Origin of the sequence: Paenibacillus pedocola (genome assembly GCF_031599675.1) — a bacterium.
Taxonomy (GTDB): Bacteria; Bacillota; Bacilli; order Paenibacillales; family Paenibacillaceae; genus Paenibacillus_AQ; species Paenibacillus_AQ pedocola.
In genome coordinates, this window is the sequence record NZ_CP134223.1 from 1,729,208 (window position 1) to 1,786,878 (window position 57,671).

36 protein-coding genes (2 of these 36 running past the window's edge) are annotated in these 57,671 nt (G+C 50.0%); 30 read left to right on the forward strand and 6 right to left on the reverse strand.

What is annotated here, in order from left to right; genetic code table 11:
* From QU597_RS07520 to QU597_RS07530, 3 genes are all read left to right on the forward strand, one after another.
* On the forward strand, positions 1-455 hold the 3' portion of the coding sequence (locus QU597_RS07520) for an ATP-binding protein (protein ID WP_310832072.1). The gene continues 823 nt to the left of window position 1, outside the view; only the last 455 of its 1,278 coding nucleotides appear in the window; the start codon falls outside the window, past its left edge; its stop codon occupies positions 453-455.
* Positions 456-561: 106 nt separating this feature from the next.
* Positions 562-6,270 (forward strand): HAMP domain-containing protein, encoded by a 5,709-nt coding sequence (locus tag QU597_RS07525; protein ID WP_310832073.1) that lies wholly within the window; start codon positions 562-564, stop codon positions 6,268-6,270.
* A gap of 193 nt (positions 6,271-6,463) precedes the next feature.
* The gene (locus tag QU597_RS07530; RefSeq protein WP_310832074.1) at positions 6,464-7,639 is read left to right on the forward strand and encodes a sensor histidine kinase; all 1,176 of its coding nucleotides are present in this window, start codon (positions 6,464-6,466) and stop codon (positions 7,637-7,639) included.
* 92 nt (positions 7,640-7,731) lie between these two features.
* On the opposite strand, the gene QU597_RS07535 is transcribed toward QU597_RS07530, so the two are convergent.
* Positions 7,732-11,298 carry a M14 family metallopeptidase gene (locus QU597_RS07535; RefSeq protein ID WP_310832075.1) on the reverse strand — a complete coding sequence of 1,189 codons (3,567 nt, stop codon included), beginning with the start codon at positions 11,296-11,298 and terminating at the stop codon, positions 7,732-7,734.
* Between the two features lie 454 nt (positions 11,299-11,752).
* Here QU597_RS07535 and QU597_RS07540 point away from each other — a divergent pair, with 454 nt between their 5' ends.
* The 3 genes from QU597_RS07540 to QU597_RS07550 all read left to right on the forward strand — a co-directional run bounded on the left by QU597_RS07540 (position 11,753) and on the right by QU597_RS07550 (position 15,100).
* Positions 11,753-12,826: an HD-GYP domain-containing protein gene (locus QU597_RS07540; RefSeq protein ID WP_310832076.1), complete on the forward strand. Its 1,074-nt coding sequence runs from the start codon at positions 11,753-11,755 to the stop codon at positions 12,824-12,826.
* Positions 12,827-12,852: 26 nt separating this feature from the next.
* The gene (locus tag QU597_RS07545) at positions 12,853-13,560 is read left to right on the forward strand and encodes a DNA alkylation repair protein (protein ID WP_310832078.1); all 708 of its coding nucleotides are present in this window, start codon (positions 12,853-12,855) and stop codon (positions 13,558-13,560) included.
* A 187-nt stretch (positions 13,561-13,747) separates the two neighbouring features.
* Entirely contained in the window at positions 13,748-15,100 is a 1,353-nt protein-coding gene (locus QU597_RS07550; protein WP_310832079.1) for a sodium-dependent transporter, read from the forward strand.
* Positions 15,101-15,165: 65 nt separating this feature from the next.
* Here QU597_RS07550 and QU597_RS07555 read toward each other — a convergent pair whose 3' ends face one another.
* Positions 15,166-16,062 carry an AraC family transcriptional regulator gene (locus tag QU597_RS07555; RefSeq protein ID WP_310832080.1) on the reverse strand — a complete coding sequence of 299 codons (897 nt, stop codon included), beginning with the start codon at positions 16,060-16,062 and terminating at the stop codon, positions 15,166-15,168.
* 194 nt (positions 16,063-16,256) lie between these two features.
* Between QU597_RS07555 and QU597_RS07560 the strand changes: the two genes are divergently transcribed.
* The 11 genes from QU597_RS07560 to QU597_RS07610 all read left to right on the forward strand — a co-directional run bounded on the left by QU597_RS07560 (position 16,257) and on the right by QU597_RS07610 (position 35,338).
* Entirely contained in the window at positions 16,257-18,440 is a 2,184-nt protein-coding gene (locus QU597_RS07560; RefSeq protein WP_310832081.1) for an alpha-galactosidase, read from the forward strand.
* Between the two features lie 108 nt (positions 18,441-18,548).
* Positions 18,549-20,333 (forward strand): sensor histidine kinase, encoded by a 1,785-nt coding sequence (locus tag QU597_RS07565; protein WP_310832082.1) that lies wholly within the window; start codon positions 18,549-18,551, stop codon positions 20,331-20,333.
* On the forward strand, positions 20,326-21,876 hold the full coding sequence (locus QU597_RS07570; RefSeq protein ID WP_310832083.1) for a response regulator transcription factor: 1,551 nt from the start codon (positions 20,326-20,328) through the stop codon (positions 21,874-21,876). Before QU597_RS07565 ends, QU597_RS07570 begins: the two co-directional genes overlap by 8 nt.
* A gap of 85 nt (positions 21,877-21,961) precedes the next feature.
* Complete coding sequence (locus QU597_RS07575; protein ID WP_310832084.1) at positions 21,962-22,918, forward strand: ABC transporter permease; 957 nt, start codon at positions 21,962-21,964, stop codon at positions 22,916-22,918.
* A 14-nt stretch (positions 22,919-22,932) separates the two neighbouring features.
* Complete coding sequence (locus QU597_RS07580; protein WP_310832085.1) at positions 22,933-23,871, forward strand: carbohydrate ABC transporter permease; 939 nt, start codon at positions 22,933-22,935, stop codon at positions 23,869-23,871.
* A gap of 82 nt (positions 23,872-23,953) precedes the next feature.
* The gene (locus QU597_RS07585; protein WP_310832086.1) at positions 23,954-25,660 is read left to right on the forward strand and encodes an ABC transporter substrate-binding protein; all 1,707 of its coding nucleotides are present in this window, start codon (positions 23,954-23,956) and stop codon (positions 25,658-25,660) included.
* A 182-nt stretch (positions 25,661-25,842) separates the two neighbouring features.
* The gene (locus QU597_RS07590; RefSeq protein ID WP_310832087.1) at positions 25,843-28,302 is read left to right on the forward strand and encodes a glycosyl hydrolase; all 2,460 of its coding nucleotides are present in this window, start codon (positions 25,843-25,845) and stop codon (positions 28,300-28,302) included.
* A gap of 307 nt (positions 28,303-28,609) precedes the next feature.
* Positions 28,610-32,509 (forward strand): glycosyl hydrolase 53 family protein, encoded by a 3,900-nt coding sequence (locus QU597_RS07595; protein WP_310832088.1) that lies wholly within the window; start codon positions 28,610-28,612, stop codon positions 32,507-32,509.
* A 267-nt stretch (positions 32,510-32,776) separates the two neighbouring features.
* On the forward strand, positions 32,777-33,472 hold the full coding sequence (locus tag QU597_RS07600) for a response regulator transcription factor (protein ID WP_310832089.1): 696 nt from the start codon (positions 32,777-32,779) through the stop codon (positions 33,470-33,472).
* Positions 33,459-34,772: a sensor histidine kinase gene (locus tag QU597_RS07605; RefSeq protein WP_310832090.1), complete on the forward strand. Its 1,314-nt coding sequence runs from the start codon at positions 33,459-33,461 to the stop codon at positions 34,770-34,772. Before QU597_RS07600 ends, QU597_RS07605 begins: the two co-directional genes overlap by 14 nt.
* An 89-nt stretch (positions 34,773-34,861) precedes the next feature.
* Entirely contained in the window at positions 34,862-35,338 is a 477-nt protein-coding gene (locus QU597_RS07610; RefSeq protein WP_310832091.1) for a DUF2231 domain-containing protein, read from the forward strand.
* A 269-nt stretch (positions 35,339-35,607) separates the two neighbouring features.
* On the opposite strand, the gene QU597_RS07615 is transcribed toward QU597_RS07610, so the two are convergent.
* A complete protein-coding gene (locus QU597_RS07615) occupies positions 35,608-36,432 on the reverse strand; it encodes a carbonic anhydrase (protein WP_310832092.1) in 825 nt (274 codons plus the stop codon).
* 220 nt (positions 36,433-36,652) lie between these two features.
* Here QU597_RS07615 and QU597_RS07620 point away from each other — a divergent pair, with 220 nt between their 5' ends.
* Complete coding sequence (locus tag QU597_RS07620; protein WP_310832093.1) at positions 36,653-37,486, forward strand: metallophosphoesterase family protein; 834 nt, start codon at positions 36,653-36,655, stop codon at positions 37,484-37,486.
* Between the two features lie 89 nt (positions 37,487-37,575).
* Here the strand turns inward: QU597_RS07620 and QU597_RS07625 are convergent, their stop codons facing one another.
* The 3 genes from QU597_RS07625 to QU597_RS07635 are packed head-to-tail and all read right to left on the reverse strand — an operon-like array spanning position 37,576 to position 40,602.
* A complete protein-coding gene (locus tag QU597_RS07625) occupies positions 37,576-38,841 on the reverse strand; it encodes an ABC transporter substrate-binding protein (RefSeq protein ID WP_310832094.1) in 1,266 nt (421 codons plus the stop codon).
* A gap of 40 nt (positions 38,842-38,881) precedes the next feature.
* Positions 38,882-39,721 (reverse strand): carbohydrate ABC transporter permease, encoded by an 840-nt coding sequence (locus QU597_RS07630; RefSeq protein ID WP_310832095.1) that lies wholly within the window; start codon positions 39,719-39,721, stop codon positions 38,882-38,884.
* Positions 39,721-40,602, reverse strand: coding sequence for a carbohydrate ABC transporter permease (locus QU597_RS07635; protein WP_310832096.1), 882 nt, complete (start codon positions 40,600-40,602; stop codon positions 39,721-39,723). The genes QU597_RS07630 and QU597_RS07635 overlap by 1 nt, the downstream gene beginning before the upstream one ends.
* 335 nt (positions 40,603-40,937) lie before the next feature.
* Here QU597_RS07635 and QU597_RS07640 point away from each other — a divergent pair, with 335 nt between their 5' ends.
* From QU597_RS07640 to QU597_RS07695, 12 genes are all read left to right on the forward strand, one after another.
* Positions 40,938-41,495 (forward strand): putative endonuclease domain-containing protein, encoded by a 558-nt coding sequence (locus QU597_RS07640; protein ID WP_310832097.1) that lies wholly within the window; start codon positions 40,938-40,940, stop codon positions 41,493-41,495.
* 186 nt (positions 41,496-41,681) lie between these two features.
* Entirely contained in the window at positions 41,682-42,137 is a 456-nt protein-coding gene (locus QU597_RS07645; protein ID WP_310832098.1) for a VOC family protein, read from the forward strand.
* 88 nt (positions 42,138-42,225) lie between these two features.
* Complete coding sequence (locus tag QU597_RS07650) at positions 42,226-42,927, forward strand: SDR family oxidoreductase (RefSeq protein WP_310832099.1); 702 nt, start codon at positions 42,226-42,228, stop codon at positions 42,925-42,927.
* A gap of 167 nt (positions 42,928-43,094) precedes the next feature.
* Entirely contained in the window at positions 43,095-44,258 is a 1,164-nt protein-coding gene (locus QU597_RS07655) for a serine hydrolase domain-containing protein (RefSeq protein ID WP_310832100.1), read from the forward strand.
* A gap of 390 nt (positions 44,259-44,648) precedes the next feature.
* Positions 44,649-46,256, forward strand: a complete 1,608-nt coding sequence (locus QU597_RS07660; protein ID WP_310832101.1) for an extracellular solute-binding protein — start codon at positions 44,649-44,651, stop codon at positions 46,254-46,256.
* 88 nt (positions 46,257-46,344) lie between these two features.
* Positions 46,345-47,253, forward strand: a complete 909-nt coding sequence (locus tag QU597_RS07665) for an ABC transporter permease (RefSeq protein ID WP_370656235.1) — start codon at positions 46,345-46,347, stop codon at positions 47,251-47,253.
* 39 nt (positions 47,254-47,292) lie between these two features.
* Positions 47,293-48,165 (forward strand): carbohydrate ABC transporter permease, encoded by an 873-nt coding sequence (locus QU597_RS07670; RefSeq protein ID WP_310832103.1) that lies wholly within the window; start codon positions 47,293-47,295, stop codon positions 48,163-48,165.
* A gap of 20 nt (positions 48,166-48,185) precedes the next feature.
* Positions 48,186-49,886, forward strand: a complete 1,701-nt coding sequence (locus QU597_RS07675) for a DUF8769 domain-containing protein (RefSeq protein ID WP_310832104.1) — start codon at positions 48,186-48,188, stop codon at positions 49,884-49,886.
* A 29-nt stretch (positions 49,887-49,915) separates the two neighbouring features.
* Entirely contained in the window at positions 49,916-50,902 is a 987-nt protein-coding gene (locus QU597_RS07680; protein WP_310832105.1) for an ROK family protein, read from the forward strand.
* A 14-nt stretch (positions 50,903-50,916) separates the two neighbouring features.
* On the forward strand, positions 50,917-52,095 hold the full coding sequence (locus QU597_RS07685; protein ID WP_310832106.1) for an MFS transporter: 1,179 nt from the start codon (positions 50,917-50,919) through the stop codon (positions 52,093-52,095).
* A gap of 62 nt (positions 52,096-52,157) precedes the next feature.
* Positions 52,158-54,407, forward strand: a complete 2,250-nt coding sequence (locus QU597_RS07690; protein ID WP_310832107.1) for an AraC family transcriptional regulator — start codon at positions 52,158-52,160, stop codon at positions 54,405-54,407.
* A gap of 309 nt (positions 54,408-54,716) precedes the next feature.
* Positions 54,717-57,671 carry the 5' portion of a helix-turn-helix transcriptional regulator gene (locus tag QU597_RS07695; RefSeq protein ID WP_310832108.1) on the forward strand. 1,374 nt of this gene lie beyond the right edge of the window, so the window shows 2,955 of its 4,329 coding nt (coding positions 1-2,955); it begins with the start codon at positions 54,717-54,719; the stop codon falls past the right edge of the window.

A 57,671-nucleotide genomic window follows, 5' to 3' on the forward strand; every position in this document is an offset into this window, starting at 1 on the left:
GGATCATAGGAGATATGAATCGTCTCCGTCAGGTGTTGAATAATCTTGTGGGCAATGCTGTGAAGTTTACACCTGAAGGCAGTGTATACATAATGGTTAACAAGCTCGCCGAGACAGCGGATTCACTTACGCTCGAATTTATTATAAAGGATACCGGAATTGGTATCCCTCCGGAGAAGATAACTGAACTGTTTCAGCCCTTCTCCCAGCTTGACGCCTCAACGACCCGTAAGTTTGGAGGCACGGGGCTTGGATTATCGATCAGTAAATCCCTGATCGAATTAATGGGAGGCACGATAAGGGTAGAACCGTCGGATGAACCCGGTGCAACTTTCATTTTTACAGTTGGTGCCAAGCCGTACTTGAACCCGGATTCCTTCACTCAGACTCCGGACGATCCGGTTCGGAAGCCTGCTAGAACGGATATTACGATCAACAGCGATACTAGGCTCTGATTCTTATCCTGACTGGTTCTTGGCAATTTTTACGGTCAAGCGATCCGGTTAGAGATGACCAATTAGAGTATTCTAAATATTTGATGCTAAAGGGGCAGGGTTGAGTATGAAGGATCAAAACCAAACTAACGAGAAAAACGATGATCAAATTGACGCTGGCGAACTGCTCAACGCCTTAATGGCCATGAAGAAAGGCAATTTCTCCTACAGAATGCCTTATGACCGCACGGGTGTAGCCGGCAAGGTAGCAGATACATTTAATGAGATCATGGATATTCAGGAAGGCCTGGTCTATGAAGTCCAGACGGTAGCCAAGGTTGTCGGGAAAGAGGGCAATCTTTCGAAAAGATTTGTGCAGAAAAATTTGGGCGGATCATGGGAGACTATCACAGATTCATTGAATGGTCTGGTCATTGACCTGATTCAACCTACTAGCGAAATGGTGCGGGTAATTAACGCCGTGGCCAAAGGGGACCTGTCCCAGAAGGTGGAGCTGGAAATTGAAGGCAGACCGCTCACCGGAGAATTCCAGAGAACGGCAAGCAACATTAACATGATGGTGAATCAGCTGAGCACCTTTGCTTCCGAGGTTACCCGGGTGGCGCGCGAGGTTGGTACGGAAGGGATTCTGGGCGGTCAGGCAGACGTCAAAGGGGTTTCGGGCACCTGGAAAGACCTTACAGATAGCGTGAATTATATGGCTACCAACCTCACGGACCAAGTGCGTAACATCGCGGCGGTAACAACGGCCGTAGCAAACGGGGATCTGTCGAAGCAAATCACGGTAAATGCCCGGGGAGAAATCCTTGAGCTCAAAAATACGATCAACACCATGGTGGAACAGCTCTCCATGTTCTCGTCCGAGGTTACGCGCGTGGCGCGTGAGGTCGGCACGGAAGGTAAGCTTGGCGGTCAGGCGGATGTTAAAGACGTATCCGGTACTTGGCGGGATTTAACCGAAAGTGTAAACTACATGGCCTCCAACCTGACCAACCAGGTGCGTAACATTGCGGTTGTTACCACTGCGGTCGCAAACGGCGATCTTTCGAAGAAGATTACTGCTGATGTGCAAGGTGAAATTCTGGAACTTAAGAACACAATTAACACGATGGTGGATCAATTGTCTACCTTTGCTTCTGAGGTTACCCGTATGGCGCGCGAGGTCGGTACGGAGGGGATACTCGGCGGACAGGCGGATGTAAAAGGCGTCTCCGGCACATGGCGTGATTTGACCGAGAGCGTAAACTACATGGCGTCTAACTTAACCAACCAGGTGCGTAACATTGCGGAAGTAACAACAGCTGTGGCTAAGGGTGATCTGTCGAAGACGATTACTGTGGATGCAAAAGGCGAGATTCTCCAGCTGAAAAGCACGATCAATATCATGGTGGATCAGCTCAGCAACTTCGCCTCAGAGGTTACGCGTGTGGCGCGGGAGGTTTCTACGGAAGGGATTCTGGGCGGTCAAGCAGACGTTAAAGGCGTATCGGGTACATGGAAGGATTTGACCGATAGCGTTAACTTTATGGCCGGTACACTGACCGATCAGGTGCGTAATATCGCCGAGGTGACCACTGCGGTTGCGAAAGGCGACCTGTCTAAGCAGATCACGGTGAATGCGAAAGGTGAAATTCTTGAGCTTAAGAATACCATTAACACGATGGTGGATCAGCTCTCTACCTTCGCTTCCGAAGTAACGCGTGTGGCGCGGGAGGTAGGTACGGAGGGGATGCTGGGCGGACAAGCCCAAGTTAAAGGCGTTGCGGGTACCTGGCGCGATTTGACCGAGAGTGTAAACTACATGGCGTCTAACTTAACCAACCAAGTGCGCAACATCGCCGTCGTAACGACGGCCGTAGCGAACGGCGATCTGTCCAAGAAAATCACGGCGGATGTACAAGGGGAAATCCTCGAGCTCAAAAATACGATCAACACGATGGTGGACCAGCTCTCCATGTTCTCCTCTGAGGTTACGCGGGTGGCGCGCGAGGTCGGTACGGAAGGGAAACTGGGCGGACAGGCTCAGGTTAAAGGGGTCGGCGGAACCTGGAAAGACTTGACCGAAGGCGTTAATAACATGGCCCGGAATCTTACGGATCAGGTGCGGAATATCGCGGACGTTACAACGGCGGTAGCAAAGGGAGACCTGTCCAAGAAAATCACAGTTGACGTAAAAGGCGAAATCCTTGAACTGAAGAATACGATCAATACAATGGTGGATCAGCTCTCGACCTTCGCCTCCGAGGTTACGCGCGTAGCGCGCGAGGTAGGGACCGATGGTAAACTCGGCGCGCAAGCGGAAGTGAAGGATGTCTCCGGTACGTGGAAGGATTTGACCGATACGGTTAACTACATGGCCAGCAACCTGACCATTCAAATGCGTAACATTGCTGGTGTTACAACGGCAGTAGCGAACGGGGACCTGTCCAAGAAAATTACGGTTGACGTGAAAGGCGAATTATTGGAACTGAAGAACACGATCAATACGATGGTGGATCAGCTGAATTCGTTCGCCTCAGAGGTTACGCGTGTGGCCCGGGAGGTCGGTACAGACGGTAAGCTGGGCGGCCAAGCCCAGGTCCGCGGCGTCGGAGGGATCTGGAAAGACCTTACTGACAACGTTAATATTATGGCGACCAACCTTACAGATCAGGTGCGCGGTATCGCCAAGGTCGTGACGGCAGTTGCGAACGGTAACCTGAAGCAAAAACTGACTGTAGAAGCCAAGGGCGAAATCGCCGAGCTGACGGATACAATCAATAATATGATCGAGACGCTGGCAACCTTCGCAGATCAGGTAACTACCGTGGCACGTGAGGTAGGTGCTGAAGGAAAGCTTGGCGGGCAAGCGAACGTTCCGGGCGCGGCCGGTACTTGGCGTGATCTCACCGACAACGTTAACTACATGGCGAGTACGCTGACCACCCAGGTACGCGCCATCACTAACGTTGCAACTGCGGTAACGAATGGCGATCTGTCACGTGCTATCGACGTATCTGCATCCGGAGAAGTCGCGACGCTCAAAGACAACATCAACGAAATGATCCGGAATCTGAAGGAAACGACCCGTATCAATACGGAGCAGGACTGGCTCAAAACCAATCTCGCCAAGTTCTCACGGCTTCTGCAAGGACAAAGGGATTTGTATGCGGTCAGCCGCATGATCCTGTCCGAGCTGGCTCCGCTCGTGTCCATGCAGCACGGTGTCTTCTATATCAATGAACCGTCCGGCGGTGAACCGGTACTGAAGCTGTTTGCCAGCTATGCATACCAAAGCCGCAAACACCTGGCGAACGAATTCCGGGCCGGGCAAGGCCTGGTCGGCCAGTGCCTGATCGAGAAACAGCGGATCCTGCTTACCAACGTACCGGGTGACTATGTGGTGATCTCGTCCGCTTTGGGCGAAGCTACACCTCTCAACATCATTTTACTGCCGATTATTTTCGAGGATCAGGTGCTCGCGATTCTGGAACTTGCAACCTTCCGCCCTTACAGCGATATCGATATTGCATTCCTGGATCAGCTTACGGAGTCGATCGGAATTGTGATTAACACGATGCAGGCGAACCAGCGTACAGAGGAGCTGCTGATCCAGTCGCAGTCCCTTACCGAAGAGCTCCAAAAGCAGCAGATGGAGCTGCGGAATACAAATGACGAACTCGAGGATAAGGCGAAGCTGCTCGTCCTGCAGAAAGCGGAAGTGGAGAGCAAGAACCATGAGGTCGAGGTGGCCAAACGATATCTGGAGGAGAAAGCGGAACAGCTTGCCCTCACATCCAAGTACAAATCCGAGTTTTTGGCCAACATGTCGCACGAACTTCGTACCCCGCTGAATTCTTTGCTGCTCCTGGCAGAACAGCTGGCCGAGAACCCGGATGACAATCTTCATGAGATTCAGGTGAAGTTTGCAAAGACGATTCAGGACTCCGGACTCGAATTGCTAAACCTGATCAATGATATTCTGGATCTGTCCAAAATCGAATCGGGCACGATTACGCCGGATTATAGTGAAGTATCCTTGGCGGAGCTGACCGACGGGCTGGACCGTACCTTCCGCCATATGGTGGATGCTAAGAAGCTCGAGTACCGGATCAAGGTAGATCCCGGCTTACCGGCCAGAATAATATCGGACTTCAAACGGCTTCAGCAAATTCTAAAAAACCTGCTTTCAAACGCCTTTAAGTTCACGGAACAAGGACAGATCATGCTCCAGATCCGGAAGGCGACTGAGGGTTGGCATCCGGAGAATGAATCGCTGAACCGGGCCAAAACGGTTATTTGCTTCTCCGTAAGCGATACAGGGATCGGCATCCCGCATGAAAAACAGCAGATCATTTTCGAGGCCTTCCAGCAGGCGGACGGCAGCACCAACCGGGAATATGGCGGAACAGGCTTAGGTTTAGCCATATCCCGTGAGATTGCCGAAATGCTGGGCGGAGAAATTGTCCTGTACAGTGAAGTGAACAAGGGAAGCGTATTTAATCTGTATCTTCCGACTGAAGCGGAATTCACGGAGCCGGAAATCAAAAAAGCGCATGTTCCGGAAGTGATTGATATCACTCCGCCTAAACGCAGAAGCAGCCTGGTTAAACCGGCGGAGGAAGCTTTGCTCGACGACCGGGATAACCTTGAGCCGGGAGACCGCGTATTCCTGATTGTGGAGGATGACCAGAAGTTCAATGAGATCATTCTCGATCTTCTTCACAAAAGAGGAATCAAAGCTGTCATTTCGTCCAGCGGCTATGATGCACTGGAGCTCGTTCATAAGTATAAGCCAATTGCTATAACGCTGGATCTGCATCTTGGCGGGGATACCAACGGCTGGATGGTACTGGAGCAGCTGAAGAGCGATATCTATGTGCGGCATATTCCGATTTGTGTTATGACCGTGGATGAGGAAGAGGTGCTCCTGCTGCAGAAGGGGGTTCACGATTACTTCCGGAAACCGGTGACAAACGAAGAGCTTGAGAATGCACTCGACCGTTTAAATCAATTCACCGACAAGAAGGGCCGCAGCCTGCTGATTGCTGTTCATGATGAGCAAGAGCGCAAGCAAATCGTCGACCAGCTGAGCAATCAGGATATCAAGCTCACGGTGGTCGACACGGGACGTAAGGCTTTGAACCAGATCAATAATAAAGATTTCGACTGTGTGGTTCTGGACAATAACTTGCCCGATATGAATCTCATCCGGTTTGTCCGGGATATGCACAAGAACGCTAAAAACAAAAAAGTTCCCGTCGTAGCACGCCTGAGCAAAAAGCTGACAACCGCTGAGGAGAACGAGTGGGATGATTTGGTCAAGATGGCGGTCATCAAAGAGGTGAAGACGAATACTCAATTGATTGACGAGACGACTCTCTTCCTGCACCTTAAAGCGGAGGACCTGCCATCCGACTTAAGGGATAAGCTGGTTAAACTATATAGTTCGGATGAAATGATCGAATCTAAAAAAGTACTGGTAGTGGATGATGATATCCGCAACATCTTTGCGCTTACCTCGATTTTGGAGCGTCATCATATGAAGGTCATTCCTGCCGAGAACGGTCAGGATGCCATTGATCTCCTGGAACAGACACCGGATATCGAAATCGTGCTAATGGATATCATGATGCCGGGAATGGACGGGTACGAAACGACGAGGGCGATCCGGCAGAAGGCAGAATTCAAGAACCTTCCTATTCTTGCACTTACGGCCAAAGCCATGAAGGGAGACCGGGAGCTGTGCCTCGAAGCTGGCTGCTCGGATTACATTACCAAACCGGTCAATAGTACGCAGCTGTTATCCATGATGCGGACTTGGCTGGACAAATAACCTAACCTATGAGCTTCACCAGCAAGCAGCACTTCTGTCATTTTTGGAGAAGTGCTGCTTTGTAATTTTATAGAGCGAATGTTTAAAATTTGAAGTAAAATAGAATGAGGTGATTATTATGGAATTGTGGTTTTGTTGAAGGAGGAAAATATACACATTTATTGAATATAAACAACAAAGAGGGAGGATAGAAATGGCATATAGTGAAAAGGAATTGCGTACGTCATTAATCCTGGCTGTTTCAACCATTTTGGACCGGCATTATCACTCTGTTACTCTAAAAAACATCCAATCCGCCTGGTTTGTAGAAACGTATAAGGACCTGTTAAACTCAACATTCAGTACGGCATTCATTCATATGATCGATGCAATGTTCCTGGATGCTTTGGATTACGGCCGGTACCTGGATACACAGGAAAAAGAGGGGGTTCAGCAAGGGAATTATACAGCAGAAATATTCAGTGATCATTTTGAAATCCTGCTTGAAATGAGTAAGGATTTAAACTTAACCGCACAGAATATAATGTTTACGATCATTGATGAGGTTGTGGATGATTCCGCGAACCGGCTGTTTTTCTACAATCGCTTAATGGAAAGTAACTGGACCCGCTTTGGTGGTTTTACCCTGGGATATCTGTCAAATAAAAAACAACTGATTGACAGTTTACATGAACAAAAAATTGCTGTAATGGGGCAAATGGCAGCCGGCATGGCACATGAAATCCGTAATCCGCTGGCTTCAATTAAAGGATTTGCCCAGCTTGTTAATAACAGGCTGGCTGAACCTGAGATCAAGGCCAAAGAATTGCGTACATACATGGACATAACGATTAAAGAGATTGATACACTGAACGGATTAGTAACGGACTTTCTGCTACTGTCCCGAAAAGGGGATAGTAAGAAGGATAGTGGTGTAGTATTTAATGTTATAGAGGTTATACATAGAGTGAATAACATTGTGAATCAGCTCATTCTTAGTGACGATATTGTTCTTTCAGTGGATTATACCGCAGAAACGGTACTAACGTTTGGAAGTGCTTCTCAACTGGAGCAGGTGTTCCTGAATATTTTGAAAAATAGTATTGATTCCTTCACAGCATGCAAAGGGAGAATACAGATTACGATCACGACCGCGGCTGAGACAAACAAAATTATCCTGCTCTTTAAAGATAACGGGGAAGGAATTCTGCCCGAGAAACTAAAGCGGATATTCGATCCTTTCTTTACTACTAAGCCCAAAGGGACAGGGATCGGCTTATCGATCTGTAAACAGTTAATCGAAATGTATGGAGGGCAAATTAAGGTGGATTCAGAGTTGCAGGTGGGAACCACTGTGAGCGTTACTTTGCCTTGGGTATGCGATAAATAAAATGCTGTTAGGAATGACAAACAGGGATGTCCTCAGCCGCTAGCGGGCTGGAGACATCCCTGTTCACATTTACTTGCAATTATGCATTCGGTTTATGGCAGGCTGAGGATGTTGCTGATAATGACAGCGGCTTGGGCACGGTTTGCAATACCCTTTGGCACAAACGTGCTGTCTGTCATGCCCTTCACAATTCCTTCCTGCGTAAGCAGGGCTACCGCGTTTTTACCGTAGGAAGCAATACTCGATTTGTCCTTGAAGTTCGCCAGTATCGCATCCGTATCGGTAACCGATTTTCCTTTGAACTTCGTCAGGGCATTCGCCGCGATGATCGCCATCTCTTCCCGGGTGATAGAGCGGCCGGGTTCGAACCTGCCGCCGCCTACACCGCTCACCAGACCATTCTGGACACCGGCAGCAATATAGCTGTAGGCCCAGTCAGCGGTTGACACATCACTGAAGTTAGCCGCTGCATTCTCTAGCGGCAGGTTAAAGGCACGGACGATCATGGTGATGAATTCGGCACGGGTCACTTCTTTAAGCGGAGCGAACGAGTTGCCGCCCACACCCTGAAGGATGCCTTTAGCGGTTAATTCTTTGATAGCCGATGCGGCCCATGCTACATTGCCAAGATCGGTGAAGCTTACCGCCGGAGCTGGTGTAGCTGACGGCTGTGGTGAAGCCGGAGCCGGTGTTGCCGTTGGTGCCGGTGTTGCGGTTGGAACAGGTACACTTGTACCTGGAGTAGCCGCCGGTTCCGGCTCAAGCACACCGTTATCCATGCCGTCTGCTTCTGTAGCTGCCGGAGCGGAGGCATAGATTGCATTTGCCAGTAACCGGAACTGGTTCTGCGGGTGGTATTTATTGAGCAAATCGTTAGCGAACAAGGTCACATGGATGTTATCCGTCTGATAATTCAGGGCCAGTACCTGACCTTTAGCAGCATCGCTATTCGGCCACCAGCCGGCTTTGAAGAAATCTTCGCCCGTTCCGTATTCCGCCAGTACTTCAGCGCCTTGCGGAACAGCCGTGATATAAGCAGCAGAAACAGTATACAGGTATTCATTGTCTGCATAAGGAGCCGTTATGACGCTGTCCTGTGAGACATTCGCCTGGAACAAGCCTTCATGTGCTGCAGCTCTATTCGCCTGATTCACCGGATTGGCATAGTCGAGGCCCGGTAAGATATTCAGGGATTTGATGCTGCTCAGCATCGTGCGTCCATATCCGATGAACGGTTTACCGCTGGCAATCAGGCTCGTGCCTGCATTGACCAGCACGTCTGCCGCAGCCGTATCGGTAGTCACTTTAAATCCAAGATCGGCTAAGATGAAGGATGGTGCTCCGGCAATGCCTACATTCGCCGGCTTGAGCAGCTTGCCGGTCTTGTCTCCCGTAGTGCTGAAAGGCACGAGGTCTAGCAAGTATTTGGAAGCTACTGTTCTCAGATTGGATCTGGAGACCAGGAAGCTGCCTTTTTCATATCCGGCTCCATCATTGGAGAGCAGGGTTACCGCTTTGTGGTTCGCAAGCAATTCGTTAACCGCTTTGATTGCATCGTTGTTGCTGTTGCGGATGACGTAATTTTGCGCAAAAGGATACTGATCAAGGCTAGTTGTCGGAATGACGACGCTGCTAACCTGCTGGGTCTTGCCAGTGAAGGCACCGGTGCTCCGGCTGATGTAGCGGTCGAATCCGCGCATATCCGCAAAATTCTGTACGGTGTCGGAATACATCGCATCAAAGTCAGAGACATCCAGGCCGTCGTACAGAACCAGGTTGGCATAACCACGTTTGGCCTGATGCATGTTCACCACATAGGTGCCGGTTGGATATGTGACTCCATCCACGCTTACCGGTGTGGTTGTCTGCTCTACCTTCACTCCGTTACGAAGCAGGTACTGCACCATTTTGTACGTTTCCAGCTCGTTCTTTTGCAGAGCTTTGGCTACCGGAAGCACATAATACTCAGGGAAGAAGTTCGTGTCCGAAGTCTCACGCTCACGGCCGATGGATTCATATTTGGCATTTACCAGATACGGATCAACCTCTTTGTGGTCTTCATTATTGATGCCGCGTTTGAAAATTTCCAGCTGATTCAGGAACAGCTCTTCTTTATTGTTCTGCACATAGCTGGTGGCAGCCAGTGTTGCATAGTAGAAGGCATCGAGGGAATCTTCATTCAGCTCCGGTACCTCTATGGTATGTCCAAGGGCACCCTGGTGCATCGCATAGACAGCGGTGTAGGCCGGGGAAGCATCATCCCATCCGGTGGCATTTCCGTAAGGATTAGCATAAGCCGGGTCATTCTTTAATTTCTCGGCTTCCAGATAAGGAATGTGGTATGCATCATATTTGGTATTGGCGATCCCGGCATTCCCCATGGCTGTAGCCTGTTCAAGCATATTGTCCATAACCAGATCGTATTCGATGTTCGGATCATGCGGCGGTGTACAAGGCTCGATCAGGAATCCGCTCACGAAACCGTGCATATCCAGGAAGCTCAGCGGTGTCCACTTGGCAATTTGTGCTGTGACAGCCTGTGTCTCCGGTTGTGTCTGGTAGGAGTTGTCGCGGTTCGGGTCCAGCAGCGTTGAAGTCGCACGTGTGTTCAGCGCACGTCCATCCGGATTCTCCACATAATCCAGCAGGAAAATCACATTGTCCAGCGCCTTGTCGATGTCCAGTGCTACCGGAACCACGTTACCGTTCGCATCGGTCGTATCATAGTTGACGATTTTCTGGGTCATCAGTGTATCCAAAAACTTAATAATAACATCTACGCCATTGGCTTCATCTGCATGGATATTGTTCAGCCAAATCGGAACTTTATAATCCTGCAACTGGCCGTTTTTGATCATCTCCTGCAATGCAGCAGGGTCGTTGTTCATCAGCGGCAGTGTTTCATTCAGATATTGGTCTACGGATGCCTTGTCCTTAGCGACGATGGAGAAGTGGATCGCCCGTCCCTGCGTGGACGTACCGATCTGCTGATATTCTACATAACGGCCGTATTTATTGTTGCTGTCAGCCGTAATTCTATCAATTGCCGGTTTGATTTCATCATATGTATGATAGGTATCATACGGGTTCAGCTTCACTTGCTGCTGTGCCAGCACCTCGCCGGCAGGAGTGGTTGCTGTCAGGTTGTATACCCCGGCAAGCTTGACATATTCGGCCCGGATGCCGCTTAGGGACAGATTGGAGCCGAAAGGCATATCGAAGTATACCAGAGCGGTCACCGTTGCAGGTGAGACAGGCTCATAGGTTACTTTTACGAATGGGTCTCCCGTATATGCTCTAACATTAGAAGCATTATTCCATTTTTTCCACTCTGCCAGCGGCTTCATCTCTTCCGACGTTCTGCCGAAATTCCAGGTAAGCTGGTCTGCTGTGACACCTTCGGGAAGGGTCAGCGTAACCGGAAGAGTTCTGGCTTTAGTCATCGAGGCCTGGTAGACTTCTGCCGATACGGTAGGTGCAGGGGTTTGATAGACTTCTGAGGCAACCGTAGCGGAAACGCCGGAGCCGGTTGATGCCGGTGCAGTCAGAACCTGAGTCTGAACTTCAGTGACAGCTTCACCCGCATAGGCTGCCGGAAGGATTCCGGATAACGTCAGGGTTAATGCAATGAATAAGGATAATAATTTCTTGGACATCATTTACCTCCCAGTGTTTCTCTCTATTTATAGGTTTGCTGGTACTACGGACAACAGTGTCTGCAAGTTTATGCATCCCTCCAGTCAGATTCGCACGGTAATGTTCCCATGAATATGTCATATTCACATCACGTGTAACGAATTAATATACATTAAATATTTTTATTATACATTTGAATTAATATAATATAGCATTTTATTTAAAAGCGAAAGCTTTTTTCATAGAATAGATTCAAAAAAAATTTCCCGCAAAAGAACGAAACCCTAAATCCAATGACCCAAGTAAAACCAGCCTTCGGCTAACAGGACCGTTACTATAGATTCATTTTCAGAATGCCAAAATAATAAATTCTTCCAATCTGCCGTAATAGTCTATAGAATACTCTCCATAGAAGGATAACTATCTCGAGCCAGAAGGACTCTGTAACCAAGGGATGAAAGAGGAGTTGGTTCCATTATGTCGATCATTGAATACGACAATTTTATTGGAAAACGTTTGGGAAGCCATATTTATGCAGACAATGGAATATTGTTAATTTCGAAGGACACGATTCTTCGAAAGAACCACATCGAAAAGTTAGCAAATTTCAAGATTCAGCTGGGCAGTGTAGAGGCAGCCGTCGAAGGCTATGTAGAGGAAGTAGCGGAACGGCCGGATGTTCCTGTATTGCCTCGTTCTGCAGCCGCCGCGGAATCCCGCGCCAAAGTGAAACGGACTGAAATGCATCTGCAAGAAATAGACAAGCTTGTACGGAACAACGGCACCGTTCCTATGGAGGATGTTGAAGAAAAAATACTTCCCTTTATAAAAGACACAGCGAAGAGATATAACTTATTCCAGGTATTCTCCGAGCTTAAAGACCAGGGGGATTACCGCTACAAGCAAAGCATCGGAGTTGCGGTCATCGCCACATCGCTTGGCAAACGACTCAAGCTGGATGAAGAGGAACTGAGTCTTCTGACCCTCGCGGCCTGTGTTTATGATATTGGCACGGTTAAGCTGCCTTCTTCCTTAATGAATAAACCGGGAAGGTTTGAAAAGCATGAACAAGAAATCATGAAGCAGCATACCATTCTTGGTCACGAACTGCTGGCAGGCTCGGATGTAGATCCGCGTGTTGCCTTAGTCGCCTTACAGCACCATGAAAGGGAAGACGGCAGCGGGTACCCGTATGGAATAAAGGGCGATCAAATCGACCGGCTGAGTAAAATTGTCACCTTGGCAGATATATATATGGCGATGATCTCAGACCGGCCGCACAGACCCGCATTTACTTTTTTCGAAGTCATCAATGAAATTCATAAAGGAATTATACATAACCGTTTTGACTCTACGATTGGCATGACGTTTCTTGATTCGCTGCTTGCGAATCAAGTCGGTTGCGAGGTCAATTTATCGGACGGACGCAAGGGGAAGATTCTGCTTACGAACGTGAATTATCCCACAAAACCTCTGATTGCAGTTGATAATAACGAGTTTATTGATCTTAGTAAAACGAATGACCTCCACATCATGGATGTCATTGGATAAGAAGATCCCGAAGGAAGTGTGCAACTATGAATCTAGAGTCGGTCATGCAGGAGCTGGAAGCGCTCGGCAAGGAACGAACCAAGCAAATATACCTGTCGAATGGCGCACACGAACCGCTGTTTGGTGTGGCTACCGGCGCAATGAAGCCGATCTTCAAGAAAACCAAAATAAATCAGCCTTTGGCTGAGCAGCTATACGCCACGGGAAACTATGACGCTATGTATTTTGCCGGCATCATCGCCGACCCGAATGCGATGACGGAAGCCGATTATGACCGGTGGATGGACGGGGCATATTTTTATATGGTGTCTGATTTTGTGGTGGCGGTAACCTTGGCTGAAGCGGATATTGCGCAGCAGGTGGCCGATAAGTGGATCGCGAGCGGCGAGGAGCTGCGGATGTCAGCGGGCTGGAGCTGTTACTGCTGGCTGCTCGGCAGCCGGAAGGATCACGAATTCTCTGAGCCCAAACTTGCCGGTATGCTGGAGACTGTGGAAAATACGATCCGGGATGCTCCGGAACGCGCCCAATACGCAATGAACAACTTTGTATACACAGTGGCGGTATCTTATCTGCCCCTTCATGATCAGGCGTGTGAGACAGCAAGGAGCATAGGTCCGGTAGAAGTCAATACGGATAAGCCCCGCAGCAAATCTATTAACGCCTACGACAATATTCAAAAGGCCGTTGATAAAGGACGGATTGGTTTTAAACGCAAGCATGTACGATGCTGAATGGAGAAAGCGACTTGTCTAAGAGATGAGTTGCTTTTTTTATGGGGAAGCCAAAGCGGCTTCGTGTCGGCTTGCACGTTCCCGGGGTGAATGTGCCGTTGTTACGGGAAAGTTATAAATTGTTATATGACACACTTCGTTAGATAAGCTATAATGAGGTCTAAAAAAGAAAATGGGGCGTCGATTCATGAATAAGGTTAAAGGTGAACAAAGCCTGCTCTCGGAGAAGAAGGAGCGTTTTTCTTCCAGCGGCTTTATTTTTGCAGCCATCGGCAGCTCGGTGGGTCTGGGAAATATGTGGAAATTCCCTTATATTACAGGGGAAAATGGCGGTGCAGCGTTCTTCCTGCTCTTCATTGTCTGTCTGGTGCTGATTGGCTTGCCGGTGCTGCTCGCTGAGCTTGCCATCGGACGCAGCGGACGCGGAAGCGCAGCGACTTCGTTTATCCGGGCCGGAGGCGGTAAAGGCTGGAAGGCTGCCGGAATTCTGCAAGTATTGGCTCCGTTTTTAATTCTCTCTTTTTATGTGATCGTTGCCGGCTGGACACTCCATTACGCTGTGATTTCCTTCAACGGGCAGCTGTTCAATAACAGTGACTATGCAGGTGAATTCGGTACCTTTATTTCCGGATATATGCCGATTGTCTGGCAGGGTATAGCCATGCTGATTACAGCAGGGGTAGTTATTCTCGGGGTATCCGGCGGGATTGAGAAATTCAACAAGGTACTGATTCCCGGTCTGGTGGTTCTGCTTATTGTGCTTATGATTCGTGCTGTAACCTTGCCGGGTGCCTCCGAAGGGGTATCCTTCTTCCTTAAACCGGACTTCTCGGTACTGACAGCGGAATCGGCTTTGGTCGCTTTGGGACATGCCTTCTTCTCCTTGTCGCTCGGGATGGGGATATTGCTGACCTACGGCTCTTATGTGGATAAAAAACAGTCGCTGGGATCGGCTGCGTTTGCCATCGGCGGCGGAGATTTACTCTATGCGTTAATCGCTGGACTGATTATTTTCCCGACAACGTTCTCGTTTGGCATTGCCCCCGATCAAGGGCCTTCGCTGATCTTTATCGCGCTGCCGGCCGCTTTCTCAGCCATGCCTTTTGGCGGATTCTTCGGCGGTTTGTTCTTCATCCTGCTGGCGATAGCAGCCCTGACTTCAGCAGTATCCCTGCTTGAGGTTCCTGTATCCTTCGCGATGGAGCGCTGGAACTGGAGCCGTCAACGTTCGGTCTGGGTCCTGTCACTGGCCTGTTTCCTGCTTGGTATTCCTTCAGCGCTATCGCTCGGAATGTTCCCTGAGCTTTCGTTCGGAGGCAAAGCCCTGTTTGACTGGATGGATTTCATTACCTCCAATATTATGCTGCCGCTTGGCGGTCTGCTGATTACTGTTTTTGCCGGGTACTTCTGGAAAGGTGCGGCAGAAGCGGCTGGGCTTAAGTCCCGCTGGTTCCGCATCTGGCTGTTCATGCTCCGGTATGTTGCACCGGTGCTGGTGTTTCTGGTGCTGCTCCATACGTCAGGGATTATTTCCTTCTGATCAACATTGAATCCTTAGTAAGCCACCGGGACTTGTCCCGGTGGCTTTTTGGTTTATCAAATGGTTTATGACAAAAATCCGCTATAAAATAGATGCTCCTCTTCAATCTGGATAATGGATTCTTGAGTGTCGTTCTGGATTTGAGCCTGGATCTCCAACCGGTAATTTTTAGGGGAAGAGCCCTTTACCTTTTTGAACATTTTGGAGAAGAGCAGTGGATCATTGTAGCCTACGGATCGGGAAATATCAGCGATCGAAAGTTCCGCATTCCCCATCATTTCACATGCTTTGTTAATTCTATAATGAATGAAGTAGTTCTGTATGCTGACCGACATTCGCTCCTTAAATAATGAGCACAAATAGCTTCGGTTAAGTCCAATATATTGGGCAATGTCCTCAATAGTAATGCTCTGAGGATAATTCATTTCGATAAAGTCTTTTACCTGTTCAACGTAGATTTCTGCCCGGGTCTCTTTAACTTCAGGGGATGCTACCGGGCCGTACTCCACGAGCTGCGATAACAATAAATATAGTAACCCTGTCAGTCTGGTTTCCCGGGCTTTATGGAATACTCTTGATTCGTTCATCAACTGCAAGTAGTGGTAAATCATATCATCTCTATCATACTGAATGATTGGAGATGCTTTGGTTAGCCCGGCTTGCTTGAGGAGCAGTTCCGCCGAGGTTCCGTTAAAGCCAACCCAGCAATAAGTCCAGGGATCTGCTGTATCGGCTTGATAATAAGTAATAATATCCGGGAAAATTAAGAACCCCTGTCCCTTCTTTAAGGAATATCTTTTTCCCTCGACTTCAAAAACCCCTTGTCCGCTTAAGACATAATGGAGCAGATAATGACTTCTCACCGCTGGACCGAAAAAGTGACCCGGGATACATCCCTCAATACCGAATTGAGTAGTATGCAATTCTGCGTGTTGTTTACTGCGTGGTAAATACTCGAGCACAGTAAGCCTCCTGAGTATAATAATCTAGCATTATTATATATTTAGTGAGTACCAAGCCATGTACTAGACAGCTTATTTTATATATCATTTCTATAGAACTGACTGCTATATTATATAAGCTTATCAAGTATTAAGCCATGTCTAAGTAGCCGGAAAAAATAAACTCTTAATAGCATGAAAGAAGGGGATTTTCAATGGGTATAATCGTACAAGAGCAGGAAGGGCTGTTTCATCTGCAGTCGTCCGGCATGAGTTATATTTTTCAGATCGTTAACGGGTATCCAGTACATGTCTATTGGGGAAGCAGGCTGATCCACCGGGAATCTATGAATGAACTGATGGTTCATACTCCGGTAAATGCCGGATTAGACCGGCTGCCGCAAGAATACCCGCAATATGGGAGCGGAGATTTCCGGAATCCGGTATACCAGGTTGAACTTGAGGATGGAACACGCATCACAGAGCTTAAATACATGGGTTACAAGCTAAAAAAAGGGAAACCGTCCTTAACCGGACTGCCGGCTGTTTATACAGAGGATGAGACTGAAGCGGATACATTGGAAGTGGAACTAAAGGATGCTTATTCGGGTCTAATAGTTGTGCTAAGTTACTGTATCTACGCAGACCGTAACGTCATTGTCCGCTCGGCCCGTCTATGCAATAAGGGAGACAAGCTGTTACGGCTTCGCCGTGCCTTGAGTGCCAGTGTCGATTTTCCGGGTAACCGCAATTTTGAGATTACTTATCTTTCAGGTGCATGGGCCCGGGAAGGTAATATCACCCGTAAAGGTCTTCATCAAGGGGAGACCCGAATCGATAGTAAAAGGGGCATGAGCAGCCACCAAATGAATCCATTTGCTGCGCTAGTCACTCCGGAGACGAACGAATACCAGGGGGAGGCTTTTGGTTTTAGCCTTGTCTATAGCGGTGGCTTTGAAGCAGTGGCGGAAGTGGATTCGTTCGGCTCTACCCGGTTTAGCATCGGTATAAATTCCTTTGACTTTGCTTGGCTGTTAAGTCCCGGGGAGAGTTTCCAGACTCCTGAGACTGTAATGGTATACTCCGGACAAGGACTGGGAGAAATGTCACGGACGTATCATCGGTTGTACCGGGCCCGGTTGTGCCGCGGGAGATATCGGGACGAAGAACGTCCGATATTGGTCAATAACTGGGAAGCTACCTATTTTGACTTTAATGCTGAGAAGCTGATTTCAATAGCAGAAGAAGGCGCCAAGCTGGGGATCGAGCTTTTTGTGCTGGATGACGGCTGGTTCGGGAAACGGGATTCTGACAATTCGTCGCTTGGCGATTGGTACGAGGATCGTCGGAAGCTGCCAGGTGGTCTTGCCGATGTGGCGGAACGTATTAACCAGTTGGGCCTTGAATTTGGGCTATGGTTTGAGCCAGAGATGATCTCGCCGGACAGCGAGCTGTACCGGAAACACCCGGACTGGTGCCTTCATGTTCCAGAGCGCAGACGCAGTGAAGCCAGATGGCAACTTGTTTTGGATTACACCCGCCAAGATGTACGTGATTATATTTATGACTCACTTTCCGCTATTTTCTCAAATGTTCCTGTCGCTTATGTGAAATGGGATATGAACCGGTGTCTGACGGAAATTGGCTCGGCTGACCTGCCGCCGGAACGTCAATCCGAGACTGCTCATCGTTATGTTCTAGGACTATACGAGCTGTTAGAGCGTATTACTGCCTCATTTCCGCATATTCTTTTCGAAAGCTGCTCCAGCGGGGGCGGGAGGTTTGATCCCGGGATGTTATACTACATGCCGCAAACCTGGACCAGTGACAATACCGATGCGGTGGAACGGCTAAAAATTCAATATGGTACCAGCCTTGTGTATCCCGTAAGTGCAATTGGAGCGCATGTCTCCGCTGTGCCTAATCATCAGGTTGGGAGAATAACCCCTCTTGATTTCCGGGGGGATGTCGCAATGTCTGGAAACTTTGGTTATGAGCTTGATTTGACGAAGTTCACTGAAGAGGATAAAGTGACGGTCAAGCGCCAAATCGTAACCTATAAGGAGATACGGGGATTGGTACAGAGTGGGGACTTGTACCGTCTAAAGAGCCCGTTCGAAGGCAACGAGTCAGCCTGGATGTTTGTTTCCGACAATAAAGAAGAAGCACTTGTTTACTACTTTCAGGTGATGGCCGTGCCTAACGCGCCACGGAGATTTTTGCGTCTTGCCGGCCTTCATCCGGAATTGGAATATGAGATTCGTCCGGGGCACAGTGATGAACAGTACATCTATGGCGGAGACAGGCTGATGCAGATTGGACTGCCGATTGTTTATGAACAAAAGGATTATGAAAGCGGATGGTTCAGAGTTAGGGCATTAAAGCCAACTATTGCTTGATTTATAGGAATAGCCAATCGCAGAAGAAATCAACCAATCAATACCCCTTTCTGTATGAATAGGGGTATTTGGTATGTAGCGGTTAACATTGGCTTGGGAGGGTTAACCATGTATTTTATCCGCATGATGAATGACATGAGAATGAAGAAAAAACTAGCGTTTACCTTTATTTCAGTGGCCATACTTCCTTTGCTGTTATCCGGACTTTATTTAACCGGAAAACTCAGGGAGATCGTAATTAATAATGCCTTTATGCAAGTATCGGATAATGTAGATCGCGTCCGCAAGCGTACGGAGGAACTGATTAAGGTACCGCTGGACATCTCCTACCGTCTATCCGTTGATAACCGGATGAAGAAGGTAGCCTCGCGGGAGTATGCCAATTACGGTGAAGTTATTCAGGCTTACCGTGAATATACGGATATTCGCGATTATATCCAGTTATACAAGGAGATATCCGGCATCCGGATATATGTCGAAAACCCGACTGCACTGAATAACTGGGAATTTATACAGCCGGGCAAAAGCATTATGGACCAAACATGGTATAGGGAAGCCATCGATCAGAAGGGACTGGCCGGTTGGAATCTCATTAAGGATGAACAGAGTGATACAGAATCTATCAGTCTCATTCGCTCTTTCCCCGTGGATGCCGTAGGTAAAAAGGGAGTACTGGTCATTAATGTGGATCAGCAGCAATTAAGCTCGATTCTGGATCAGGAATCATTTACTACCTTGATTGTGGATAGCCGAAACCGGATTGTCGGTTCTAATGAAGCGGAACTGACCGGGATGAATCTGCCAGATATCAAGGTTGATGAACAGATCCTTTTAAATCAGGAGGGAAGCTATAACACGGTCGTTAAAGGGAAAGACTCCAAAGTGGTTATAGCGGATCTGAATCCGCCGAACAGCTGGAACGGGCTGCGCGTGATTTCTATCATTACCGTTGCCGGGATTACCCGTGAAGCCGATCAGGTTATTCTGCTGGGTGCAGTTGTGATCATGGTCAGCCTGTTGTTTGCTGTCCTGCTTATCTATGCTTCTGCTACACTGTTGTCCCGGAGAATGCTTCGTTTAAGCAAGCATATGGCCAAAGTGGGTTCGGGATCTTGGGAAACGTATATCCATATTGACGGCAAAGATGAAGTGGGCCTGTTGTCCAAGCAATTCAATACGCTTCTAAGAAGCGTACATGATCTGGTCCAGGAAGTTCAGGAAACAAATGCCCAGAAGAATCTTATCGAGCAGAGACAAAGCGAGATCAGGTTCAAAATGCTGGCCAGTCAGATTCATCCGCATTTTCTCTTCAACTCCCTGGAATCCATACGGATGGAAGCCCATATCCGCAGGCAGGACGATATCGCGGAGGCTGTGTGGCTGCTGAGCACTCTGCTGCGGAGCAGCCTGGAGGCTGGGAGCGGCAATATTCCCCTTCGGGAAGAAATCGAGCGCGTACGCTGTTATCTCGATATGCAGAAGTTCCGGTATGAAGACCGGTTGGAATATCACCTAACGGTTGATCCGGACCTGCAGGAGCTGCCGGTTCCTCCGTTAATTATTCAGCCCCTGGTAGAGAATTCTATTCTACATGGCTTAGATAACCGTGAAGAAGGAGCTGTCATTACTGTTGAAGTGAAGAAAATACCGGAGGGAGCTTTAATTAAAGTATTTGATAACGGTGCTGGCTTCCCACCAGAACGGCTGGCCGGGATTCGGGCGGAGCTTGCAGAAGACGTTCATGAAGAGGAGAGTGAGCGGATTGGTATGCGAAATGTAAACGACCGGCTCGTTCTGATGTATGGGGAATCCAGTGCTTTACGTATCGAAAGTCAACCGGAAACCGGCACCACGATTACATTCTTTATTCCTGGAGGCGTAGATAATGATTAAGGTTGTTATTGTGGACGATGAACCGAAGCTGAGACAGGGACTCCAGACACTGATTGCATGGGGAAGCCTTGGTTTCACTATCGCCGCCACCGCAGGCAATGGCAGAGATGCATTGAAGATCATCGAGGATGAAGAGCCCGAGCTATTAATCGCAGACATTCGGATGCCCGTTATGGACGGCCTTCAACTTATTCAGCACTTGCGTTCGGCGGGTCATCAGCTGCAGTGCATCATTCTTAGCGGATATGCCGACTTCGAATATGCCAAACAAGCGATCAAGTACGGTGTAGCGGGATATCTCGTTAAACCAGTCAATATCGCAGAAATGACAGCTACGCTCAAGCTCGTACGCGGGCAGATCGAGGAAGAGCGTTTGCGGAGGGAATGGAATAGGACGCAGGTGAATAACCCGGAGCTGTGTCTGCAAAAGCTGCTCAACCCTCCGGAGAAGAATGAAGATCCGGCTGCGCTGCGAAGCATGATCAGACAAACGGGTTTATTGTGGAGCCACTACGAGATCGTAGTCATATCTCCCCGTGTATATGAAGCCGACCGTTCGGAATCCTTAAGCCGGCTGTCTGCAGGACTGAAGCAAGGGATAGAGGAGCGGAATAGCGGGATCGTAACTGAAAGTTCCCCGTATATTATTCTCCTGCTCAACGCGCCTTTACACGGAAGACAGCGGCGAGATCAGCTATACGATGAGATCCGGTGCATCGCTGGCGATACCCTGTTTATTGCTGCGACCGGAGGGACTGTTACTGAACCCGAGCATATTTACAACGCTTATGTGAATGCAAGGCAAGCGGTTAAACAAGCCTTTTTTAGCTTTCATGACCGGCTCCTGGAGCCAGGCCTTATTCTGTTGTCTTCTCCCGAGTTTCCCTGTCTGAGCGGTGATGCTGATGAAAAGGTGCTGGATGAATTAATATTCCGCTTGTATTACAGCTTGGATGCAGGTAATAAATCCATGGTGATGCCGCTTCTCAAGGAGGCTGCTGCTTTATTTTACAAACAGGAACAAGAGGAGAAGTCGGTCAAGCAATCCTTCTTCTTCCTGACAAACGCGATTATTCATAGGCTCGCTGCCTCCTCCCGGATAGAACCCAAAGAAATGGAGTCCGTTTCTCGCTTCTTAAACGGGATTTATCAGTATGATTATCTACTAGATCTTCTGGAAGAGACCCATCATTTCCTGTTGGAGTTTACGGAGGATTCCGGGCCGAAAGGCAAGGAACAGGAGATTAAGCAAATGATCGATTTTATTCATAGACATTATGCAGAAGACTTAAGGTTATCAACACTGGCGGGCCTGCTGAACTACAGCACACCGTATCTGGGGCAATTGTTCAGGAGCAAGACCGGAGAGTACTTTAATACCTACCTGGACAAAGTCCGGATCCAAAAAGCCAAAGAGCTGCTGGCCCAGGGAATGAAAGTCTATGAAGTGGCTGAGCTGATCGGATACGCGAGCGTGAATTACTTCTTCAGCAAGTTCAAAAAATACGAGGGCCGTTCTCCGTCCGAATATAAAAATCCATAGTTTGTGTATGATTTTTCCCGAAATTCGTAGTATGGGATACACCTCTCCTCTGAATTATGATGGTAAACAAGAGAGGGGAGGAACTATGAAAACGATAACACTAGGAACGGAAAACGCATACAAAAAAAGAAGGAAGAGTGCGTGGAAGCAACTAAAGAATCAGAAATACCTGTATTACATGTCTATACCCTTTGTGCTGTGGGTCTTTGTCTTTCAGTATTTGCCCTTATGGGGCTGGACAATGGCCTTCCAGAAATATAAGCCGGGAATCGGTTTTTTTGATCAAAAGTGGGTAGGCTTTGAGCACTTCCGAACGTTGTTCCGGGATGAGCACTTCTATCAAGTGCTGCGAAACACGCTGGCAATGAGCTTTATGGGACTGATCGCCGGGTTCATCGTACCAGTCATCTTTGCCCTGCTTCTTAATGAAGTCCGTGTGCAGAGTATGAAACGGTTCGTGCAGACTGTATCCTATCTTCCGCATTTTGTCTCTTGGGTCGTGGCTGCAGGGATTGTCAGCAAGATGCTCTCTACGGATGGCGGAGTCATCAATGATATCCTCCTTGGCCTGAACATTGTGGATCAGCCGGTTCAATTCATGGCACAAGGCCACCTGTTCTGGGGAATTGTCACCGGCGCGGATATTTGGAAGGAAACAGGCTGGAATGCGATTATCTATCTCGCTGCCATATCCGGCATTGGTCCCGAATTGTATGAAGCTGCAAGGGTGGACGGTGCGAGCCGTCTTAGACAAATGTGGCATATCACGCTGCCGGGGATCCGGCCGACAATCATTGTCCTGCTGATTATGTCCATTGGACATTTGCTCGGAACGGGATTTGAGAAGCAGTTTTTGCTGGGAAATCACCTGGTCATCGATTACTCTGAAGTGCTTGATCTATATGCGCTTAATTATGGTCTGGCCATGGGAAGATACTCCTTCGGAACAGCAATCAACATCTTCAATTCAGTGATTAGCCTGATGCTGTTATTTGCGGCCAACGGAATATTCAAGCGCTTTACGAATGAAAGCATTATGTAGGGAGGAAGGGTGACATGGGGGTTGTCAACAGCAATACGCAGGTGGGCCGGTTAAAACAAAGTCTTCAGACGAAATCAGCACATGACCGGTTTCTTGAAATCATTGTTTATGTATCCATGATTGTTGTAACTGTTCTGACGATTTATCCGTTCTTAAACGTGCTGGCCATCTCACTTAACGATTCGGTGGATACGGTCCGGGGAGGTATCACCGTTTGGCCGAGACAGTTTACGCTGGAGAATTTCAGTCTGATTTTTACTTATGGAAGTCTGATTACCGGCTTTAAAATATCAGTTTTGCGGACGGTTATCGGTACATTAGCAGGCCTAATCAGCGGCTCAATGCTGGCCTTTACGCTGGCGAGGAGCGATTTTCAGGCGAGAAGATTTGTCTCCATGTTTCTTGCTATCACGATGTATGTCTCAGGCGGGCTGATTCCGGGTTTTATTCTGATGAGAGATCTTCACATGATCGATACTTTCGCTGTCTATATTCTGCCTGGTCTTGTAAGCGCGTTTAATGTCTTCGTCATCCGCTCGTTCATCGACGGTTTGCCGTTTGCATTGCAGGAGTCCGCTAAGCTGGACGGGGCTAACGATTTCACGATATATTGGCGCGTTATTCTGCCGCTGTGCAAGCCGGCATTGGCGACCGTGGCTCTGTTTCTTGCGGTAGGCCAGTGGAACTCATGGTTCGATACGTATCTGTTTAACGGCAGTAATGAGTCCTTGACCACGCTGCAATATGAATTGATGAAAATTCTACAGAGCACGACTACAAGTGCAACTAATTCCCAAGACACTGCTAACATGGCTGAGCGGATGTCACAGGTCTCACCGGAGTCGGTGAAAATGGCGATTACGATTGTGGTTACAGTTCCGATTTTGATTGTGTATCCGTTTTTACAAAAATACTTTGTCAAAGGTATGACGCTCGGTGCGGTAAAGAGTTAGTACCTCTCAGCTGTGGTGTGTCCAGGCTATGGCCTGTCTCATACGAAGTATGATCGAATTCATAAAATTAGGGGGTTGCTTCATGAAGCCGGAAAAAAAGAAGTTTGTTGTCTCTTCCTTGGTGGCGCTGACTATAGCGTCGACGCTTGCGGGATGCAGCGGGAATAATGGCTCTACTGCCGGAGAGGGCAGCAATGCGGAAGATTCTTCGTCCGGGACAGATTTAAAGCCAATCACGCTAACCTATTTCTCGGAGGACGGCAGCACGAATTGGAATAACATGAAGGATGAAGTCGGCAAGATTATTACGGAGAAAACGGGTGTAACCCTGGATGCCGAGTTTGCTGTCGGTGATCCGGTACAGAAGATCTCACTGATTGCCGCAACAGGCAACTATCCTGATCTGCTAGCTGCAAAGGCGGATGTCGGCAAGCTTGTAGACGCCGGTGCGGTCATCGATCTGACAGATTTAATCGACAAGTATGCTCCGAATATCAAAAAAATGTTAGGAGATAAGCTTGTACGGACCAAGTACAGCCTGGATGATGAGGCGATTTATGCCATACCAACCTGGTCAGCAGTGGATGAGAAGAAAATGAAAGCCGACGGCGGATTTGAACTCCAGCATCGTGTAGTTAAAGAGGCCGGATATCCGGAAATAAAAACAGTGAAGGATTACGAAAAGGTTATTCAGGATTACATCGATAAACACCCGACGGACGAGAACGGAAATAAAAATATCGGGCTCTCACTAAACGGGGACGATTGGCATATGTATCAGGTTACCAACTCGGGATTCCAGACAACCGGGGGACCGGACGACGGCGAATATTACATCGATCAGGAAACGCACCAGGCAACTTATCATTTCCGCCGTCCGGAGGAAAAGGAATATTTCCGCTGGTTGAATCATATGAACGACATCGGTCTGCTGGATCCGGAAAGCTTCGTGCAGAAAACCGACCAGTTTAAAGCTAAAGTGGCTTCGGGCCGTGTTCTCGGGCTGGCGGATCCGGAATGGGATTACGGGGATGCGCAGAATGCATTAAAAGCGGCAGGTAAGTTTGATCAGACTTATGGTCATTATCCGGTTACCTTGAGTAAAGAGTACAAGGATACCAGCTTCTGGCCGGCCGGCTTCGACGGAGGGTATGGGATCTCGATTTCCAGCAAGTGTAAGGACCCGGTACGTGCCATTCAGTTCCTTGACTTTTTGGCCTCGGAAGAGGGTCAAATTCTCAATAACTGGGGAATCGAAGGGAAGCATTATACGATGGAAAACGGTAAACGTGAGGTTATTCCGGCAGTGCAGCAACGTATGGATAATGATAACGCCGCTTTCCAAAAAGAATCGGGTGTCGGACTTTACTGGAACATGATGGTTCATTACGGGGACGGGATTAAAGATTCAACAGGAAACTATTTCACCCGGAGTTTTCCGGAACAGCTGACAGCGAGCTACAGTGAGCCGGAAAAGGAAGCATTAAAGGCATACGGTGTGGATCATTGGAAGGGACTCTTCCCGTCAGAAGAGGAATTCGAGCCAAGAGCTTATGGTGCGGCTTATACGATGTCACTTGCCAGCGACGATCCTGCTGTGATTCTTGGAGCCAAAATGAAGGATATTACCTGGAAACGAATTCCGGAAGCAGTGATGGCTAAGCCGGATCAATTCGACAAGATCTGGGACGCCTACATGGAAGATCTGGATAAGGCCGGAGTGAAAGAGATGGAAGAAGCTTATACCAAGCATGTCCAGAACCGTATTAAATTGTGGTCTTCAAAGTAATCTAGTTGCTCATCCGGGCCCGTTTCCAACATTTGTGCGAGGGAAACGGGCCCATTGCTATGATGGGTGATAGAGATAACTGTTCCGCCAATGGAACCGGCTTAATTTAATATCATACCTGTAAGCGCTTTATTGTGTTGTGGAATCCTAGTGCTATCAAAGATATTCAAGGAGGTACGTTAATGAGGCTGGAGATTAAGAGATTACTATTAGGCTTTTTATGTTTTAGTTTGGTCTTCTCTTTACTGGTATATTCAGGTGCGAATCGTTCGGAGGCCGCAGCTTCCTCTGCAGAGTCGGACAGCCAACCAGGCGTTATCAAACTTACTTATGCAGATGCCATATTAGATGGCTATGGCATCGAGAAGCGCGGAAATGTCTTTGAAGATCAGGATCGGCTTTATAATGGCGAAGGTTACATCTCATTCTTTTTCGCTGAAGATCCGTCCTCTGCAGAGCAGGCCGGAAGTGCAACTTTTACTGTAGAGGTTACAGAACCGGGATTGTACAAAATGAGTGTAGGCTACTATATTCCTGAAGGCTATGGCGGAAAAGCGACGAGCATTCAAATTAATGAGGTTGGCACTGGTGAGTTAACACTGGATGCACCTGCAGCAGGAACGGTTAGGGCTGAAAAAATGGTTAGCAAAGTGATGTTAAATGCCGGTAAGAATACCATCAAGGTCAACCGGGGCTGGGGGTATTTTGGCCTTGAATATTTGAAGCTGGAAGCGGCCAAGGCATCTCAGGCAGGGGGCATGCTGGAAGCGGAGGATGGTGTGATGAGCGGCGGCGTTTCAATAGAAACCCAAGGTGAAGGGTATTCCGGCCAAGGTTATACGGCATTCCAGCAATCAGGTTCACTTACCTTTACTTACAAGGCACCCTCGGCAGGAATGTATACCCTTCTTATAGGCTACAGTGCTCCAAACGGTGAGAAGAAAACCAGTATGATTGTGAACGGGCAAACTTCGGAAATTTCTCTGCCGGAGCAGAAAGGTTTCAGCGAAATTTCCGCCGGAAAAGCATTGCTGAAGGAAGGCGATAACACGATCGAGTTCTCAGCGAACTGGGGCTGGTACAATATTGATTATGTCAAATTGACGGCTGCCGATAAAGCGGAAGGCAATGCCGTGACGGGCAAACTAATTAACCCGGAAGCAACCTCTGAAGCCAAGTCGCTGATGAATTATTTGGCAAGCCAGTATAGCCATAAAATCATATCGGGTCAGCAAACATTGGAGGATGCCGAATGGATCGGACAGCAGACCGGCAGATTTCCGGCGATAATGTCCACGGATTTAATGGATTACTCCACTACCCGTGTCGACAATGGCGCCACTTCAACCGAGGTCGAAAAAATGATTGATTGGTACAAACGCGGCGGTATTGTAGCTCTGTGCTGGCATTGGAATGCCCCCAAGGGGATTGGCGGGAATGAGCCCGGCAATGAATGGTGGAGGGGCTTCTACACTGAACACACAACCTTTGATGTGGAATATGCGCTCGATCATCCGGATTCTGAGGACTACAGCCTGCTTATCAGGGACATTGATAATATCGCACTCCAGCTGAAACGTCTGCAAGATGCAGGTGTTCCCGTGTTATGGCGGCCACTGCATGAGGCAGAGGGCGGATGGTTCTGGTGGGGAGCGAAGGGACCGGAGCCAGCGAAGCGGTTATGGAAGCTGATGGTTGACCGGCTAACCCATTATCACCATCTGAACAATCTGATCTGGGTATGGAATTCCGAGAAACCGGAGTGGTATCCGGGAGACGATGTCGTGGATATTGCCAGTGTGGATACGTATAACCCGGCAGGTGATTACAACCCCAGCATTGCAAAGTATGAGGGATTAATCTCTTTGGTGAATAATAAGAAGCTAGTCGGATTGGCAGAAAACGGGCCGATTCCCGATCCGGATATGCTGCAGGCTTATGGTGCGTACTGGAGCTTCTTCAGCACTTGGACAGGCGATTTCATCAAGGATGGCACTACAAACGCTGCTGAACACTTGAAGAAAGTATATCAGAGCGACTATGTTGTCACACTCGACGAACTTCCGGCTAACCTGTATACCTTTACGGAATTTTCCGATCTCAGCGGCCATTGGGCTAAGGGGGATATTGAATTATTGGCGGATAAATTGCTGGTCAAGGGTGATGGCGGCCGGCAGTTCGCCCCCGGCCGTTTAACGACACGTGCTGAATTTACAGTGATTATTACCAGAGCACTGGGCCTAAGCGCTTCAAGTACACCCGTCCAATTTACAGATGTTGCGAAAACAAAGTGGTATGCGGAGCCGATTAGTGCCGCTGCTCAAGCTGATTTGATTACAGGTTATTCGGACGGTACCTTCCAGCCGGACACACAGATTACGCGAGAGCAAATGGCAGTTCTGATCGTTCGTGCTGCGGCACTTGCTGGTCAGAAACCGGCAGCGGTAAAGAATGTTCTGGATCAGTTCGCGGACGCTTCATCTATTAGTACCTGGGCGATAGACAGTGTCAATGCAGCGGTTGCTTCAGGACTTATGAAGGGATTAACCCGCGACCATTTTGCGGCAAAGGATTCAGGAGATCGCGCACAGGCTGCGGTCATGGTAAAGCGTTTGATGGTGTATACGAATTTAATAGATTAATCTTACGATAAGAACATATCAATTTATTGGTTTAAATTCTATTTAAGAGATCTGGTCTTTCTCTAAATAAGGGAGGGAAGACCGGATCTCTTTTATGATTATGGAAAACAAGCTGTGACTTCGGTGACTCCTAGTATAAAGAATCGCCAATTAAACTTCTTGCTAAAGCATACAAAATATTAAAATTGTTACGTTCTCAATGATTCCGAATTTTTGATATATTAAGTTGTAAGGGCTTACATAGAAAGGGTGATCAGAATTGAGGATGAGGCAAAAGGTAACCTCTGTATTTTTGGCAGTATTGTTGATGTTAAGTTCATTTTCATTCAGCATGGGGACTGCTGCAGCTGCAGAGCTGAATAGTCCGTATATTGTGAACGGCGGTTTTGAGTCGGATTTTTGGGCTGATAAGTCATGGAGTGTGGAAACCGAAACCTGGGATCAGGTAGATATTCAGCAATTTACTTACGCTAATGATGCATGGCTCACACCGGATGAAGGGACGCATGCCTTCAAATATTGGATCAAGGATACAGCCGCCGGAACTCCGGTGTTTACGGTGAAGCAGAGTATTCCTTCTCTCCCTGCGGGAAGCTATGAGCTCACAGTTAAGTCTATGGGCGGTATTGATAAGCAAGCGGGACATGTTGAATTGTTTGCGGGTACCGAGAAGGCGCCAGCTGCTGCCACCACCGGCTATAATGCCTGGGGAACGGTCAGCCTGAAATTTGTTCTGGCGCAGGATACCGCAAATCTTGTACTTGGAGCGAATATCAGCGGCGGTCCGGGCGCTTGGGGATATGCGGACAGCTTTGAGCTGAAGCAGACCAGCACCGAGGCGGTTCCGCCGGTGGCTGCGGATATTTTTGTGAAGAAGGTGGAGGGACTTTCGTCTGACTTTATTAAGGGCATGGACATTTCCAGCATTATTTCGTTAGAGAATAGCGGAGTTAAATTTTATAATGAAGCTGGAGAGGTACGAGATATCTTTAAGACCGTACATGAGGCCGGAGTGAATTATATCCGCGTGCGTGTATGGAATGATCCTTTTGATTCAGCTGGAAACGGTTACGGCGGGGGCAATAATGATCTGGCAACCGCAATCGAAATCGGCAAAAGAGCGACTGCAAACGGCATGAAGCTGCTGGTGGACTTCCATTATTCTGACTTTTGGGCGGATCCGGCCAAGCAGCATACGCCTAAGGCCTGGGCAGATTTGAGTTTTGAAGCGAAGAAGACTGCACTTTATAACTATACCAAAGAAAGTCTGCAGGCTATGCTTGATCAAAAGATTGATATCGGTATGGTTCAGGTAGGTAATGAAACCAATGGACAATTCGTCGGGGAATCCGACTGGACGAAGATGAGTGAATTGTTCAGTGCAGGCAGTAAAGCGATTCGGGAGACCGACCCGGGCATTCAGATCGCACTGCATTTTACGAATCCGGAATCGGCAGGCAGATATGCTTCCTATGCCAAAACCCTGCAGGATAATAAGGTAGACTATGATGTATTTGCAAGCTCCTATTATCCGTTCTGGCACGGCACATTAAGTAATTTGACCTCTGTACTGAAGCAGGTTGCCGACACCTACGGTAAAAAAGTGATGGTAGCCGAAACCTCTTATGCGTATACCGCTGAAGACGGGGACGGGCATGGCAATACGGCGCCTCAGAGCTCGGGGCAAGTTCTGGACTACCCGATCAGCGTTCAAGGCCAGGCCAATTCGGTCAGAAATGTAATTGAAGCGGTTGCCAATGTGGGTGCAGCGGGGATCGGCGTATTCTACTGGGAGCCGGCATGGCTTCCGGTAGGTCCGAAAGATAAGCTCGAGCAGAATAAGCTCCTCTGGGAGCAATATGGCTCAGGCTGGGCATCCAGCTATGCGAAGGAATATGACCCTAAGGATGCAGGGGTGTGGTATGGCGGAAGTGCTGTTGATAATCAGGCCTTGTTTGATTTCAGCGGGCATCCGCTGGCTTCACTGAATGTGTTCAAATATGTGAATACAGGGGCTGTTGCTCCTCTCGCCGTTGATGAAATCAAGGATGTCACGGTGACGGCTGTTGCAGGAGAACCTGTCCAGCTGCCGTCCGTAACAAGCGTTACTTATAATGATGGAAGCACCGGGACGATACCTGTTGTCTGGGATCAGACCGCATTTGAACAAGCGGTAAGCAAGGGTGCCGGCAGCTATGTGATCGGAGGAACGGCTGAAGGCGGCTTGACGCTGAAGGCTTATCTCGAAATTAAAAAACAGAACTTCATCGTCAACGCTGGCTTCGAGAATAACGACCGGAGCATGTGGGAGATCACCTATGGTGCAGGAAGCAGCCCGCATACCGATTATCAGAATAAAGTGACGGATGCCAAAAGCGGAAACTATTCGTTACACTTCTATTCAGCCAGTGGAGTTAACTTTAGTGTAACGCAGACGGTGTACGGGCTGGCTCCCGGTTACTACAATCTGTCCATGTTTATCCAGGGCGGAGATGCTGTTAATCCGGAGATGAAGCTCTTTGCGGTAACAGGCGGAGCGGAAGTGAAAACGGACACCGGAGTGAACGGGTGGACGCAGTGGAATAACCCGCAAATCGAGAATATTCTCGTAACGGACGGAAAGCTGACGATCGGTGCCCGCGTGAAAGCGGACGGCGGCGCATGGGGAACGCTGGACGACTTCTATTTGAGCTTTGTGAAGGGGAGCGGAGAGCAGGAGCCGGATCCGGGAACAGAGACACCAGGAACAGAAACGCCTGGAACAGAAACGCCTGGAACAGAAACGCCGGGAACGGAGACACCAGGAACAGAAACGCCGGGAACAGAGACACCAGGTACTGAGACACCAGGAACAGAAACACCTGTGACCCAGCCGTCTACTGGAGTAACCCAGCCGCAGACCGAGTTCATTGCAGTCAATGGAGATGGCGGCAGTCTGTTCATTAACCGTACGACCCTGGCGGACGGAACGAAGAAAGACAAAGTGGACTACACTGCGGCAAAAGCGCTTGAGGCTGTAAACAAGGTTGTTGCAGCCGGTCTTGATACGGTACGGCTAGTCCTCCCGGATACAGAGGATAAAGTCGCTGAGCAGGAAATTGGCTTGTCCAAGGATACCCTGAAGACATTAGCATCCGGCAAAGTCAATCTGGAGATGTCTACAGTGAATGCCAGACTGATTCTGCCACAGCAAACTCTGGCTCAGCTGGACGGGGATTATCAGTTCAAATTCACCCCGGTTAAGAGTGAACAGGCAATCAAGGCTGTGGAAGAACGGGCGAAACGGGAGCAGATCGTTCAAGCTGCTGCGGGCTCAGGGGATGTTCATGTTGTAGGCCGCCCGGTCAATATTGAGACAGGTGTGAAAAATCAGCCGGTAGACTTGATCCTCCCGCTGCCAGGTAATGTGCTGCCAACGGATGCAGCTGCGAGAGAAGCATTCCTGTCTCATCTGGTGATCTATGTTGAACATAGTGACGGTGAGAAAGTGCTGGTTCAGCCTCAAGTGGTGCAATATTCTGCCGATAAGCTGGGACTGAAAATCAGTGTGAACAAGTTCAGTACCTTCACTGTGCTAGACATGGATAACTGGTCTACATCCCCGAAGAAATCACATGAAGCGTATATGCAAGGCTACCCTGACGGAACATTCAAACCGGAGCAAGCCATGACCCGAGCTGAGCTGGCGGCGGTTCTGTCCCGCATTGGAGCCCCTTCGGCTTCAAATGCCCAGCCGGTAGCTTACAAAGATCAGAATGATTTCCAGTGGGCTGCGGGTGATATTCTTAAAGTGACTTCCGGCGGATTAATGACAGGCTATCCAGACGGCAGGTTTGGGCCGGAGCTGTATATAACCAGAGCCGAAATGGCTGCAGTTGTTGTACGCTGGATGCAGCTGAGCGGTGAACTTGTGTCAACGTTCACGGATACTGCAGATCACTGGTCGGCTCACAACATTGCACTGGTTCAACAGGCCGGTTATATGAAAGGGATGCCAGACGGAAGCTTCGGGCCGGATAAGTACTTAACCCGGGCAGAAGCAGTTACTATTTTCAACAGAGTATTGAAACGGGGGCCTTTATTCGGTATCCAGACTTCCAGCTGGTCGGATGTGTCCAATAGCTATTGGGCCTTCTATGACATTGTTGAAGCCACCACAAACCACAGCTACACAACACGGGAAGCTGGCGGAGAAGCAGCAGAGTAAGGAAGAGGTAAAAGGTATAATTGTACAAGATGCCTTATTTTATAAGTAAGTTATAGTTATATCTAAGAAACCTTTTCAACGGAGACTTGTCAGGCTTTTAAGCCGGCAGGTCTCTTTCTTTTGCCTGAAGTGCATAAATTATTATTTCATTATTTTTTCATTTTTTATAGCTATAATGTGTCTTAAGGATATTAAAGGCGGACTTCAATTATGGCAGAGCCAAGCGCCACATGAACTAACATTTTTGGAACAAGAAAGCAGGCCATCATGCACATCTTATTAGTAGAAGACGACGCTAAGCTTGGCTATATGATTCAGTATAAGCTCACATCTGCAGGACATCGGACGGAATGGGCCCGTACTTCAGAAGAGGCGGAACTGTTTTTTTCCACTACGGAATTTGATCTGTATATTCTGGACTGGATGCTTCCCGGTAAAACAGGGCTGGAGCTATGCCGGCAGCAGCGGGGGCTGAATGACAATACGGCCATTCTGATGCTGACTGCACGCGGCGAGATTGAGGATCGCGTCAGCGGGCTACTCACAGGGGCAGACGATTATATGATCAAGCCTTTTGCTTTCGAAGAATTATTAGCCCGGATTACTTCCCTGGACCGCAGAAAGCAAACACGGGGATATACCCTAAAGTATGCGGTCAGCGGCCTTCGGCTCAATCCGGACACACAGGAGGCAGAACGTGAGGGAGTCCCTTTGACACTGACCAAACGTGAGTTCCAGCTGCTGGAGTTTTTTGCCCGTCATCCGAATGTCGTGCTCTCCAGAGAGCGTATTCTCAATTCTGTGTGGGGCAGTGAAGCTAATGTGACTCTGAATGCTGTCGATGCCGTCATCAAGCTGCTGCGAAAAAAAGTCGATGATCCCTTCTCTGTGAAACTCATCAGAAGTGTACACGGAAGAGGTTACCGTTTAGCAGATAACGGAGCTGACCATGATGATACCTAATACCCGCAGGCAATTAACCATCTTTTACAGCACGATGATTGGATTAATTCTGCTCATCATGGCGGGTTCCTTTTACTGGGTACTAACGGATGTGATGCACAGGGATGAAAGGCATAATCTGGAGTCTGCCGGGCAAAAAGCTTTGGATGAGTGGTTAAGTAAACCGGTGCAGGCGCAGGATGCGGAGGAGATTCGTGAACAGCGGCAGGCAGGCACTCGCAGAATGGAATGGGAGTATCTGCAAAGCGACCAGTTTGCTGTCATAACTGATCCATCATGGACGATCTTCGTTCATTCGCCAGAGAGAAATAACCTGCTGCTCCAGCCTTCCTTCCAACAGCAGCTGGATGCCCAAGGGAGTAAAAGCTACGTTCATTTAAGCAATTCTCCGGGTAAGAACCAGGCAGATTATGCAATACTGCGACTAATGACAGGTGATGAAGCACACCCTGTTCTGTTGATCGGGGAAGAGGTGAGTAAGCAGGAACATCTATTAAAAGAGATGAGGCTCCTCCTTATCGGGATTACCCTTCTCCTCCTGGCGGTGACCACCATCATAGGTTATATACTGGCCGGCCGGGCTATACTCCCCCTCAACCTTGCGTTTATCCGGCAGCAAAAATTTACCGCTTACGCCTCTCATGAGCTAAGGACACCTCTAAGCGTGCTTCAGCTGTCGGTGGACATTCTGGAGGAGGAACAGCACAAGCTATCGCCTGTCCATCGGACGGTGCTTCAGGATATGAAAGAAGAAATAGAGCGTATGACACGTTTAACCGGGCAATTGCTTACACTCGCCAGAAATGATTCCCCTCTACAGCACATGAGGCGGGAGGTATTCGACCTGCAGGACAGACTTTCTTTTGCAGCCGCAAGAATGCAGCTAATGGCTCTGGAGAAAAATGTGAAGCTAGAGCTGAACACAGGCAAAACGGAAGAGGGCTTTACCTGTATAGGCGACAGCGAACAGATAGACCAAGTGCTGTATATTCTTTTGGATAATGCCATTAAATACTCTGCGGAGGGGGGCACGGTGACACTGGGAATTACCCGGAATGATAACGGCACTGTGAATGTAATTATTCAGGATACGGGCTGCGGGATTTCCGAGGAGGATCTACCCCATTTGTTCGAACGGTTCTATCGGGTAGATCAGGCCCGTACAAGGGAACACGGCGGCACCGGATTGGGGCTGGCTATCGCCTATGAGATCGTCAGCAGGCACGATGGCCGGATCGTCGTCACCAGCACTCTCCATCAGGGAAGCACCTTTACGGTCATCCTTCCTGAAACTAAATGAACCTATAGGCAACCAGTCAAGTAGAAACAGCTGTGCTGCCCATAAAAAGGCGGTATCTGTTTCAGCGGGAAAAATAAGGAGGTTTTACGATGTTTACTGAAGTCTTTAATCATATTCATCCTATTATTGTACATTTCCCTATTGCTCTGATCATCATCGGATTCGGGTATGATTTGGTGCTGGCCTTAAAAAAACGCTCTTTGAATCCTGTCGGCGGGTTATGGATGTGGCTGCTTGCTGCAGTTGGAGCCTGGGTCGCTATTGCAACCGGGCCGGATGATGATGCCCGCGGTGTGACTTCATTCTTAGAGCCTCATGAGCTGCTCGCCACCTTAACCGCTTGGGTCGTTACTTTGATCGTTGTATGGAGATTACTGATGTACTTGAAAGGGAAACGCGAATTTGTAAAAGCTCCGCTGGTGCTATACCTGGTCATTTCACTTGCTTCCTGCGGCCTTGTGCTGGGAACCGGTTATTACGGCGGTAAAATGGTGTATACGGATGGCGTAGGCGTATCGGCCAATGGCACTCTGGTCAATCCCCCTGTGCTAGGGAATCACAAGTAATCAAATACCACATGAAAAAAAGGAGATCCGCTCTTGCAGCGGATCTCCTTCGATGTTTCACGGATAGGTTTTTAATCTTAGATTTGGTTCTGGGATAGCGAAGCCGAATCTCTGGCCACGTCTCTTACTTCCCCTATGGACATGTTTACGTTCCCTGCACCGCCGGACAGCTTCTGTAAGGCCCCGGATATGTCCTCAACTTCAATCCCTCATGGGAATTGAAGCCCTTAAATGCTGGTTAAGCTATGGATTACGATATGGACAGCAGCCTATTCATCGCTGTCGATTTCCCGGTTTCCAAGTGTTTGTACCGGACGGTTGTCATGCGGGAATATTGCTGCAAATTTGCTGATTTGCTCGCCGGACCATTGAACCGGATTCTCCAAGACGATCCACTGTACCCCTTCGGTACAAGGCGGCGTGGTGAGCGATCCCTGGTAGCGGAACGAATGAAGATCTGCTGGCAGCAGCCCATTCAGATTGAAGTTACCCTCAACCGGAGTTTCTTCTTCACTCTCTTCGGCCGGAAGCAGGGACCATAGCTGGTTCAGGCCGGTATTTTCGCTGCCGCTATGAATCAGAACACTCAGCACCGCAAGCGATCCGTCCTCGCTCTTATGTACCAGATGCAGCTCCATTTCAGCATGTTTGCCGTCCACCTCATGCTCACTGGGCAGGTGGAAATGGAACTGCTGCAATGTATAGGTCTTTCCTTCAATCACAAGCCGGTTATCCTGATTCTTAAGGTTCACCTGGATCGTATGGCCGTTGTTAATGATAGTAACGGGGGAAGGCGAATACTCCACCTTGATCGGGGAGAGGCTCTCGTCGTCCTTTACTTGGTCATGAAGGATATTAACCGGCGATTGAGCGGTACCGGTACTGCAGGTTGTGAACAGCTGATCCAGCTCAGCCCAGTGCTCCGGAGAGGTATCACCTTCATAAGACCAGTGCGCCTGATGCGTTGCGGCAGTGGCGGAGGGTTCGTTTATTCCTGCTTCCTCCTTGTCAGGTGCGTTGTTTCCGCATCCGGCCATCATAGACATGACCATGGCGGGGAACAGGATTCGCGGTATCCATTTGTTGATGCGCATATAGCAGCCTTCTTTCTTTTTCGTATGGAACATTGTTATTTATATTGTAAATAATGGATGTTTGAGCAACAAGTGAAAAAAGACTCAAGCCTTCTTTGGTTCAAATTATCCAGATATCCTAGACCTTTCCCTTAGTTAATCAGCGAGTCCAAGAGCTTCCCGTGCTCATTGAATATAAATATGACAGGAACTTCTGACCCATGCGATGAGGGGGTTGCTTATGAATAAGCGGGCAGGAATAGTGAAGAAGCGGAGTCTTTCATCCGGAGCTGAGCGGGGACGCAGCTTGCAGCGGAAGGTGAAGGCCCAGAGCATTAATTTTGCAGTCATCGGAGACAGCCATGTAGGATACGGGAACAGCTCAGTTATTTTTAGAAATCTTTTGCCCAAAGCGGTGAGCAGCGGAAATAAGCGGTTTGTGATTTTTGGCGGGGATAACGCGCAGGCAGGGGCTAATCATGGAAGTAATGCCGATGCTTTCTACAAGGATTTCAAGGATACGGTTACGAGCACGCTCGGGAGCATTCCTTACAAAGCCTCAATCGGGAATTGGGAGGCAAGCACCCGGTCCTTATTTACTCAATATTTAGGAGCTGCAGCCGGGCAGATGAATTTTCCGGGTACACAGGGCAAGGTGAGGTATGTATGGCTTGATTGTGCACTCGGGAGATTCACCCCGGAAAGTCTAAAGCTGCTGAGAAATTTAGATGACCGGTATTATTACATTATTGATTTTCATTGGCCTTTAAAGGTAAGCGGGATTACGGTTGATCCCAGCCATGTGCTCAGCGGGACAGAGACGGGGAAGTTTTTTGCAGCGATTCCGGCGAAGGTAAGAGATCGGGTGCTGGCTATCTTCACACATCACGGGCATAAGTTTTACCGGAAGCTGACCAATATTTATCCCGGTTTCTCTAAGACCAAATTCTTTGTGTGCGGGTGTTCCGGAGATTACAAATGCAAGCCTAGTGGTGATCGCGGATACTACAATGCGACATTAACCCTCAACGGGACAGCAGCCACGGTTGATGCTTACCGAATATCGGTGATGTAGCGGAATAAGAACGGCTATAATCTATAAATACAAGCCGAGCAGTGATGCGCGGCTTGTGTCTTCATATATAACAAAATAATAAACAGCGTCTACTGCACACTGAGATTATCCCAGTTGATCTGGAACTCCTTCAGCATGCCTTCTTTGGTCAGCTTGCCGCCGAGGTAGCCCTGAATGCTGCTGGATAATTCCTGCGGCATTCCGTTCGGCAGGCGCGACCAGTTCCAGGTCAGAGCCTGATCTTTATCGGTATATTCCAATACTTCGGCACCCAGTTCCCCGAGCTCTTCTTCGGTACCCTCAATGCTGTTGAGGGCAGGGATGAACTGGAACTCCTTGGTGATGTATCTTTTGCCTGTCTCTGAGGTGACGAGCCAATCCAGGAAGACCTTAGCCTCCTCTTTAACAGGTGAGTTCTTATTGACGACCCAGTTGCTGGGCACCCCTACATACAGCTTATCGTTGTCTTCCGCTGTGTCATCAATCGGCATCGGCAGGATGCCCAGATTCAGGTTAGGGTTGATGCCGTCGATTTGCCCCTGGGTCCAGTTGCCCTGCTGCATCATCGCCGCTTCTCCGCTCGCAACCATGGTGACCTGGGTATTGTAATCGGTCGAGAGCGGATTTTTGTTGCCATATTCGACCGTAAGATCAAGCAGGTCCATCCACTTGGAGAATATCGGATCCCCGTTGAACGTCTTGGAGCCGTCTGTCAGTCCCGTAATGAACGCTTCCGGGTCGGGCTGCTGGGCGAATGCTACATTGACGTTATGATTGCCAAGCACGAACCATTCCTGATAGCCGTTGGCAAAAGGCGTGATCCCCGCAGCCTGCAGCTTCTCCGCCGCCTCACGCAGAGCGGTAAGGGTCAGCGGCTTCTCCATGATGCCGGCCTGCTTGAAAAGATCCTTATTATAGATGAAGCCGTAGCCTTCCAGATTCATCGGCATACCGTAGAGCTTGCCGTCTACAGTCATCTGTTCTGCCGCAAGCGGCTTAACATCCTTGGCCCAGGCCTCGCCGCTCAGGTCCTCCAGATATTCCAGCCACATATCACGTTCATTGTTGCCGCCGATGGTGAAGATATCCGGCTCGTCCCCGGACGAGAACTTAGCGCGCAGGGAAGCCCCGTAATCGCTGCCGCCCCCGACGCTTTGAATCTCCAGCCGGATGTCCGGGTGCTCCTGCTCGAATTCGGTTTTAAGTGAAGCCAGCGCTTCTGATATTTCCACCTTGAACTGGTAGATATGCACGGTTTTGATCCCGTCCGCATGGTCACTGCTCCGTCCGCAGCCGGTCGTCAGCCCGGCCAGCAGCAGCGAGCATGCGAGGAGAAGTCCATGTTTTTTGCTCATACTAGATTCATCCTCTCTGCCTGAAAAGTCGCAGGTATCGTTAGCCCTTAACGGAGCCCTGGGCGATGCCTTCAATAATATACTTCTGCATCAGCAGGAAAAAGATCACCACCGGCGTAATCCCTAGCACAAGCCCCGGAAGCGCCAGATCCCACTGCTTCGTATATTGCCCGAAGAAGGCATATGTGGCGATGGGGATCGTACGGTGCTGCGGGTCCTGCAGAATGAGCGATGGCATCAGATAGTCATTCCAGATCCATAGCGTATTCAGAATGATCACCGTAACGATGATCGGCTGCATCAGGGGAAGCACAATCCGGAAAAAGGTGCCGTAAGGGCTGCTGCCATCCACCCGTGAAGCCTCTTCAATATCTACCGGTACCGATTTAACGAAGCCGTGGAAGAGGAATACGGTCATCGGCGCGCCAAATCCCAGATAAGCGAGGATCAGGCCGACGGTTGAATCCATCACGCCTAATCCGCTCACAACCTTGACCAGCGGAATCATTATCGCCTGAAACGGAATAACCATAGCCGCTACCAGTGCTATATAGAGCATACGATTATACAGGCTGTTATTACGGACCATTTTGTAGGCGCACATCGAACAGAGGAAGGCGAGCAGCACATTGCTGATAACTGTAACAATGAAGGAGTTCAGGAAAGCATGCGGGAAGTCGGTTGCTTTCCACGCTTCTGCATAGTTGCTCCACTGAAGCATGGAGGGCAGTGCAGCGGAATCCGAGAGAATTTCACTGTAGCTTTTGACCGAGTTCGCCAGCAGAAAATAAAACGGAACCAGGAAGATTAAGCCCAGCAGAATCATGAGCAGCTCGGCCAGCAGCAGCGGGGCCTTGAATTTTTTGGCGGCAGTCTCCATTACAGCTCCACCTCTCTTTTCTTGGTTGCTCTAACCTGCAGCAGGGAGATGATGGCCACAACGACGAAGAAAATCATCGCTTTGGCCGAGCCCATGCCGAACCGGCTAATGGTGTAGGCTTCATTGTAAATATTCAGCGCCACGGATTCGGTAGCTTTGAACGGGCCGCCTTTGGTCAGCGACAGGTTCAGGTCGAACAGCTTGAAGGACCACGCGATCGACAGGAACAGGCAGACCGTTACGGCCGGCATAACCAGCGGAATTGTAACATGGCGCAGCGTCTGCAGCCGCCCGGCTCCGTCAACCCGGGAAGCTTCCATCAGGCTCTGCGGAACGTTGTTGATCGCCGAGATGTAGATCACCATCAGATAGCCGGCATTTTGCCAGACAAACACGATCACAATCGCCCAGAAAGCGGTTCCTCCGGTACCCAGCCAAGGGAGATTGAAGAAGGACCAGCCGGTGGCCTGGCCGATCGATTCGAATCCCCGGACAAAAATAAACTGCCAGATAAACCCGAGCAAGAGCCCGCCAATAACATGGGGAACAAAAAACACCGTTCGCAGCACATTGCGCGTAAACAGCCTGCGTGTCAGCACATAAGCGAGTGCGAAGCCGAGCAGGTTGGTCAGCACCAGACCGAATAAAGTAAACTTGGCCGTGAACCAGAACGAATGCAGAAAGGAAGGGTCCTTGGTGAAAATATGCAGGTAATTCCGCAGGCCGGTCCACTCCACATGACGCGAGATTCCGTTCCAGCTGGTAAACGAATAATAAAGTCCCAAAAAGAATGGAATCAGTACAATAACAAAGAAAAACAGGGAAGTTGGCCCGACAAAGATAAACTGCTGCATCAGGCCTGATCTTCTTTTATGGTCCATCGTTCCTCACCCCTTGGTGTAAAGTAAACATTTCATTAAATAACCGGAAGGACAATTATCCGAATCAGGTATTCTAGAATTTACCAGGTGCAGGATATCATTGACGCTGGAAAACAATAAACAATATAATCTGAAAAACGGACGAAGAACGTCCCGTACTCCATGGTTTATTGGGGTGCGGGACGTTTTTTGTGCAGAGGAGGGGCGTGGGGAATGGGATTTGCGGAAGAGCATCAGAAATGGCTGGAATATCATAAGACACGAAGAACCGGGGAACGCCTGGACCGATTGAAGCGCGGGTATGGACATGGTGAGAAAATGTTTGCGGAGCGGGTATGGTGGCCGATTTTTGGAGTTTGGATGATCTGCATCCGGAGTATGAGGTGTCGGATTGGCGGGGCAGGCCTTATTTTGTTGATCTGGTATGGAAGCCGGGCCAGGTGAAGTTTGCCATTGAGATAAAAGGGTATGGTCCCCATGTGCAGCATACAGACCGCACCAGGTACCGGCAGGAGCTAAACAGGGAAACTTATCTGCAGATTGCCGGCTATCGCGTAGTATCTGTGCCTTACGATGATTTGGAATCGGCACCGGAGCTGACGGTCTCTCTACTCAAATCCTTATTAATTCCATGCCTGTTGCAGCATGCGGATGATGAGAAGAGTCAGTACACAAGGATGGAAAGAGAGATTTTGCGGTTAGCGGTACGGTCAAACGGCTATATTAGGCCTATTGATTTAGTGAATGGGCTTGGTGTTGATCTGAGAACAATTCGGAAATACATAGCTTCTTTATGTGAAAAAGGTAAATTCAAACCCGTGCTGGCCCAGGGCAGCAGCCGGATCTGCCGGTATGAGTATATTCATTCCTTGCTGGATAACGAGCTGTGGTAACGTGCCGGCGGCGTGCTGAATGATAGAATCAATGATTCCGCCACCGGCGAGCCGAACGCGGAAATCAACGGTAAAAATCCCGTTGATTCCGCCGCCGGCGGGCTAACGGGCTGTCTTTTCAAACTTGACAGCCCTTTCAAAGTATCGGTATGGTAGACTGGTCAGATTATAAGGAGGCTTGGGGATATGTCAGGAGTTCTTGGTAATCATTTCGTTACACAGATTGGCATTTTGGTGAATGATGTGGAGAAGGTCAGCGCGGCGTATGCGGAGTTTTTTGGACTGGAGCAGCCGGAGATTATTATTACAGATACAGCCGACATTGCCCAGACCCGCTATAACGGGGGGCCGACTGAGGCGCGGGCGAAGCTGGCTTTTTTTGATATGGGGTCGCTGCAGCTGGAATTGATTGAGCCGGACCATCAGCCGAGCACATGGCGCGATTATCTGAATGAGCATGGTGAGGGGCCGCATCATATTGCTTTTGTCATTGAAGGCATGCAGGATAAGATCATGCTGCTCGAAGGCAAGGGGTTCCCGCTCCAGCAAAAGGGTGAGTATACCGGCGGCCGTTACGCTTATATGGATACATTCAAGGAATTAAAGGTGCTCGTGGAGCTGCTGGAGAACGATAAGCAATAAAGTGCAACCAGACCAACTAATATCTCCCAGGGGAAGTTTGCACGTTCTTAAACAGGCTTACCCGGGGAGACCAATATAGGAGGAGTTCATGATGAATATTCTGATTACCGGTGCCGGACGCGGGCTGGGTGTGGAGCTGGCGGCTGAAGCTCTGGAGCGCGGGCATGGCATTATTGCCGGAGTCCGGCATCCTGAGCAGGAACAGCCGGAACTGGCGAAGCTTGCGGCCGCCTACGGGGATAAACTAACCGTGGCGAGGCTGGATGTGACGGATGAAGAGGGGATAGCAGCTCTGGCTGCAGAACTGAAGGCGCAAGGGCAGACACTCGGAGCTATTATTAACAACGCGGCGGTTCTCACCGCCCGTAACACGCCGGTTGAAGTGCTGGATCTGCAGGACATGCTCACTACTATGGATATTAACCTGTACGGACCCATCCGGGTGGTCAAGCATTTCCTGCCGCTGCTCACCGAACCGCAGCCAGCGGTCATTAATATTTCTTCGGAAGCGGGCAGTATCTCTAACGCCTATCCGGGAGACTATCCGTATTCCATCTCCAAAACAGCACTTAATATGTTCTCACAGCAGCTGCACGTCTATTTGCAGGATCGCGGAGTCCATGTGCTCAGCGTACATCCCGGCTGGATGCATACCGATATGGGCGGAGAAGAAGCGCCGACCGATCCGCGCCAGAGTGCCGGGGGCATTATCACCCTGATCGAGCAGCGCAAGGGCCCGGAAGGCGTCTTTAGGTTTGTGGATTATACGGGTAAGGATATGAAGATATAAGTGACTTAGCAGGCCGCCTGGTAAGGAGTAGCTGATTTCGGCAGAAAACCGTAATCAGCTTTTTTGTGTTTAAATATTAGGAAAATATCCCCAAAAAGCAGGAATGTTTATGTTTTTGTATAATATTTAATATAAGTATTAAATAAAAACATATTGGAGGCATTCCTATGGTTGAGTTAGTGGCAAGTTCATTAGAACAGGCCGGTGTATCGGCATCAGGTGTCGAACGGATTAAGGCTGCTGCCGCACAGATGGTGGAAGACAACATTACACCGGCACAAGTGATTGTTGCTGCCAGAAAGGGAGTTGTACTCGTCCATCAAGCTGACGGAAAAATCGGGCCTGAGCCTGATGCAGCCGAATTAACCGTTAACACGTTATTTCCGCTCTGTTCCATCACGAAGCTGTTTACCGCAACGGCTGTGTTGATGTTAGTTGAACGTGGCAAGGCAGGGCTGAACAGACCCGTCGTTGATTACATTCCCGAGTTTACAGGCGAGGGAAAATCCAAGGTGTGCGTGCATCATCTGCTGACCCATACCTCCGGATTAGACGGCGAGAAAATACACCTGCATGCACAGGCCAAACGGGCTGAAGGAACAGAATTTCCTGCAAGCGCATCCAACCAGGACCCCGAGCTGCATGAGTACTTGTATAGCGGCTATGATGCACCCCTTAGCTGTGAGCCGGGAACGGCGATGTCTTATTGCGGGTACGGTTATGAGCTGCTGGGAGAAATCATCCGGCGTGTCAGCGGTCAGGCTCATAACGAGTTCGTGCGGGAGAACATTTTGGAACCGCTGGGGATGGAAAATACATATTATCGTGTCCCGCAGGAAGTACGGAGCAGAGTGGTAAGACGTTCACCTGAGGCGGCCTGTGCGGAGTGGACCGAAACCGAATATCAGCTGAATTCAGTATCTGCGGGCGGCGGTGCATACTCTACAGCAATGGATCTGGCCATCTTCGGCCAAATGTTTCTTAACGGCGGTATCTTTAACGGGATACGGCTGCTTAGTCCGGTAACGGTGAAAGAAATGACCCGGAATCAGATTCCCGGCGTGTCCTCGCAATACAGAGATGAAGTATTCCCTGAAGCGTACTGGGGGTACGGCTGGGCAATCAACGGGACGAAACGGGATGGCGGTGACCTTTTTTCACCCGATGCATATTCGCACTGGGGCGCAGCCGGTCCTTTCCTGTGTGTGGATCCCGTTTACCAGACGGTAACGGTTCATTTATCGGTCGAGCTGGATCATCAGAAGCCGTTTAAGAATATGTACGCGGATTACTTCAATAATACGGTTCTTGCAGCAATCACAGAACTGTAGCGCATTTCAAACTACATTATTGAAAAGTGAGGGCCCCGGGGATAATCCTGAGGGCTTTTTTGAAATATAAGTATTTAAATGTTTTACATCATGCGAGAAATAACTAGAAAATAGTTTGCTAAGCATACCTTCCTCACCTCAAGGCAAAATAAACAGGATTGACGCCATTCCAGCAACAGCTACACTAGGTGAAAGCAGTTTGTTTGGACGATAATTGTTTGTTTGTCAGGTTATCGAACATAAAATACGGTATTTTTAAGGTGGAAAATGGTTTATTGTGCGGTTTCAGATATACATGTAATACTAGGTGACATCGGAGGCGTCGTACACAAATGACGAAACATTCGATGACACGTTAAATAACATCAAAAGGGGAAAGGTGATGAGAGAATGACAACAAGCTGGTCTAAGAAATGGGCAGGTCCCGCAATGGGGGTCGTATTAATCTCCTCTATGCTATTATCCGCATGTTCTTCTAAGGAGGATGCTGCCAGCGGGAGTGCGGCGTCAGAATCATCCAAGCCTACTACATTAAAAGTAGAGTTGTTCGACCGGGGGAACTCACCCGCCGGCTACACCATCACCGACAGTTATTTGACGAGGCTGGTGCAGGAGCGTTTTGGCAAGCCGAATAATATTGATGTCCAGTTCGTACCGGTGCCGCGTTCGGAAGAAATTCAGAAGCTGAACGTCTTGATGGCCAGCCAAAGTGAAGTGCCGGACATTGTGTTCACCTACGATTCAGGAACCTTCAACCGTTATGCTGAGCAGGGTGGTTTGACAGATCTTACGGACTTGCTGGATAAGAATGCGCCGAACCTCAAGAAATTTCTGGGCGAGGACACGTTAGCCTACGGACAATATAAAGGGCAGCAGTTCGCCCTGCCGGGCAGAAGACTTGTGCTGGGCAAATACGCCGGTTACATCCGCCAGGATTGGCTGGACAAGCTTGGATTGCCGGTGCCGCAGACAACAGATGAGCTCTACACTACACTCAAAGCATTCAAGGATAAAGACCCCGGCAATACCGGCGGCAAGGTCATTCCATTTGGGATGAGCCTGGCGTCTGCTCAATATGAGCCGCTTCTCTGGTCCTTTATTGAGCCGCTCACGGATGAGCAGAAGTATACCTTAACACAGCAGCTTGGCTCCAATGATTATCCGACGCTGCTCCCGGGCTTCAAGGAGGGTCTGAAATTCATGAACAAGCTGTACAATGAAGGTCTGATCAGCAAAGACTTCGGCCTTGATAAAGACAAAAAGCAGCTGTGGCAGAATCTGCAGAATGGTCTGCTCGGCTTCTATACAGAGGATGCAGGGGAACTGTACTTCTCAGCGAATGGCGGGTACGAAAATCTGCAGGCGAATGTGCCGGGCGCTGTGATCACTCCAGTTGATGTCTTCACGAACTCGGAGGGCAAACATGCCAAGCCGGCCTATGCGCCAAATGCCATGTACGTCATGATCCCGAAATCCAGCAAAAATGCTGAAGCTGCACTGAAATATCTGGATTGGATGGCTTCAGACACGAATCTCTTCGATATGCAGTTCGGTGTAGAGAATGAGAACTATACCCTCGTAGACGGAGTGCCTGTAGTGAAAGCAGATGCGACTCAGGAAGCGATGGACCGGATCTACAACTTTGGTGACCTCGCTATCATCGTTAATGGTAAATACGCCGGAGACGATGCCAAGAATGAAGCAGCGTACATTGCACAGACCCCGGAGAAATACCAGGCAGATATGAAAAAATCGGTGGAAATCTCGAATACAGACAACATTCAGCCTGTGAAATTCGATCATCCGATCGAAGCGGAAGCGAAATACGGCACGGCACTGGCTGACAAGTTCCAGGAGATCATCGTGAAAATGACCATGATCAAACCGGATCAGTTCGACAGCACCTACGATTCGATGATCAAGGATTATATGGCAAGCGGCGGACAGGCCATTCTGGATGAGCGTACCGAAGCTTACAAAGAGATGTCTTCCAAATAAGCGGCCTTAAATTCGAGAGAGACAGCGGCAGGTACCCCGGGGGCCGGGTAAGGCCCCCGGACATTGCCGCAGACAAGAGAGGAGAGTGATGGCAGTGAAGAACAGCACTTATATCCGCAGAAACTGGCAATTGTATCTTTTGCTCGTACTGCCGGTCATTTACTTCCTGGTGTTTAAATATGGGCCGATGTACGGGGTACAGATTGCCTTTAAAGAATTTAACTTCTTCCAGGGCATCGGCGGCAGTGAATGGGTTGGACTTGATATTTTCCGCGAGGTCTTTCATAGCAATGATTTCTTCAAAGCACTGCGCAATACGCTGCTGCTCAATCTGCTGGACCTGATCGTTTCGTTTCCCGCTCCGCTAATTTTGGCAATTATGCTCTATGAGCTGCGTATTGTCTGGTTCAAGAAATTCGCCCAGACGATTCTATATATTCCTCACTTTATTTCCTGGGTCATTATCGGCGGCATTGTGCTGCAGGTGTTCGGCACCGAATCCGGCTTTATTAACAATATGCTTACCGGCATGGGGCTGGATGCCATTCCGTTCCTCTCCAATAAGAATTACTGGCTGGTTACCTATCTGCTGGTCGGAGTATGGCAGAGCGCAGGCTGGGGAACGATCCTGTATCTGGCGGCACTGACGGGGATCAACAAAGAACTGTTTGAGGCTGCCGAGGTTGATGGTGCCGGACGGTTTAAGAAGATTCTGCATATTTCCCTCCCCGGCATTAAAACCACTATCGCCACCCTGCTGATTATCAACCTGGGTAATATGATTTCCATCGGCTTCGACCGTCCGTTTATCGTCGGCAATGTAGCTGTCCGGGATTACTCAGAGGTACTGAGTACCTTCGTCTACCGCGTCGGTATTGAATCCGGGCAGATTTCACTGGCTACCGCTGTGGGGCTGTTCCAGGCTTTGGTGGGGCTGATTTTCCTGCTCGCTGCCAACTATGCATCCAAAAAACTGGCGGATGAGAGCATTCTCTAGTCCAGCATAAACGTGATAGAGACTGAAGGGGGAAATCCAATGAGCGAACGCACATCAAACCGGATATTTGATATCTTTAATGTCTTGATTATAACTTTTGTTATCCTGCTGTGCTTAATGCCTTTTATTCATATTATTGCGATCTCTCTAAGCTCAACCCGTCCGATTATGTCGGGACTTGTGACTTTTTTTCCAAGGGAGTTTAATATTAACGCCTACACCAAGGTCTTTTCCGATATGGCAATGATCCGGTCCCTGGGTTTCACCATTATGCTGACGGTTCTGGCGACTGTCCTGTCGATGGTTATGACCATTGCCGTGGCTTACTCTTTATCCAAAAAAGACCTGCGCGGACGCAAATGGTTCATGCTGATCATTGTAATTACGATGTTCTTCAGCGGGGGGATTATCCCTGATTACATTCTGGTCCGCAATCTCCATCTGCTGGATACGGTCTGGGCGCTGGTTCTGCCGGGTCTGATCAGTCCGTTCTATATGATCATCCTGATTTCCTTCTTCAACAGCATCCCGAAAAGTCTGGAGGAGGCGGCGGAAATCGACGGTACAACTCATCTAGGCACTCTGCTGCGCATCATTCTTCCGTTGTCGCTGCCGTCACTTGCTACACTCAGCCTGTTTTATGCCGTGGGACGCTGGAACGGATTCCAGGATGCGCTGATGTATATCAACCGTCCAGATCTGTATCCTCTCCAGCTGAAGCTCTATCAGATGATTCAGAACAATCAGGTCAGCGAGCTGATGCAGCAGGAAGGCCTGGGGATGGCCCAGCTGATGCCCGAGAGCCTCAAAGCGGCGAGTGTCGTATTCTCCACGGTTCCGATTCTGATCGTCTATCCGTTCCTGCAGCGTTATTTCATCAGCGGAATGATGGTCGGCGCAGTCAAAGGTTAATGAAAGAGAGGGGGAGAGGTGTGACACAGGCAATGATAGACAAGCTAACGGACAGACAGCGCTACCTGGTGGTTCAATCGATGGCGCTGATGGATTCGCTCTATGACGGGACGATGGAGCTTTTGATCGATGAGGAACGGAGTGACCGGCATAATACGCGGAGTAGTGCCCATTATGCGCTGGGACTGCTGATCCGCAGCGGTCCAGGCGATGTAGAGCGGGCATGCGGCTTATTGAACCGGGTGATGGACCTTCAGTTTGATTGCCCGGAAGAGATCTATCACGGCACGTTCCGTGTTTCTCCACAGGCTGCTCTGCCGCCGGCCGGCAATTATGAGTGGAAAAAGTTTGCGCCAGGGTTCGCCTTTTTTCTTAGTGAAACTACAGAAAAGGTGGGCAAACAGCTTAGCGACATACTTTCCCGGGAAATAAATCCGCCGCTGACGGGAGTAGACGGCCAGAGGATTAGACAATATCTGCAGTCCGCAGTCGATGAGGTGCTGCCGCCGGTCTGGAAGAGCTATGACCCCAATTGGCGTGAATTCATTGCCAGCACCTTTGCAGTAATTCTTGAGCAGTTTGCCGGAGTTCTGCCGCAGGCGCTTGTCCAGCGAATGGAGGAGTCCATGCGGAAGAGTGTTTCAGCTTCCATTGACCGGCGTTTGTCCGACGCTATTCCGATGAATTCGAATATTGAACTGATGCATATCTTTATCGTTCATTATTACGGGCACCGCTTCGGGAATGCGGAATGGATCCGGCATGCAGACCGGGAGGCAGCGGCCTTCCTGCAGAGTTTTGAAGAATTTGGAAGTATAGCCGAATTCAATACAACTACTTACTACGGTGTGGATCTAACGGTACTGGGCATGTGGAGAAAATATGGGCTTACTGCTGCCTTCAAAGAGACAGGGCGTACACTCGAACGTGGAATGTGGGAGAATATTGCACTGTTTTATAATCCGGTACTGGAGAATTTGTCGGGGCCGTTCTCACGGGCTTATGAGATGGAGATGACCGGTCACAGCTCGATTGGCGTATTCCTCTATCTGGCGCTGGGAGCAAGCTATGAGCATCTGGCTGCACCGAACTGTGAAACCAGTCATGATCCGCTCATTGTACTGTCAGCCGGTGAGCTGCCGCCAGAGCTGCTTCCGCAATTCACGGCCTTCGGGAAGAGCCGCAGAGTGGAGAAGCAGTTCCGTGAGCTGTGTGAGCGGGATAAGCCTGGAGACAATCGTAACCTGTGCACAGCGTCCGCTTGGATTGAGGAGCGGCGGATGATAGGGGCGATGTCGGGGAGCCGGAACACGAACGGGCAGATGCATCCGGCGACTGTTCATTGGAGAGACGCAGATGGAGCCAGGTATTATTTGCGCCTTATCCGCAGGGAGCAAGGTAAGAGCTGGAACAGCCATTTACGGGGGATGACTTTTGAGGCGGCAGTGGACAAGGATCTGCTGACTGTAAATGTCCGGCTGGACACAGAGATTCCGGTTGAAGTGCTGTTTGAAGTTACCGGTCCAGGGCTCCCGCAGGCAAAGGTGAGTCCGGAACTATGGGTACTTCCTGGTTTAGTATGCCGGGTGACAGCGGCTGCACCGGAGCCGTCTATCCTATTCGGTAAGCAGGACAACAAACTGGAAATCATCTATCTCCACCGCCCGGAGGACGGTGTGCAGAACATGTCCTTTACACTTAGGATGGACCCGGTTTCTTAAAGCCCAAGTCTGAAAGGTGGCAGCAAACAATGACAACAGAGGAACAGACCGGCTATCATGCAGGGATTGATGTTGGCGGTACGAAGACTATGTTTTGCATTACAGGCGGAGACGGCGGTATTCTGCTGCTGGAGCGGAGAAGCACATCGGCGCATGAAGCGCCGGAGCCTTTTATAGCTTGGCTGTTCAGCGAACTGGAGCAGCTTCTGGGAGGACTTCAGCTTACCCTTCAGCAGCTGAAAGGTATCGGTATCGGCTTTCCGGGAGTGATTGGCGATACAGAGGGGATTCTGACCCAGGCTCCGGCGCTGCCTTGGCCGGAAGAAGATATCCGGCCGGTCATCCGCCGTCATTATGCAGGGCGGCTGCACTTAGACAACGATGTGAATCTGGCGCTGCTCGGCGAATGCTGGAAAGGTGCCGCAGAGGGGAGAGAGCATGTGCTGATGATCACTGTCGGAACAGGCATCGGCGGAGCGATGCTGCTGAACGGGCGGCTCTATAAAGGTGCATCCTTTGCCGCCGGTGAAGCCGGGTACATGGTTGTGGATGCCGGATATGCCCGCAGCCGGTTTCCGGTTTCCTCTGCTGCCTTCGGCCCTCTGGAGGCGGTGGCATCCGGCAGCGGGATTACGGCGCTAGCGAGAGCCTGGCTGGCCGGTCCGGCATCCGGACGGGATTCCCGGCTGCTGGAGCTTGCCGGCGGCATAGCCGGGGCGGTGGACGCCCGGCATGTGCTGCAGGCAGCGGCTGAAGGAGACCCTGCCGCGCGTGAGATTATGGAGCAGCCGCTGGAGCATCTGGCGGCTGCCATTGCCAGTGCAGCGGTGCTGCTGAACCCGCAGGTGGTAGTGCTGGGCGGAGGCGTAGCGACATCCGGTGATTATTATGTGCATGAAATCCGCTCCCGGGTGAGCCGCTATCTGCCATCTTCTGTTAATGTGGAACCGGCAAGGCTGGGTAACACGGCCGGGGCGGTAGGGGCAGCAGCTGCCGCTGCGGCGATTCTGTGGTAAAGGAAGAATGCACTATGGAATATACGGCGATCATTCCGCAGAAAATCAAAATGGAGCTGCTGAAGCTCCGCTTATTGTATTTATTGACAGGCCTCGCAGGCGGACTGTTTAATCCCTATTTAACGACCTTATTTGTGCATCAGGGCATCGGCGCCAATGTTGTCGGTGTGCTGATGTCGATCGGCACGCTGCTGTCCATTGTGGTTCAGCCGGTGTGGGGACTGCTCGTTGACAGGTACCGCCAGACCAAGCTGGTACTGATTCTTGCGATCTCTGTACCGGCCTGCCTGTCTTTTTTTTATAGCTTTCAATATACTGCAATCATTGTGATGGTCTATATTCTGTCTATTATCTTCCAGGCGACGCAAAGTCCTGTAGCAGATTCCTATGCGGTCACTGCCGCATCGAGGGGCCGCACTTCCTATGGAACGATCCGCAGCCTGGGCAGCCTGGGCACAGCACTAGGCGGCTATGCCGGTGGGTTCTATCTGTCGAGCTTCGAGATTACGCAGCTGTGGATGCCATTTCTGGCCCTTAGTCTTGCGGGAACAGCCACAGTGTTGACGTTGTCCCGCAGTACAGAGAGAAAAGCCGGGGCGATTTCCTTGTCGCAAGGCATGAAAGAACTGCTGGGGAACCGCCTGTTCCTGCTGTTTCTGATTGCCTGCTTTTTCGTAAACCAGACACTGACGGCGTACAACTCATTCTTCGTGCTGGCCTTTCAGGAGGCGGGGGGCAGCTATTCGCTTGTGGGCACGGCCCTGCTGCTCGCCTCCCTGACGAACATCCCTTCGATGCTGCTGGCCGCCCGGATCCTCAGGGGGATCGGACATGAGCGGACGCTGCTGCTGGCGGCTTTATTTTATGCGCTGCGCTGGGGAATTCAGTGGCTGTTCCCGGTGCCGGCAGTTATGGTAGGCATTCAGGTGCTGCATGGACTGTCCTTCGGGCTGTTTTATGTGGCTGCTGTGGAATATGTGGCCCAGGCTTCCGGCAAAAGGATGCAGGCGACGGGCCAGAGCGTATTCAATATGGTTTTTTCCGGACTTGGCGGGATCGTAGGTAACCTGCTAAATGGGTATTTGTTTTATTCGGGCGGTGCACAGATGATGTATCTGGCTTGTACAGGTAGTGCACTTATCGGTGCGGGCATGCTATATTGGATAAACCGATTAGCGAAAATGCCCGTGTGACGTTTCCTGTCATTCATCGGGCGGCATGCTTCGGAACCCATTGAAGAAGGGCGGGAGTACATATGAGACGGAACTGGTCGAGAAGCATGATGTTCTCCTACTTCCCTATCTTTTTGCTGACCGTGTCCATCCTGATTTTCCTGTCGTTTCTGATCGTAGGCGAGCTGTCCCGCAGCGAAACCAACAAGGCGAACCGCATCTCTACAGGCTACGTCGTGGATTCCGTGCAGAATGCATTAAGTGATGTGGAGCTCTCTGTGCTTCAGGAAATGGAGACCAATCACGATTACGGGGATTTCCTGAGCGGGCTGAGTGATCAAGGTGACCGGACCCGGCTCTATAATACGGTGAATGATATGCGGGGGATGCTGTACCGCAACCAGCTGATAGATTCCATCTATATTTACCGTAAGTGGGACGACAAGGTGCTGACGCTCAACGGGCTGGTCGACCGGGATGTTTTTGCTGACCGGGATTATCTGGCCGGGGTGCTGGCGGAGAATGAGGAACGGAACTGGAGTGATGTCCGTACGCTCCGGTTATTCAGCTCTGATCAGACGGTGCGGGTGATTAGCATGGGCAAAATGCTGCCGCTGCCGTTTGGGGCGGAGGGTGTGGTTGTAGTGAATCTAAGCATGTACCGGCTCGAACGGATGATTGATGACATGACGAAAAGCCAGGTCTCCTTCATGCGTGTGCTCGGTGACCAGGGAGACTTGGTCTATGCCGCTCACCAGGAGAACGATTTTCCGGAGGGGGATGTACTGACCCGGATCACACTGGATAACACGGGCTGGACCTTTGAGAGCGGCATCCGTGCAGGTGAGCTGTTCGCCTGGATGTCTGTTGTCTCTTATCTCTGGATTATCATCGGTATCCTGACCGTAGTGCTGGGAACCCTTTACATCCTGTACATCACCCGCAAAAACTACCGGCCGATTCAAGCGATGATGAACCGGATCCAGGCACTGCAGTTCCGTGAAGAAAGCCTCGACAGTACCTCGAGAAGCGAGCTTGTGCTGATTGACCGGGCGCTGGAAACGCTGATTAACCAGACGGTAAGCTACCAAAAGCAATACGATGAGAATCTGCTTGTCCGGCGCCGCCAGCTTTTTCTGGATTTAATGGAAGGGGATCAAGGGGCTTCTTCGCTGGAGGAGAAGCTGCAGCACTTTAAGCCGTTTACGGATGAGGCGGTACAGTTTGCCTTTATTGCAGCAGAGATGAACCAGTATGAGGAATTCCGCAGAAAATATCCGGCCAAGGAACAGAACATGCTCAAGCTGACACTTATGAATCTGTTCCAGGAGCTGGCGGGTGAAGAGGAGCTTCAAGGCTGGGCAGAGTGGGTGAGCGGCAACCGGATCGGGCTGATGATCGGCAGCGGCGGGGATTTGCGGACGGGCAAGGATAGGCTGAGAATACTGGCTGAGCGTTATCTGAGATGGGTCAGTGATAACCTCGGGCTGTCGCTCGCGATAGGTGTTGGCCCGGTTGTTGACGGACTTGAAGCTATCTCGGCTTCCTGCACCGCAGCAGAAGCGGCGCTTCAGCACAAGCTGTCGCTCGGCAGGGATATGGTTGTACTGAGCGACAGCCTGCCGGACCGTTCCACCCTGCATTCCTATAAATATTTGCAGATGCTAAGTGAAATCGTCCGTGAATTCCGGATCGCCGACGAGAACTGGCGGCAGCGGGTGGATGAGCTGTTCCGCTGGTTCAGCAGCGACCAGATCAAGGACGAAGAGATTCATATGCTGCTGCATATGCTGATCCAGATGCTTGACCGCGAGCTGGGCCAGCTGTCGGACAGCCTCCGCAGAATGTTCGCCGAGCCCAGCCTGCAGGGATACTACAGCGAAATGGAGTCACAGACAACGCTGGAGCAGGTCCACGCAGTGATACTGAAGTGGCTGGCCGAAATTTACCGGATTTATGTATCCGTGAATGAATCGAAGAGCTACCGGGCCATGATCAGCGAGATGAAGGTTTATATCGAAGAGAATTTTGACAACCCGGACCTGTCCCTGAAGCATCTCAGCGACCGGTTTCAGATCTCCGGCAAATATGCCAGCCATCTGTTCAAAGAGGAATTTGATATGAAATTCGTAGACTTCCTGACCCAGCTGCGGATGCAGCGGGCGGAATATCTGCTGGCAACTACAAGCGATAATCTCCAGGATATTGCCTTGAAGCTTGGGTATACCAGCTCTATTACCTTTGGGCGGGTGTTCAAGCGGGTAGTCGGTGTAACGCCCGGCGACTACCGCAAGCACCGGATGAAGCCGGGTACAGATGAGCATGAGAATTAATCCGGCACAGGATTATAAGCCGACAGTCAGGCCGTTTTTCGCCGGATTGCCGGCTTTTTCTGTATTTATTGACCGGCTTATAACTTTAGTTAGATTCCATACAGGACAATTAAATTTATAATAACTAAAAATTGTATACCTTAGCTTATACAGCCGGATATGTCGGGCTAGATAAACGTGTTAAGATAAATGCAATTATACCTGGTGCAGGCAAACTAGAGGAATCGCAACGAAGGATTTGGAGGAATCAATTACACAATGCCATTAGCAGACAGCATTAGGCTTCGGGAATTACTGGACGGAACGTGTATGGAGGTATCTTCCTTTTTAGATTGTGCTGTGGCGTTGACGAAGCTGGTTCAGTCTGCACATCAGAAGGATAAAGTCATCGGCTGCCTACAGCCTGGCGTGCTGCTGGTTCACAGAGAGCTGAAGGAAGCTTACCTGGCTGAAGAGGGCGGGGAGAATTATGCCTATCTGTCCCCGGAGCAGCTGAGCCGCAGCACTCCTCTTCTGCCGGACAAGCGCAGCGATCTGTACACCCTGGGAATCCTGTTCTATGAGATGCTTACAGGCAGGCTGCCGCTGCAGGCCAGGCGTTTAGAGGATTGGATTCATGTACATATGGCTGTTGTGCCCGCACCGCTCAGCGGACTGCGGCCGGAGCTTGAGGGGCCGCTGGAAGAAATCACTGCGAAGCTGCTGTCCAAGTCCCCGGAGCAGCGTTATCAGAGTGCATATGGACTGCTGGCAGATCTGCAGCAGTGTATTTCATTACTCAACACAACAGGGGAGATTGAACGTTTTGAGACCGGGCTGAAGGACCGGATCAGCCAGTTTCGGCTGCCGAAGCGGCTGTTTGGCAGGGAAGAGGAGGCACGGGAACTAAGGGAGGTGGTGGAACGGGCTTCGGCCGGGGAATCCGGCTTTGTTCTGGTTACAGGCCGTGCCGGTAGCGGCAAGACCTCGCTTATTGGCGAGCTGCAGCTTTCGTTCACCCGTGAAGGCGGCACGTTTATTACGGGGAAATGTGACTATATGAATCACGAGATTCCGTTCGCGCCTATTCTGCAGGCTCTCCGCCGGCTGCTTCGGCAAACCTGGAGCGAAGCTCCGGACAAAGTGGAGCAGTTAAAAGCCCGGCTGCTGGACGCTCTGGGCCAGGGCGCAGGGATCATCACTGAAATATTACCGGAAGCCGTGCGGCTGCTCGGTACCATTCCTTTAGCTGAACCTCTTCCTCCCGCAGAGGCTGCGCTCCGTTTCCGCAGGCTGCTGCCGACGTTTATCGGTATGTTTGCCGGCGAAGACCAGCCGCTCGTGTTATTCCTGGATGATCTGCAATGGGCTGACCCGGATACACAGGATTTCCTGAGGGTCTTTGCAGAGGATGAAGTGACGAGCGGTATAGCGGTGATCGGATCATTTCGCTCAGAAACGCTGGAGGAGCGGCTGGACAGCGGTGATCAGAATGGGGCCTCCGCAGCCTGGCTTGAGCAGATGCTGGCCATGCAGCACAAACCATCTTCGCCGCGTGTCCAGCATATAGCGCTGGAGCCGCTTACTTACGTGGATGTCAGACAATTCCTCTCTGATATCTTTGAAGAGAACACGGCACGTGTCCGGATGCTCGCTGAACTGTTGTACCACCGTACGGGCGGGGACCCGCTCTACTTACACCGGCTGCTGGACAGCCTTCACCGCGAGCGCTGTCTATATTTTGATGAAGCGCGGGGGAGCTGGGAGTGGGACATAACGGCAATTACCGCCTTGCCGGAAGCGCCCGGGCTTCTCCAATTAATCGAACAGCGCATCCGGCTGCTTCCCGGAGATACCGTCGGCCTTCTGGGTATAGCAGCGGCGCTCGGATATAGCTTCCGTGTATCGGATATTGCTTCAATGAGCGGGTATTCTTTGGACGATACCCTGGTGCTGCTGCAGCCTGCCGAGCTGGAAAGCCTGATCAGCCGGGAGGAGAGTTCCCCGGACATAGAAGCGGGCGGGCTGGTCTATTCCTTTCTGCATGACCGGATTCAGCAAGCCGCTTATGGTATTGTGCCAGAGGAGGAGCAGGCCGGCCTGCATCTGGCTATCGGACGCAGCATGAGCCGTAGTCCCGACAAACAGGCATACTCGGTTTTTGACCGGGTGTATCACCTCAATCTGGGCTCCCCCAAGATGGAAGACCGTGCAGAGCGCAGAGCGCTTGCCGAGCTGAATCTTCAGGCCGGCCTGAAGTCGAAAGCGACTACAGCATTTGCCGCCGCATTATATTTTCTGGAGACAGGCCTGCATCTCCTGGGCGGTGAAGAGGCTGTTCCCGGCTCGCTGCCCTACAGGCTGATGCTGGAATTGCCGGAATGTGAATATATCTGCGGGTATACAGAGCGTGCGGCGGCGCTGCTCGACCGGCTGATGGGGCTCAATGGAGACCTGCTCGAACGTTCCAATATCTACCGTATCCGGATTGCTATGTATGCTTATCTGAAAAAAGACGAGCTGGCTGTAAAAGTCGGGCGTAAGGCGCTCGCGGAATTCGGCTGGAAGCTGCCGCTCAGACCTTCCCACGCCGCCATTTTAAAGGAAGTGACGCTGACTCAAACGGCCCTGTACCGCAAACGTGATCAGCTTACAGCGCTTCCGGTGAACCGCGATCCTCACTATAAAGCTTTATCTGACCTTATAATGGCCATTGCCAGCTCCGTATTTACGGTAAGTCTGGAGCTGTCGGCGGTGCTCTTTTCCAGATTCGTCCGCTATGGGCTGAAGGCCGGGAACAATGAAGCCTTTGCCTATATTCTTGCCGGCTACGGGCTGGTGATTCTGCGTAATAAAATGTCTCTTTCTCAAAAAGGGAAGCTGTACATTGAAACGGCCAGTCAGCTCTCCGCTCCTTTTGAAAGTGCAGATTTGTCGTGCCGCCTCGATTATATCCGCGGGCTGGCCCGGCTGCAGCAGAATCCGCAGGAGGCGGGAGGTTATTTCCGGCAGTCGGTCCAGCATGGCATGGAGGCGGCCAATCTGTCTTTTGTCAGTATTGCGATGCTGACCTCTACCGTTAACCACACGGGAAGTCTGCATTCGTTGTCCAGGATGATTATGGAGTATGAGATCCTCTCTCGGAAGCTTGTGGATGAGGTTACGCTCAGCATTTTCCGGATTGCTAAAGAATATGTTGCCAGGATGCAGGGAGATACCGGACTTAGTATGACGGCGGCTCTTCCGGTTCAGAATGATAGCCGTTCCGAGGAAAGCCTGAATAAT

Excerpts from the sequence above, each read along its gene's own strand:
- QU597_RS07525 (WP_310832073.1), top strand. The coding sequence starts at position 562 with ATGAAGGATCAAAACCAAACTAACGAGAAAAACGATGATCAAATTGAC.
- QU597_RS07530 (WP_310832074.1), top strand. The coding sequence starts at position 6,464 with ATGGCATATAGTGAAAAGGAATTGCGTACGTCATTAATCCTGGCTGTT.
- QU597_RS07535 (WP_310832075.1), bottom strand. The coding sequence starts at position 11,298 with ATGATGTCCAAGAAATTATTATCCTTATTCATTGCATTAACCCTGACG.
- QU597_RS07540 (WP_310832076.1), top strand. The coding sequence starts at position 11,753 with ATGTCGATCATTGAATACGACAATTTTATTGGAAAACGTTTGGGAAGC.
- QU597_RS07545 (WP_310832078.1), top strand. The coding sequence starts at position 12,853 with ATGAATCTAGAGTCGGTCATGCAGGAGCTGGAAGCGCTCGGCAAGGAA.
- QU597_RS07550 (WP_310832079.1), top strand. The coding sequence starts at position 13,748 with ATGAATAAGGTTAAAGGTGAACAAAGCCTGCTCTCGGAGAAGAAGGAG.
- QU597_RS07560 (WP_310832081.1), top strand. The coding sequence starts at position 16,257 with ATGGGTATAATCGTACAAGAGCAGGAAGGGCTGTTTCATCTGCAGTCG.
- QU597_RS07565 (WP_310832082.1), top strand. The coding sequence starts at position 18,549 with ATGTATTTTATCCGCATGATGAATGACATGAGAATGAAGAAAAAACTA.
- QU597_RS07570 (WP_310832083.1), top strand. The coding sequence starts at position 20,326 with ATGATTAAGGTTGTTATTGTGGACGATGAACCGAAGCTGAGACAGGGA.
- QU597_RS07575 (WP_310832084.1), top strand. The coding sequence starts at position 21,962 with ATGAAAACGATAACACTAGGAACGGAAAACGCATACAAAAAAAGAAGG.
- QU597_RS07580 (WP_310832085.1), top strand. The coding sequence starts at position 22,933 with ATGGGGGTTGTCAACAGCAATACGCAGGTGGGCCGGTTAAAACAAAGT.
- QU597_RS07585 (WP_310832086.1), top strand. The coding sequence starts at position 23,954 with ATGAAGCCGGAAAAAAAGAAGTTTGTTGTCTCTTCCTTGGTGGCGCTG.
- QU597_RS07590 (WP_310832087.1), top strand. The coding sequence starts at position 25,843 with ATGAGGCTGGAGATTAAGAGATTACTATTAGGCTTTTTATGTTTTAGT.
- QU597_RS07595 (WP_310832088.1), top strand. The coding sequence starts at position 28,610 with ATGTTAAGTTCATTTTCATTCAGCATGGGGACTGCTGCAGCTGCAGAG.
- QU597_RS07600 (WP_310832089.1), top strand. The coding sequence starts at position 32,777 with ATGCACATCTTATTAGTAGAAGACGACGCTAAGCTTGGCTATATGATT.
- QU597_RS07605 (WP_310832090.1), top strand. The coding sequence starts at position 33,459 with ATGATGATACCTAATACCCGCAGGCAATTAACCATCTTTTACAGCACG.
- QU597_RS07610 (WP_310832091.1), top strand. The coding sequence starts at position 34,862 with ATGTTTACTGAAGTCTTTAATCATATTCATCCTATTATTGTACATTTC.
- QU597_RS07615 (WP_310832092.1), bottom strand. The coding sequence starts at position 36,432 with ATGCGCATCAACAAATGGATACCGCGAATCCTGTTCCCCGCCATGGTC.
- QU597_RS07620 (WP_310832093.1), top strand. The coding sequence starts at position 36,653 with ATGAATAAGCGGGCAGGAATAGTGAAGAAGCGGAGTCTTTCATCCGGA.
- QU597_RS07625 (WP_310832094.1), bottom strand. The coding sequence starts at position 38,841 with ATGAGCAAAAAACATGGACTTCTCCTCGCATGCTCGCTGCTGCTGGCC.
- QU597_RS07630 (WP_310832095.1), bottom strand. The coding sequence starts at position 39,721 with ATGGAGACTGCCGCCAAAAAATTCAAGGCCCCGCTGCTGCTGGCCGAG.
- QU597_RS07635 (WP_310832096.1), bottom strand. The coding sequence starts at position 40,602 with ATGGACCATAAAAGAAGATCAGGCCTGATGCAGCAGTTTATCTTTGTC.
- QU597_RS07640 (WP_310832097.1), top strand. The coding sequence starts at position 40,938 with ATGGTGGCCGATTTTTGGAGTTTGGATGATCTGCATCCGGAGTATGAG.
- QU597_RS07645 (WP_310832098.1), top strand. The coding sequence starts at position 41,682 with ATGTCAGGAGTTCTTGGTAATCATTTCGTTACACAGATTGGCATTTTG.
- QU597_RS07650 (WP_310832099.1), top strand. The coding sequence starts at position 42,226 with ATGATGAATATTCTGATTACCGGTGCCGGACGCGGGCTGGGTGTGGAG.
- QU597_RS07655 (WP_310832100.1), top strand. The coding sequence starts at position 43,095 with ATGGTTGAGTTAGTGGCAAGTTCATTAGAACAGGCCGGTGTATCGGCA.
- QU597_RS07660 (WP_310832101.1), top strand. The coding sequence starts at position 44,649 with ATGACAACAAGCTGGTCTAAGAAATGGGCAGGTCCCGCAATGGGGGTC.
- QU597_RS07665 (WP_370656235.1), top strand. The coding sequence starts at position 46,345 with ATGGCAGTGAAGAACAGCACTTATATCCGCAGAAACTGGCAATTGTAT.
- QU597_RS07670 (WP_310832103.1), top strand. The coding sequence starts at position 47,293 with ATGAGCGAACGCACATCAAACCGGATATTTGATATCTTTAATGTCTTG.
- QU597_RS07680 (WP_310832105.1), top strand. The coding sequence starts at position 49,916 with ATGACAACAGAGGAACAGACCGGCTATCATGCAGGGATTGATGTTGGC.
- QU597_RS07685 (WP_310832106.1), top strand. The coding sequence starts at position 50,917 with ATGGAATATACGGCGATCATTCCGCAGAAAATCAAAATGGAGCTGCTG.
- QU597_RS07690 (WP_310832107.1), top strand. The coding sequence starts at position 52,158 with ATGAGACGGAACTGGTCGAGAAGCATGATGTTCTCCTACTTCCCTATC.